At 61.0% G+C, this 57,671-nt stretch carries 47 protein-coding genes (1 of these 47 running past the window's edge); 20 read left to right on the top strand and 27 right to left on the bottom strand.

What is annotated here, in order from left to right:
• The 3 genes from H585_RS22290 to H585_RS21825 form a co-directional block, all read right to left on the bottom strand.
• Window positions 1-1,024, bottom strand: the 5' portion of a protein-coding gene (locus H585_RS22290) for a hypothetical protein (RefSeq protein WP_138708217.1). Its footprint begins 224 nt before the window's first position; only the first 1,024 of its 1,248 coding nucleotides appear in the window; its start codon is at window positions 1,022-1,024; the stop codon falls past the left edge of the window.
• 163 nt (window positions 1,025-1,187) lie between these two features.
• The gene (locus H585_RS0119005; protein WP_027368994.1) at window positions 1,188-1,520 is read right to left on the bottom strand and encodes a putative quinol monooxygenase; all 333 of its coding nucleotides are present in this window, start codon (window positions 1,518-1,520) and stop codon (window positions 1,188-1,190) included.
• A 212-nt stretch (window positions 1,521-1,732) separates the two neighbouring features.
• Window positions 1,733-3,328 (bottom strand): sigma-54 interaction domain-containing protein, encoded by a 1,596-nt coding sequence (locus tag H585_RS21825; protein WP_051183220.1) that lies wholly within the window; start codon window positions 3,326-3,328, stop codon window positions 1,733-1,735.
• A 330-nt stretch (window positions 3,329-3,658) separates the two neighbouring features.
• Between H585_RS21825 and H585_RS0118995 the strand changes: the two genes are divergently transcribed.
• Both H585_RS0118995 and H585_RS24000 read left to right on the top strand, forming a co-directional pair.
• Window positions 3,659-6,025, top strand: a complete 2,367-nt coding sequence (locus H585_RS0118995) for an arylsulfatase (RefSeq protein ID WP_027368993.1) — start codon at window positions 3,659-3,661, stop codon at window positions 6,023-6,025.
• Window positions 6,025-6,300, top strand: a complete 276-nt coding sequence (locus H585_RS24000) for an SEC-C metal-binding domain-containing protein (RefSeq protein WP_081678715.1) — start codon at window positions 6,025-6,027, stop codon at window positions 6,298-6,300. The genes H585_RS0118995 and H585_RS24000 overlap by 1 nt, the downstream gene beginning before the upstream one ends.
• Here the strand turns inward: H585_RS24000 and H585_RS21820 are convergent.
• Complete coding sequence (locus tag H585_RS21820) at window positions 6,224-7,729, bottom strand: phospholipase D family protein (RefSeq protein WP_051183219.1); 1,506 nt, start codon at window positions 7,727-7,729, stop codon at window positions 6,224-6,226. The genes H585_RS24000 and H585_RS21820 overlap by 77 nt on opposite strands.
• Window positions 7,730-8,288: 559 nt before the next feature.
• Here H585_RS21820 and H585_RS0118985 point away from each other — a divergent pair.
• The 7 genes from H585_RS0118985 (at window position 8,289) to H585_RS23170 (ending at window position 19,482) form a co-directional block, all read left to right on the top strand.
• Window positions 8,289-9,092, top strand: coding sequence for a hypothetical protein (locus H585_RS0118985; protein WP_027368992.1), 804 nt, complete (start codon window positions 8,289-8,291; stop codon window positions 9,090-9,092).
• Between the two features lie 70 nt (window positions 9,093-9,162).
• The gene (locus tag H585_RS0118980; RefSeq protein WP_027368991.1) at window positions 9,163-9,945 is read left to right on the top strand and encodes a porin family protein; all 783 of its coding nucleotides are present in this window, start codon (window positions 9,163-9,165) and stop codon (window positions 9,943-9,945) included.
• A gap of 631 nt (window positions 9,946-10,576) precedes the next feature.
• Window positions 10,577-11,935 carry an anaerobic sulfatase maturase gene (locus H585_RS0118970; protein WP_027368989.1) on the top strand — a complete coding sequence of 453 codons (1,359 nt, stop codon included), beginning with the start codon at window positions 10,577-10,579 and terminating at the stop codon, window positions 11,933-11,935.
• A complete protein-coding gene (locus tag H585_RS0118965) occupies window positions 11,872-13,413 on the top strand; it encodes an arylsulfatase (RefSeq protein WP_027368988.1) in 1,542 nt (513 codons plus the stop codon). Before H585_RS0118970 ends, H585_RS0118965 begins: the two co-directional genes overlap by 64 nt.
• Before the next feature lie 521 nt (window positions 13,414-13,934).
• Window positions 13,935-15,647 carry a uracil-xanthine permease family protein gene (locus H585_RS0118960; protein WP_027368987.1) on the top strand — a complete coding sequence of 571 codons (1,713 nt, stop codon included), beginning with the start codon at window positions 13,935-13,937 and terminating at the stop codon, window positions 15,645-15,647.
• Window positions 15,648-16,155: 508 nt separating this feature from the next.
• A complete protein-coding gene (locus H585_RS0118955; RefSeq protein ID WP_027368986.1) occupies window positions 16,156-17,364 on the top strand; it encodes a hypothetical protein in 1,209 nt (402 codons plus the stop codon).
• Between the two features lie 180 nt (window positions 17,365-17,544).
• Window positions 17,545-19,482 carry an esterase/lipase family protein gene (locus tag H585_RS23170; protein WP_027368985.1) on the top strand — a complete coding sequence of 646 codons (1,938 nt, stop codon included), beginning with the start codon at window positions 17,545-17,547 and terminating at the stop codon, window positions 19,480-19,482.
• A 213-nt stretch (window positions 19,483-19,695) separates the two neighbouring features.
• On the opposite strand, the gene H585_RS21815 is transcribed toward H585_RS23170, so the two are convergent.
• Both H585_RS21815 and H585_RS21810 read right to left on the bottom strand, forming a co-directional pair.
• Complete coding sequence (locus tag H585_RS21815) at window positions 19,696-20,700, bottom strand: hypothetical protein (RefSeq protein ID WP_051183216.1); 1,005 nt, start codon at window positions 20,698-20,700, stop codon at window positions 19,696-19,698.
• Window positions 20,701-20,718: 18 nt separating this feature from the next.
• Complete coding sequence (locus H585_RS21810; RefSeq protein ID WP_051183214.1) at window positions 20,719-23,211, bottom strand: glycogen/starch/alpha-glucan phosphorylase; 2,493 nt, start codon at window positions 23,209-23,211, stop codon at window positions 20,719-20,721.
• Between the two features lie 426 nt (window positions 23,212-23,637).
• On the opposite strand from H585_RS21810, the gene H585_RS0118935 reads away from it, so the two are divergent.
• Both H585_RS0118935 and H585_RS0118930 read left to right on the top strand, forming a co-directional pair.
• The gene (locus H585_RS0118935; protein WP_102046968.1) at window positions 23,638-24,828 is read left to right on the top strand and encodes a DUF2157 domain-containing protein; all 1,191 of its coding nucleotides are present in this window, start codon (window positions 23,638-23,640) and stop codon (window positions 24,826-24,828) included.
• A 133-nt stretch (window positions 24,829-24,961) separates the two neighbouring features.
• Window positions 24,962-25,348 (top strand): GNAT family N-acetyltransferase, encoded by a 387-nt coding sequence (locus H585_RS0118930; RefSeq protein WP_244432644.1) that lies wholly within the window; start codon window positions 24,962-24,964, stop codon window positions 25,346-25,348.
• Window positions 25,349-25,566: 218 nt separating this feature from the next.
• On the opposite strand, the gene H585_RS0118925 is transcribed toward H585_RS0118930, so the two are convergent.
• The 6 genes from H585_RS0118925 to H585_RS23995 form a co-directional block, all read right to left on the bottom strand.
• The gene (locus H585_RS0118925; protein ID WP_027368982.1) at window positions 25,567-27,786 is read right to left on the bottom strand and encodes a xanthine dehydrogenase family protein molybdopterin-binding subunit; all 2,220 of its coding nucleotides are present in this window, start codon (window positions 27,784-27,786) and stop codon (window positions 25,567-25,569) included.
• Window positions 27,783-28,778, bottom strand: a complete 996-nt coding sequence (locus H585_RS0118920; protein WP_027368981.1) for an FAD binding domain-containing protein — start codon at window positions 28,776-28,778, stop codon at window positions 27,783-27,785. The genes H585_RS0118925 and H585_RS0118920 overlap by 4 nt, the downstream gene beginning before the upstream one ends.
• The gene (locus H585_RS21805; protein WP_034628502.1) at window positions 28,775-29,317 is read right to left on the bottom strand and encodes a (2Fe-2S)-binding protein; all 543 of its coding nucleotides are present in this window, start codon (window positions 29,315-29,317) and stop codon (window positions 28,775-28,777) included. The genes H585_RS0118920 and H585_RS21805 overlap by 4 nt, the downstream gene beginning before the upstream one ends.
• A 265-nt stretch (window positions 29,318-29,582) precedes the next feature.
• A complete protein-coding gene (locus H585_RS0118910; RefSeq protein WP_014260581.1) occupies window positions 29,583-30,122 on the bottom strand; it encodes a DUF1579 domain-containing protein in 540 nt (179 codons plus the stop codon).
• Window positions 30,123-30,309: 187 nt separating this feature from the next.
• Window positions 30,310-30,822, bottom strand: a complete 513-nt coding sequence (locus tag H585_RS0118905; RefSeq protein WP_014260580.1) for a DinB family protein — start codon at window positions 30,820-30,822, stop codon at window positions 30,310-30,312.
• Window positions 30,737-30,994 (bottom strand): nuclear transport factor 2 family protein, encoded by a 258-nt coding sequence (locus H585_RS23995; RefSeq protein ID WP_211221635.1) that lies wholly within the window; start codon window positions 30,992-30,994, stop codon window positions 30,737-30,739. Before H585_RS23995 ends, H585_RS0118905 begins: the two co-directional genes overlap by 86 nt.
• A gap of 887 nt (window positions 30,995-31,881) precedes the next feature.
• Between H585_RS23995 and H585_RS21800 the strand changes: the two genes are divergently transcribed.
• Window positions 31,882-32,196 (top strand): DUF4282 domain-containing protein, encoded by a 315-nt coding sequence (locus H585_RS21800; RefSeq protein WP_051183212.1) that lies wholly within the window; start codon window positions 31,882-31,884, stop codon window positions 32,194-32,196.
• Window positions 32,197-32,430: 234 nt separating this feature from the next.
• On the opposite strand, the gene H585_RS0118895 is transcribed toward H585_RS21800, so the two are convergent.
• The 6 genes from H585_RS0118895 to H585_RS0118870 all read right to left on the bottom strand — a co-directional run bounded on the left by H585_RS0118895 (window position 32,431) and on the right by H585_RS0118870 (window position 40,199).
• A complete protein-coding gene (locus tag H585_RS0118895) occupies window positions 32,431-32,661 on the bottom strand; it encodes a hypothetical protein (protein WP_027368980.1) in 231 nt (76 codons plus the stop codon).
• 13 nt (window positions 32,662-32,674) lie between these two features.
• Window positions 32,675-33,778, bottom strand: coding sequence for a PAS domain S-box protein (locus H585_RS0118890; protein WP_027368979.1), 1,104 nt, complete (start codon window positions 33,776-33,778; stop codon window positions 32,675-32,677).
• 1 nt (window position 33,779) lies between these two features.
• Complete coding sequence (locus H585_RS0118885; protein ID WP_027368978.1) at window positions 33,780-34,526, bottom strand: response regulator; 747 nt, start codon at window positions 34,524-34,526, stop codon at window positions 33,780-33,782.
• Between the two features lie 81 nt (window positions 34,527-34,607).
• Entirely contained in the window at window positions 34,608-34,907 is a 300-nt protein-coding gene (locus tag H585_RS0118880; RefSeq protein ID WP_027368977.1) for a cysteine-rich small domain-containing protein, read from the bottom strand.
• Between the two features lie 11 nt (window positions 34,908-34,918).
• A complete protein-coding gene (locus H585_RS0118875; protein ID WP_027368976.1) occupies window positions 34,919-37,492 on the bottom strand; it encodes a heavy metal translocating P-type ATPase in 2,574 nt (857 codons plus the stop codon).
• A gap of 397 nt (window positions 37,493-37,889) precedes the next feature.
• Complete coding sequence (locus H585_RS0118870; protein WP_027368975.1) at window positions 37,890-40,199, bottom strand: methyl-accepting chemotaxis protein; 2,310 nt, start codon at window positions 40,197-40,199, stop codon at window positions 37,890-37,892.
• A 293-nt stretch (window positions 40,200-40,492) separates the two neighbouring features.
• Here H585_RS0118870 and H585_RS23990 point away from each other — a divergent pair, with 293 nt between their 5' ends.
• From H585_RS23990 to H585_RS23325, 4 genes are all read left to right on the top strand, one after another.
• Entirely contained in the window at window positions 40,493-40,807 is a 315-nt protein-coding gene (locus H585_RS23990; protein WP_138708216.1) for a hypothetical protein, read from the top strand.
• 379 nt (window positions 40,808-41,186) lie between these two features.
• Window positions 41,187-43,244, top strand: a complete 2,058-nt coding sequence (locus H585_RS0118860; RefSeq protein WP_027368974.1) for a methyl-accepting chemotaxis protein — start codon at window positions 41,187-41,189, stop codon at window positions 43,242-43,244.
• A gap of 147 nt (window positions 43,245-43,391) precedes the next feature.
• Complete coding sequence (locus H585_RS0118855; RefSeq protein ID WP_027368973.1) at window positions 43,392-43,934, top strand: chemotaxis protein CheW; 543 nt, start codon at window positions 43,392-43,394, stop codon at window positions 43,932-43,934.
• Between the two features lie 297 nt (window positions 43,935-44,231).
• Window positions 44,232-44,396 carry a hypothetical protein gene (locus H585_RS23325; protein WP_154658863.1) on the top strand — a complete coding sequence of 55 codons (165 nt, stop codon included), beginning with the start codon at window positions 44,232-44,234 and terminating at the stop codon, window positions 44,394-44,396.
• 187 nt (window positions 44,397-44,583) lie between these two features.
• On the opposite strand, the gene H585_RS0118845 is transcribed toward H585_RS23325, so the two are convergent.
• The 6 genes from H585_RS0118845 to H585_RS22765 all read right to left on the bottom strand — a co-directional run bounded on the left by H585_RS0118845 (window position 44,584) and on the right by H585_RS22765 (window position 47,675).
• Window positions 44,584-44,877 carry a DUF1540 domain-containing protein gene (locus H585_RS0118845; RefSeq protein WP_014260568.1) on the bottom strand — a complete coding sequence of 98 codons (294 nt, stop codon included), beginning with the start codon at window positions 44,875-44,877 and terminating at the stop codon, window positions 44,584-44,586.
• A gap of 263 nt (window positions 44,878-45,140) precedes the next feature.
• Complete coding sequence (locus H585_RS23165) at window positions 45,141-45,485, bottom strand: BrnA antitoxin family protein (RefSeq protein WP_244432641.1); 345 nt, start codon at window positions 45,483-45,485, stop codon at window positions 45,141-45,143.
• Window positions 45,486-45,572: 87 nt separating this feature from the next.
• Window positions 45,573-45,698: a BrnT family toxin gene (locus H585_RS22935; protein ID WP_014260566.1), complete on the bottom strand. Its 126-nt coding sequence runs from the start codon at window positions 45,696-45,698 to the stop codon at window positions 45,573-45,575.
• Between the two features lie 43 nt (window positions 45,699-45,741).
• Window positions 45,742-47,007 (bottom strand): Y-family DNA polymerase, encoded by a 1,266-nt coding sequence (locus H585_RS0118830; RefSeq protein WP_027368972.1) that lies wholly within the window; start codon window positions 47,005-47,007, stop codon window positions 45,742-45,744.
• Window positions 46,985-47,389: a LexA family protein gene (locus H585_RS21785; protein WP_272941438.1), complete on the bottom strand. Its 405-nt coding sequence runs from the start codon at window positions 47,387-47,389 to the stop codon at window positions 46,985-46,987. Before H585_RS21785 ends, H585_RS0118830 begins: the two co-directional genes overlap by 23 nt.
• Before the next feature lie 181 nt (window positions 47,390-47,570).
• Window positions 47,571-47,675 (bottom strand): phage tail assembly chaperone, encoded by a 105-nt coding sequence (locus H585_RS22765; RefSeq protein WP_102046967.1) that lies wholly within the window; start codon window positions 47,673-47,675, stop codon window positions 47,571-47,573.
• A gap of 872 nt (window positions 47,676-48,547) precedes the next feature.
• On the opposite strand from H585_RS22765, the gene H585_RS0118815 reads away from it, so the two are divergent.
• Both H585_RS0118815 and H585_RS21780 read left to right on the top strand, forming a co-directional pair.
• Window positions 48,548-51,811, top strand: coding sequence for a PAS domain S-box protein (locus H585_RS0118815; protein ID WP_027368970.1), 3,264 nt, complete (start codon window positions 48,548-48,550; stop codon window positions 51,809-51,811).
• Between the two features lie 583 nt (window positions 51,812-52,394).
• Window positions 52,395-52,826, top strand: coding sequence for a helix-turn-helix domain-containing protein (locus H585_RS21780; RefSeq protein WP_051183208.1), 432 nt, complete (start codon window positions 52,395-52,397; stop codon window positions 52,824-52,826).
• Between the two features lie 19 nt (window positions 52,827-52,845).
• Here H585_RS21780 and H585_RS0118795 read toward each other — a convergent pair whose 3' ends face one another.
• Entirely contained in the window at window positions 52,846-53,535 is a 690-nt protein-coding gene (locus tag H585_RS0118795; protein ID WP_244432639.1) for an NAD(P)-binding domain-containing protein, read from the bottom strand.
• A 368-nt stretch (window positions 53,536-53,903) separates the two neighbouring features.
• On the opposite strand from H585_RS0118795, the gene H585_RS0118790 reads away from it, so the two are divergent.
• Complete coding sequence (locus H585_RS0118790) at window positions 53,904-54,233, top strand: VanZ family protein (RefSeq protein WP_027368968.1); 330 nt, start codon at window positions 53,904-53,906, stop codon at window positions 54,231-54,233.
• Window positions 54,234-54,278: 45 nt separating this feature from the next.
• On the opposite strand, the gene H585_RS0118785 is transcribed toward H585_RS0118790, so the two are convergent.
• Entirely contained in the window at window positions 54,279-54,785 is a 507-nt protein-coding gene (locus H585_RS0118785) for a chemotaxis protein CheW (RefSeq protein ID WP_027368967.1), read from the bottom strand.
• Window positions 54,786-54,802: 17 nt separating this feature from the next.
• A complete protein-coding gene (locus H585_RS0118780) occupies window positions 54,803-56,758 on the bottom strand; it encodes a methyl-accepting chemotaxis protein (protein ID WP_027368966.1) in 1,956 nt (651 codons plus the stop codon).
• Between the two features lie 706 nt (window positions 56,759-57,464).
• On the opposite strand from H585_RS0118780, the gene H585_RS23395 reads away from it, so the two are divergent.
• Window positions 57,465-57,671, top strand: a 207-nt coding sequence (locus H585_RS23395; RefSeq protein WP_027368965.1) for an FG-GAP-like repeat-containing protein, incomplete at its 3' end; no start/stop codon positions are given.

Here is a 57,671-nt window from a genome sequence, read left to right as displayed (position 1 = left end):
CGTCTATCCACTTTCCGGCGAAGTGCCGGCTGTATTCCGAAACCATGAGGCTGTAGGCATGCACCTGGTCGTATTTGACTGCGAAAAGCGCCCGGCTGAACGTGAGCAGGGGGCCGAACACGACAAACAGACACAGGACGATGTAGAGCACGGCCACGGCAAACAGCGCGGCATGCTGAACGCCCTCATAATAAATCATGCGCTGGGCGAAGCTGGCCGACAGTACACAGGACTGGGCAAAGACGAGGATCTTCAGGGAGGACTGCTCCATCCCGAGGAAGCCGATGCCGCCGGCATAGTCCGCATGCACAGGATAAAGGTGCAGCCTGAGCCGGGAAACCCGCCACAGGAAGAGCGTCCAGACGAGCAGGCGCCAGAGCCAGCGCAGGAGCAGGAAGTGGAACAGCGTCAGGCCGACCAGAACGTTCCACCAGCCGGCCGCGGTCAGCCCGCCGACCGTCCCGTATTGCCAGCTCGTAATGGAGGCGGGCAGGTCGAGCGCGGGCCCGACCATGATTCCGGCGAGGGACGTAAGGAAAAGCAGCAGCTCCGCCAATCTGGAGTCCCGCATGCGCCGGGCCCTTGCCACGATGTCCCTGAAGCGGGGAATCTCGTCCTCCGAGACCATGTTGGAGCGCACGAAGTGGTTGGAGGCCAAGGACCAGCGCTCATCGACAATGGGTTCGGCAAGGATGAGCAGCGGCAACGCAATGAGAAAGCGGACATGGGCCTTGATGGCGAGCAGGAAGGGAACCTGTACGGCGTCACCTGCGAGCAGCCCCTGGACCAGGGAAAGCAGGGCCAAGGGGACCCAGGTTACGGCAATGGCAAGCACCGCCGCCCGCCAGACATCGGCATGTTCCAGGTCCATGAGCCTAGCCCGCAGCAAGGCCTTGTAGAGAGGTCCTCCCTTGAAAAGGGAAAGGCGCATATCCCTGGGGTCGTCCATGGGCCTCCATTCCTCTTGCGAGGGCCTCATGGCCCGCTGCCTGGCGATGAACCCGCCGGCTTCGGGCGCGTTCACGTCCCCATGCGGTCCCGGGCGCAGGGGGCTCGAAGCCCCGCATGGAGCAGGAATCGGGACATGGCGGAGGCGATGGCCACGATTATCCTCATGTGGCGCCTCCAAGGTTTGCAGCTTGCCCAGCGCCGTCCCCTTCCCGGCGGAAGCTCGCGGGGATGCGGCATCACTCCTCCTGCCCGAGCAGCCGGGCGAGATCCTTCAGGCCCTTGATCTCCGCTATGAGGCAGAACCTGAATTCCGGCTCCTTGGCAGCCATGTCCATGGTCAGGAGAACCGTCCGGAAATCCCCCGACAGGACACGCTCGTGGAAATCCTCCTCCCTGGCCCACCATTCCTCGAAGAGGACGCTGCCATCCGTGAGATCCCTGGACAGGCGGCATTCGAGGCATCCCGGAGCGGCCAGGGTCCGCGAGACAAGGGGGCTCAGGACATCCAGGACCTCTGCCAGCTGGTGCGGCGAGAGCTCCATGCGCAGGGATGCCCGGACAATGGCCATACCGTCTCTCCTGTCGTCTGGGAGCGCAGGCGTGGCCGCTGCCCAGACGCTCGTCAAAGAGCAGGAATGCTGCCAACTCCCGCCAGGCAGGATGGCATTCGCAAGTCTCTGTCGAGGTTCGCTTATGTGGCTCGCCGAGCCGGCAGCCAGGGGTAAAAGTGCCGAAACGGCTCGTCAGAATGACGAACGGGCCGCTTGGCGAGCTCTCGCCTTCAGCGGTTGGAGGGCCTCATGATGCCGAAACGCTTCATCTTGGAATGCAGAGTCGTGCGCTTCATGCCGAGCGCCGCGGCGGCGCCGCCTGAGCCGGCGATGCGCCAGCCCGTGCCCTCGAGCGCGCGGAGCAGGGTCTCCCGCTCCAGGTCGTCCAGGCGCCAGGAAGCGGATGGCGCCTGGCTGGCCGGTCCGGCAGGCGCGATGCACAGGAGCGCCCCGCGGGTGGTGATCATGGCTCGCTCAATGATATTGCGCAGCTCGCGCACGTTGCCAGGCCAAGGATATCCCGCGAGACGCTTCAATGATTCGTCCGTTATGTCCGTGATACGCTTGCCCATGCTCGATTCGAAGCCCTTCACGAAATGCCAGACCAGCAGAGGAATGTCCTCGGGACGCTCCCTGAGCGGGGGAAGGTGGATGGGGAAAACGCTCAGGCGGTAGAAGAGGTCGCTGCGAAACGCCCCTTTCGTCACGGCCAGGGCGAGATCCAGGTTCGTGGCGGCCAGAATGCGCACGTCCGTGCGCTGGGTCGCGGAGGAGCCGAGCCGCTCGAAGAGCCCGGTTTCGAGCACCCTGAGCAGCTTGGACTGGAGTTCGCGCGGCAACTCCCCGATCTCGTCGAGGAACAGGGTCCCGCCGTTGGCCAACTCGAAACGGCCGACCATGCGCGTGAGCGCACCCGTGTAGGCGCCCTTCTCGCGCCCGAAGAGTTCGCTTTCGATAAGCGCCGGGGGCAGCGACGCGCAGTTGACCGTGACGAGCGGCCTTCCGCTTCTCTGGCTCAGGCGGTGGATGGCCTTGGCCACAAGCTCCTTGCCCGTGCCGGTCTCGCCCAGGATGAGCACCGTGGCGTCCGTGGCGGCAACCTGCTCCACCTGCTCCAGGACGCGCCGAATGGCCTGGCTCTGGCCCACGATTTCGACATGAGCATGCCGGTGAAGAAGCCCCTGCCTGGACGCGGAGCCCTCCTGCGCGACGGATCTCCTGAGCTGCGGGAACTCCTTGGCGCGTCGCGTGAAATCCTCCTCCAGCCGTTTGCGGCGCAGAGCGCTGACGATCATTTCACCGGCAAGCTGGAGCCTCGAGAGGAGCTCCCGTGGCCAGTCCCGCTCGTGGCGCACCGAGTTGCCGGCCAGGATGTACTCCTCGTCCTGGCCCGTGAGCAGGGGAATGACGAACAGGCTCAGGATACCGAGCTCCTCGCAGGAGCGCCTGTCCATGGCCGCCTCAAGGGGAAGGTCTCTCGCATTCAGCCCCAGGGCCTTGCCGGAGAGGATGCCGCGGGTCAGCCAGGGATAGCGGACCGCGATATCGACATGCTGGGGAATGGGCGGGACGCCCTCTGCCTGGCAGGAAAGGACGATCTGCACGCTGCCGCGATTGCGCTGCAGCACCAGCAACCCGAACCGGTCGAGCTCGAAGAACTCGAGCAGGGTTCGGCAGGCCCAGGCCGCAGTCCGCTCAATGCCGGCCGGCGGCGCGCGCAGCAGCCTGGTCGCCAGATCGGTGAGCAGATGCTCGACGCCTCGCCACTCGTTCGGACCTCGCCGGCACACGGCCGGGTCATTTCCCGGGGGACGCACAGGTTTCATGCCGCCTCCATAGCGGAAGCCGTCTCACCCTCCTGATGCACCCCGAAGGATGCTACTGCAGCCCGAAGCGCAATTCCATATCGGTGACGTTATTATCTGCTCCCTGGCCAGACCGTTCACCACTTCGTCATTCTGACTTCATTTCCCCACCACCGGCACCCGTGGAGGAATCGAGAAACTGAATCGCCAACCTGTAAGGTACGTGAGCCATTTAACTTTTCTTCCGTGAGGGCGGCTGCTTCCAGATGGCAGGCTTCCTGCTCAGGCGCATTCGGGAAAGACATCACGGGAACACAGGGGGTTCACCACCAAGCTCAGCAGGAGGGCTCCATGACGAAACTCAAAGAGTATGAGCCGGGCAGTCACTTCCCGGGCCGCATCGGGCGCACGCTGGACGAGTCCGAGCCTGCCTGGCCGCAGCCCACGCGGGCGCGGGAACAGTCGCCGAATATCATCTTCTTCGTCTGGGATGACGTAGGCTTCGGCCAGATGTCGGCTTATGGCGGGTTCTGCGAGACCCCGACCCTGGACCGGCTTGCGGGACAGGGGCTGCGCTACGCGAATTTCCAGACCACGGCCCTGTGCTCCCCCACCAGGGGTTGTCTGCTCACCGGCCGCAACCACCACACCCTGGGCCTCTCGGCCATAACCGAGCTCTCCCTCGGCTACCCGGCCCACAACGGCTACATGGGATTCGAACATGGTTTCCTCTCCGAAATGCTCCTGGAGCACGGCTACAACACTTTTGCCGCGGGCAAGTGGCACCTCACTCCGCCGGAGGAGACCACCACGGCCGGCCCCTTCCACCGCTGGCCTCTGGGCCGCGGCTTCGAGCGCTACTACGGCTTCCTTGGCGGGGACACCGACCAGTGGCACCCGGACCTGACCCATGACAATCACCCGGTCACGCCCCCGGCCAAGCCGGAGGAGGGCTATCACCTCAACATCGACCTTGCCGACCGGGCGATAGAATTCATCAAGGACGCGAAGGTCAACGCGCCGGACAAGCCATTCTTCCTCTACTACGCGACCGGCGCGGGCCATGCCCCGCATCACGTGGAGAAGCAGTGGATCGACAAGTACAAGGGCCGTTTCGACATGGGCTGGGACGAGTACCGCAAGGCCGTGTTCGAGCGCCAGAAGGCGCTGGGCCTCTTGCCCACAGGGGCCGAGCTCTCGGACCACGACCCCGACGTGCCGGCCTGGGACTCGCTCCCGGAAGAGGCTAGGCGCATGTATGCCCGCCAGATGGAGGTCTACGCGGCCTTCATGGAGCAGACGGACCATCATTTCGGCCGGGTTATGGACTTCGTGGAGACGCTCGGGGAACTCGACAACACGCTGGTCATCGTCATCTCGGACAACGGGGCCAGCGCCGAGGGCGGCGTGCACGGCACCTTCAATGAGGCGCTCTTCTTCAACTCGGTGGAGGAGACGCTCAAAGACAACCTCAAGCACTTCGACGACTGGGGCGGTCCGAACACGTTCCCGCACTACTCCTGGGGCTGGACCTGGGCGGGCGACACCCCCTTCCGGCGCTGGAAACGGGAGACCTACCGCGGCGGCACAAGCGACCCGTGCATCGTCTGCTGGCCCAAGCGCATCCGGGCTCGCGGCGAGGTGCGCCACCAGTACGCCCACGTGACGGACATCGTGCCCACTGTGCTCGCGGCCCTCTCCCTCGATGCGCCGGCCACCATCCGCGGAGTGCCCCAGTCGCCAATCCAGGGAGTGAGCTTCGCCCATACCTTCGACGACGCGAAGGCCCCTACCCGGCACCACACCCAGTACTTCGAGATGTTCGGCCACCGCGCCATTTACCATGACGGCTGGCGGGCGGTCTGCCCCTTCCCTGGCCCGAGCTTCGCCGAGGCCGCCGAGCAGGGGCGCTTCTTCGGCATGCCGCTCAGCGCGGAGATCCTTGACGATCTCGACGCCCACGGCTGGGAACTCTACCACGTGGCCGAGGACCCCTCGGAACGCCGGAACGTCGCCGCCGAGCACCCGGACAAGCTCCATGAAATGGTGCAGCGCTGGTACACCGAGGCGGGCAGGTACGGGGTGCTCCCCCTGGCCTCGGCCGACATGCAGCGCATGAACGTGGCCCGGCCCACCGTGTCCAGGCCGCGCGAGCGCTACGTCTACTATCCCGGCGGTGCGCCCGTGTCCTTTGCGGCGGCCCCGCGACTCTATAACCGCCCGCACAGCATTACGGCAGAGGTGGAGATCCCCGAAGGCGGGGCCGAGGGCGTCCTCATGACTCAGGGCAGCCGAAACGCCGGCTACGCTCTCTACGTCAAGGACGGCCGCCTGCACTACGTGCACAACTACGTCGGGCTGGAGCTGTTCAAGGTCAGCTCCGTGGAGCCGCTGCCCACGGGCAAGCTCAGGCTGCGCTATGAGTTCGAGCCCACGGGCAAGCCGGACTTGCGGTCCGGAAAGGGCTCGCCGGGCCGAGCCCAGCTCTACATGAACGGCACCATCGTGGGTAATCTCGAGATGCCCCTGTCCACGCCGAGCATGTTCGGCGTGCTCGGCGCGAGCTGCGGGTACGCGGCCTACGACTCGGTCATCCCAGAGGATTATGAGGCGCCCTTCCCCTTCTCCGGAAGAATCGACCAGGTGGTCGTCGACGTTTCGGGGGATTTGACCAGGGACGACCAAGCCGAGCTCAAGCGGCTCATGACGCAGCAGTGATGGCGGCAGTGATGGTGGGAAGGAGCCGCCTACAAACCATACGCAACAATCCCTGCCCCTGCGGGAGCGGCCGTAAATACAAGGCCTGCTGCCTGGACAGCAGCGCCGCAGCTCAAGGGATTTGCCGGCAGGTTTCGACGACAGGAACTCAGAATGACGAAGCGGAGTATCTGCGGTTCAGGCTTGGCGCAGTTCTGCTCAGAGCTGTTCCTCAGGGAGGATTCTCAGGAGTGTCGCTGCGCAGCGTCTCCGGAACCTCGTTTCCGGGTCCTTGAGGTACTGCTTTGCAGGGGTCCCCTCCTCCATTGCCTGCCAGACGATCTTCCCTCTTGCGGGCGCAGCGAATGCAAGGAGGTAGCTGTTCCCGGGCAAGGCTGCTTCATCCATGAATGCGGCCACCTGCCGGGCGAGCTCAGGGCTGAACACAAGCAGGCCGGTTTCCGTGTTTTGCACGACGGATCTCGGGTCCAGGTTCATGGAACCGATGAACACGGACGTGCGGTCAAAGACCATGGCCTTCGTGTGCAAGGAAATGGGAACCTGCCGGGACGAAACGGCCCAGTTCTTCTTGAGCGTTAGCGGGTCGGGGGGGAGTTCGCGAAGCTGGACTCCGGATTCGATCAACTCTCTCCTGTATTTCGCATACCCGCTATGCGCCGCCACCACGTCGTTCGTGGCCAGGGAATTGGTCAGGATTCGAACCCGCACGCCTTTGGCGGTCAGTTCGTTCAAATAGGCAATTCCCGCTTTGCCCGGGACGAAGTACGCTACTTCCAGAAGGATCTCCTGCTCGATTCGCTCCCCGTGCCGCCTAAGATGAGAGAGCACTCCGGTGTGCGGGAGGTTTTCCTTGTCAGGGTCATCAACAAAGGATTCGGCCTCGGCCCAGATGAAGCGTTCTCGGGACCGCTCCAGTGCGGCCTGATACTCTTGTGGGGAGTAGTCCAGTGCATAGGGAAAATCGTCCAGGTCCTTGCTTCGCTGCCGTTCCGCAAGGAAGCGTTCGAGTTCTTCCTGTACCGGAAAATGCCTGACCACCGCCCGGACAGGGACAGCCGAGGAACTGTTCCAGAAGGTGTCGAAGCCCTGCGAGATGTCCTGAACAATCGGTCCGATGCTGAGCAGGTCCAAGTCCCTGAAGTTCAGATCAGTTCCAAGCCCAAAGTATTCGTTCCCTATGTTCCGCCCTCCCAAGACGGCGATCGCGTTGTCCATGATGAAGACCTTGTTGTGCATCCTGCGATTGAGCCTTTTGAAATCGAAGAGAAAGTCGATGTACTGGAGGACCCTGCTGGAGAAGGGATTGAACAGACGGATCTCAATGCAGGGATGATGGTCCAGAAGGGCGATGACCCGATCCCGGCCCTTGATGTGCAAATCATCCAGGAGCACCCGGACCCGAACCCCCCTCTGCGCGGCCTTAATCACCGCATCCGCCAGGAGTCGCCCTGTGGTATCGCCCTCCCAGATGAAATACTGCAAGTCGAGCGTTCGTTCGGCGAGTCCGGCGAGACCGTTGCGCATGTTGAACGCGGACCCGGGTTCATCCAGAAGGATGAACCCGGAGTTCCCTCCGTTGCTCCGGATCTGATCCTTAAAAAAGCGCCCGGCAAAGGTTGTTTCCGGCGAGGAGCAGGCCTCGGAAAAATTTCTCTGGAACCTTGTGCGAGCGCCCTTCGACACTGTGGAGAGAGAACTCTTCATAATTCCTCTGTTCACGACCGCCTGAGGATCACGTCATGCAGACCGGCGCGGATTCTGATCGGCAGGTTAGCAATCCCCTCACCGTATGCATCCGTTATTAAGCGTACCCATTTGGCTCGTCACATTTTGCTCCTTGGCAGCCTCCGGTCAGTCGGCAGGAGGGGCTTCCGGAAGCCTCTGAGCAGAATCTCTGCCAACGCCGCCGTGCGGTATTGGGCTCTGAACAGGCTGGAACTGTTCGATTTCTTTCCTGCCTGCGGGCCACGCCTCACGGTGCGTGACGAAAGGAGGTCAGAATGACGAAACGGAGTTTCGGCGGATTTGGTTTGGCGTGAACCTCCTCAGAGCTGATGCTCCGGGAAGATTCTCGGGAGTGACCCTGCACAGCGTCTCCGGAACCTCGTTTCCGGGTCTTGAGATGAAGAACTCGCTGCTGGTTTATCTTTTCTATCTACGCTGAATAATTTTCGGAATAACGAAAATATGAGAGTTCTGGCTGGTGTAATTACCAAGGCTGCCGTCAGGGTGAAGAACCCGCATCGGCGGCATCGGGGGGGCGATGCGTTTTCCATCGAGTATCCTGCTGGCCATGCTTCTCGCGCTGGCGGTCAGCCCGCTTGCCTGGTGCCAGGACCCCGAGGACGTGAAGACAGCGGAGGACCTGATCAACCCCATCGCCGAGGTCGATGTCCTGACCTTCCTGGTCGACCAGAACTGGAACTTCGGTCCTGAAGAGGAAGGCTCGGTGGGGACCCTGACCTTCATACCGCGGCTTTCGTTCAGGCTCAGCGAAGACTGGTTTCTGAAAACCAGGACCATTCTGCCCTTTGTCTGGCAGAACGACCTGCCGCTAAAAGGCATGGACGATACCGGCTTGAGCGACATGAGGACCGCCCAGTACCTGTCCCCGGCACGGCTTACGCCCGGGGGCTGGGTCTGGGGCGTGGGTCCGGTCTGGCTTTTACCCACGGCCACCGAGGACACCCTGGGGCTGGACAAGTGGGCTGTCGGACCGAGCGCAGGGGCGTTCAGATACGTCGGGCCATGGCTCTACGGCATGCTGGCCGACCAGTTCTGGTCATTCGCGGGTCCCGGCGAGCGGGAGGTCAATCTCACAGTTCTGCAGCCGCAGGTGACCTACGTCGCCCCGACCCTGACCTCCTTCACGCTTTCGACCGACGCCACCTACGATTGGGAGTCCGAGCAGTGGCTCGTGCCCCTCAACTTCCGGGTCAGCCAGCTCGTGAAGCTGGGCGGCGTGCCGTTCCAGGTCGGGATAGGAGGCCGCTACTGGCTCGAATCGCCCGAGTTCGGCCCCGAAGGCTGGGGCTTGCGGGCGCAGCTCTCCATCTTGCTGCCGTGATGGGATTGCCGCCACGGCCCGACCCCCGGCGAAGCCGGCGCGGGAGCACCTTCAACCGAGGAGAAGAGCGATGCGCATCATCATTGCGTTAGGACTGCTCATGGCCCTGGCTTTTCCCCAGGCGACACTGGCGGCGGATGACGCGGAGTGGACCTTCACCGTCGCACCCTATGCCTGGTTCGCCGGCATCAATGGCGATGTCACGGTGAAGGGTCGGGCCGTGGATGTGGATACGAGCTTCTCCGATCTCTTCGACTCCCTCGACTTCGGCTTCCTGGGCTACCTCGAGGCGCAGCGGGGCAGATGGGGAGTCTTCGCGGACTTGAACTACCTCGATTTCTCCCTGGATCGCGAGGCGACCAAGAGCGGCGCGGCCATAAATGCCGAGCTCGATTTGACCCAGTGGATCGTCGAGTTCGGCGGGTTGTACAACTTCTTCAAGCAGGAGATCGGCGGAGCAGGCAGTGAGCAATGGATCGTTGCCGATGCCTATCTCGGCGGCCGCTACTGGGACGTGGACAGTGATCTCGATGTCGAGATCGCTGTTCCCGGTGGCGCAATGCAGGCGGAGTTCAGCCAGGATGCGAGCTGGGTCGACCCCATGGTCGGGGCGCGGCTCCAGGTGGACCTCCCGAAGCGCTTCCTCGTGCACCTGCGCGGGGACATCGGCGGCTTCGGCATCGGCGAAGCCTCGCATTTCTCCTGGAGCGCCATGGGGCTCCTGGGCTACCGGCTGGCCGACTGGGCCACGGTATTGGCCGGGTACAGGACTCTCAGCGTGAACCGGGAGGACGATTTCGATACCGACTTGACCATGCGCGGGCCCATCGCGGGCGTGGCCTTTACCTTCTGAGGGGGCAAGGGAGGCACCGGCGAGCACCCCCCTGAAGGGCAGACCGGCCAACCGGGATTGGCTGGATATCGATATGCAAAAGCCTCCTCAGGCGGCCTGGACGTCGGCGTCCGGACCGGGGAAGGGGCGTTCGCCGTGGATGGCGAGAGCGTCGACTGCTGGCGGCGCTCCCGATCTCCTTTCGCTCCTGCTTGCCTGCATGGACCCGCAAGCGCTCGAGGATTTCCGCCACAGCAAGGGCTGGAGGTCCAGGCGAACGCACTCGCGGCCTGGTCGATGCGGCCAGGGCGTGCCGCTGAACACCAGGAACATCAAGGATTTCATTGCGGCTTTCATGCTCGGCCGGAAGGGCTCACCCTCGACCTGCACCCGGAGGGCACCAGAGTCACCACGCCGGACCCAACCGAGTAGCCGGCCCGCGAAAGCTGCGGCCGCTTCGTCATTCTGACTTCCCCTCGTCACTACGCACCGCCCCATGAGCGGGCGGCCCGGACATCCGATCCAAAATTTCAAGGAATTCCAGCTTAACCCAGGGCCTGTCGGCTGGGAGTTCCGTTGGCAAAGATTCTGCTCATGGGCTTCCAGGCAGGCCAACCGGTGAACCCGTGGCGCTGACAAGGAGCCGAATGCGATGCAGGGAACGATCATGCCTCCGCCCGCCTTCCACGTCATGGCCAAGCCCACGGGCGCGCGCTGCAACCTGCGCTGCGACTACTGCTTTTTTCTCGATAAGAGCCGGCTCTACCCGGGCGGCACCTTCCGCATGTCCGACGAGGTCATGGAGAGCTACATCCGGCAGACCATCGCCGCGCACAAGGTGCCCCATGTCACAATCGCCTGGCAGGGCGGTGAGCCCACGCTCATGGGCCTCGACTTCTTCGAGCGCGCCGTGGCCGTGGAGCGGGAGAGCGCGCCGCCGGGTTGCGTGGTCGAGAACACGCTCCAGACCAACGGGGTGCTGCTCGACGAGCACTGGTGCCAGTTCCTGGCCGAGCACCGCTTCCTCGTGGGCCTGAGCCTGGACGGCCCCAGGCCCATGCACGACGCCTTCCGCCACGACAGGCAGGGGCGCTCGGTCTTCGACCGCGTGGTGCGGGCTGTGCGGCTCATGCAGAAGCACGGGGTCGAATTCAACATCCTGTGCACGGTGAATGCGGTCAACAGCCGCCAACCGCTTGAAGTCTACCGCTTCCTCCGCGACGAGCTGAAGACGCCCTATCTCCAGTTCATCCCCATCGTGGAGATCCAGGACGACGCCGAGCCCAGGCAGGACGCCCGCGTCACGGCGCGCTCGGTGAGGCCGAAGCAGTATGGCCGATTCCTGAGCGCCATCTTCGACGAGTGGGTGCGCCGCGACGTGGGCCGGATGTTCGTCCAGTTCTTCGACGGCGCGCTGGCCGCCTGGCTCCGGGGCCGGTCGACCCTCTGCGTGCTCCAGCCCGAGTGCGGCCAGGGCGTGGCCCTGGAGCACACCGGCGACCTCTACTCCTGCGACCACTTTGTGGAGCCGGAGCACCTCCTGGGCAACATCCTCGAGACTCCGCTGGCCGAGCTGGTAGGCTCGGAGCGGCAGCGCGCCTTCGGCAGGCGCAAGGCATCCAACCTGCCCCGTTTTTGCCGGGAGTGCGCCTGGCTCTTCACCTGCCACGGCGAGTGCCCCAAGAACCGTATCGCCCGGACCCCGGACGGCGAGCCGGGGCTCAACTATCTCTGCCCCGGCCTGCAGGCCTTCTTTCGCCACGTGGACCGGCCCATGCGCATCATGGCCGGACTCCTGCGCCAAGGGCGCGACGCAGGGGGCGTCATGACCATCCTGGCCGCGGAAGAGGCCGCGGCGCAAGGCGAAAAAACCGGGCGTAACGCTCCCTGCCCCTGCGGGAGCGGCCGTAAATACAAGGCCTGCTGCCTTGGAAAGGAGGACCATGTATGGCCAAGGACAAGCCGAACATCCTCGTCATCTGGGGTGACGACATCGGCATCACGAACCTGAGCTGCTATTCGGACGGCCTCATGGGCTACCGGACGCCCAACATCGACCGCATCGCCAAAGAGGGCATGCGCTTCACCGACTACTACGGCCAGCAGAGCTGCACGGCGGGCCGGGCCGCCTTCATCACCGGGCAGAGCCCCTACCGTACCGGTCTGACCAAGGTCGGCATGCCCGGCGCGGACATCGGCCTCATGGCCGAGGACGCCACCATCGCCGAGCTGCTCAAGCCCCTGGGCTACGCCACGGGCCAGTTCGGCAAGAACCACTTCGGCGACAGGAACAAGTACCTGCCCACGCTGCACGGCTTCGACGAGTTCTTCGGCAACCTTTACCACCTCAATGCCGAGGAGGAGCCGGAGCACATCGATTACCCGCCGGAGTCGGAATTCCCAGGATTCCACAAGCAGTTCAAGCCACGGGGGGTCATCCACTCCTGGGCAACCAATGAGGACGACCCCACCGAGCACGAGCGCTGGGGCAAGGTGGGCAAGCAGAAGATCGAGGACACCGGCCCGCTGACCAGGAAACGCATGGAGACCTGCGACACGGAGTTCTTGGCCGCGGCGCAGGACTTCATCAAGCGGGCCCACGGCGAAGACAAGCCCTTCTTCGTCTGGCTCAATACGACCTGGATGCACTTCCGGGTGCACCCGCCCGAGGAAATCCGCGGCCAGGCCGGCCGCTGGCAGTCGGAGTACCACGACGCCATGGTCGAGCACGACAAGCACGTGGGCAAAATGCTCGACTACCTCGACGAGCTGGGCATCGCCGAGGATACCCTGGTCTTCTATAGCACGGACAACGGGCCGCACATGAACACGTGGCCAGACGGGGCCATGACCCCGTTCCGCAACGAGAAGAACTCCAACTGGGAGGGCGCCTTCCGCGTGCCCGCCGTGGTGCGCTGGCCGGGCCGCATCCCCGCGGGCGTGGTCTCCAACCAGATCATGGCCCATCAGGATTGGCTGCCCACCTTCCTTGCCGCGGCGGGCGAGCCCGGCATCGTGGACAAGCTCAAGGCGGGGCACGCGGCCGGCGACAAGCACTTCAAGCTGCACATCGACGGCTACAACTTCCTGCCCTACCTCACGGGTGAGGCGGAGAAGGCGCCGCGGCCCGGCTTCATCTACTTCTCGGATGACGGCGACCTCGTGGCCCTGCGCTACGACAACTGGAAGACCGTCTTCGCCGAGCAGCGGATCCGGGGAACCGTCCAGATCTGGGCCGAGCCCTTCGTATTCCTGCGCTTCCCCAAGATATTCAACCTGCGCACAGATCCCTTCGAGCGCGCGGACGTGACCTCGAACACCTACTGGGACTGGGTCATCGACCACGCCTACATATCCTATGCGGGGCAGGCCATCGTCACGCGGTTCCTTGAGACCTTCAAGGAGTTCCCCCCGCGCATGAAGCCGGCCTCGTTCACCATCGACCAGGTGCTGGAGAGGGTGAACGATTCCATCGTGTCCAAGTATTGAGTTGCAGTCAGGGCCTGGACGGGAGCGCCGCCGCTCCCGTCCAGGCGAAGCGCCGCTGCAAGGGGTCCTCCGAAATCCGGTCCAGCCTCACGGGTGGACCGGATTTCGGGTGGACCCATGTTGATACGAAAACAGGGAAGGCCCTGCCCTCCCCTGCCCTTACTCGCCAGGGCCAGTCAAAATAGAGCAGATTGCTTTTAAGACGCCTGCTCCGGCGCCCGCGGCGCAAGTGAATTGCGCCTGCGCCTACTCGGCGGCAAGCCATGCCGACGCATGGCTTGCAGAGCATTTTCGAAAGCAAAATGCTCTAAGAGCAGATTGCTTTTAAAAACGCACGCTTCGGCGTTGACGGCGCAAGTGAATTGCGCCTACGCCTACGCGGGGCTTGCAGTGTATTTTCAAAAGCAGAATGCTTTAAATTTCTGCTCCTTCCGGGAATTCCGCGGGTGAGCCCTCAGACGCGTCTCGGAAGGTTCTGCTTTTTTCATGAATACAAGCTATTGATACAAACGGGCGCTTCCATGCAACGCAGCAGAATCGGTCACGATGTTAATGAAGCGCCTTCGCTGGGTACATGCATTGCGCTCGCAATAACACACGTACTCGTGATTTTCGACGGGATTATCTTTATTCCGAATGTACTCGGCAAGACGCTGAATGTTCCTGCGGACACGCTTCAATTCATCACATTTGGCACCATTCTCGTTGCTGCCGTGTTCACCTTTTTGCAGAGCCGGAGGCGATTCGGCATTGGGGCGGGCTTTATCCTTTTTGTCGGCTCGTACAGCGCCTTTCTGGTTTGTTCGATAGATGCTGTGCGCATGGGCGGTTTTGCAACCCTGGCCACCATGTCCTTGCTCACAGTGCCGATCATTTTTCTCTACACATACTTTATCCGCTTTTTCCGGCACATCATTACTCCGGCAGTGGGCGGCGTGGTCATTCTGCTGGTTGCCGTGTCCCTTGTTCCCATAGGTTTGGAGATCTGGACGGGCACGCAAGTCATGACGCCGGACATGTCCTTTTCCAAACTGTGGGTCGGGTGCGTGACGGCTGTTGTCCTCACGCTGTGCATGCTGTTTGGCAACACGGCTCTTAAGCTTTGGAGCCCTTTCATTTCTATCGCATGCGGATATGTTGCCGCTGCCTTGGCTGGCCTTCTGCACTTTGAACACACCCTCTCCGCAGCCTGGTTCGGACTTCCTCCGCTGGCCTGGCCGGGAATAGAAACAAACATCACCACTGCCCATTTGCCCCTTTTATTTGCCTTCAGCATGGCCATGCTGGCCAGTATGATTGAGAACACCGGCAACATAATGCTCGTACAGCAAATATCCAAAAGGGATTTCCGGCGTGTCTCGTATGATGCGGTTCAGGGCGGGCTGTACTGTGACGGGCTCAGCAAGGTTGCCAGCGGGCTGCTGGGTACGGCAGTTCCTTCCATCTACTGCGACAACCTTCCACTCATAGAAATCACCGGTGTGGCCTCACGCCGTATTGGTGCCTGTGGTGGTGCTGTCTTGCTGGTGCTTGCATTCATGCCCAAGGTTGGGGGTTTCATGCTCGATATGCCCGGTGCAGTCCTGGGCGGCCTGCTGATAGTTATTGCAGCCTTGCTTTTTCATGCCGGTATCGGGCTGTTGACCATAAACAAGCTGAGCAACCAGCATGGCCTTATTCTCGGCTTGTCTCTGTCGGTGGGGATTGTTGCAGAAAGCGGATCTTATTTTGGCAACATCATGCCTGAAGCCTTGGCGCCGATTATGGGCAACAGCGTTGCGCTTGGCGGCTTTACCGCATTCATGTTGAGCATAATCGCCTACCTGATGCCAAAACGTTCCGTGCAGGGGACATTCAAGCCTGATGTGTCGGAGTTGCCCAAGCTGCAAGAGATGCTGTTGCATGGGAAAAAGAAACTCCTCTTGTCAGAAACAGAACTCGACACGCTGATGCTCTGCTGTGAGGAAGTCTTTTGCCATATGCTGGAAGGAGATCCTGACGATCAGGAACGGTACCTGACTTTCCGGATATCCAAAGTAGAAGACAGGTATTTCACCGAGGTTGTCTGTGGCCATAAGATGGATGACATAAACAACTTTGCCGTTCCGGACAGCTTCTTCAGCGCTAAACCCGAGGAACTGAAGCAGTTGGGCATGATCCTGTTTTCAAAGTTTGCGCGTGACGTAAAACATCTCGAAATATCAGGCTATTCATTCATATCCTTTGTTATTTAAGCCGGCTTTGCACATTGGACTTTAGTCCATTTTGCTTTTGAAAATGCTCTGCAAGCCGTGCCTCGGCCTGGCTTGCCGCCGTGTAGGCGCAGGCGCAATTCACTTGCGCCCAGGCCGGAGCAGGCGTCTTAAAAGCACTCTGCTCCAGGATATCCGGCTTTATGCAGGCGGGCTGACCGGCAACTCCAGTCAGAACGTACATCCCGCACCAAGGGCTGATGTCAGGTACACTCTTCCCGCATGACCTGACTTCCTGAATAACCGCTTGGCCCAGCCGGGACTCAGGCAGCCCACAAGGCCCTCAGGCCCTCCTGCATGGCCCAATTGCAAGAAGGGGCAGGCGGGGCGAAATTTCTGTAAGCAATCAGAATGGCGATAAAAACAATTCACCATAAGAAGGTGTGACGCTATTGTCGTAAGCTACCCGGGAGTATGAGTGCGAAGCTTGCGCAACCAATCGCCCTTGAATCCAGATAAATCCAGGCGGGATGCTTGGCTCGGAAGAGCCGTGCGGAGGCTGACGAGCTTTCTGCTAATTTCCTTGTGGACAGCCAGCCTGTCCTCCTGTCTTGCCATGGAGCAGCCGGACCCCGCCGGGCAGCAGGCAGCGCTCTTCGGCGACGACCGCGTGGACAGCCAAGCAGCCGGAAGCATCTATGAACTGCAGGCGGCGGTCATGAGCGCAGCCGACTCGTATGCCGGCACCATGGCCAATGTTTTCACCTCCTTTGCCAATGCCGTGGGTACCGAGCAGGCGCGTCTGCATGCAGCCATGCGCAAGGCCTATGGAACGATTGCCGCCGTCGAGATCGCCGCCGGGCCGTATCCGGGCGGGGCCCTGCTCGATCTCGTCGTGCTCATCACCCTCAACCGCATGGTCTGGGAGGATCACTGGTCCCGAGTGTACGGCCGGGCCGCCAAGCCAGTGCTTGCGGCATTCCGCGCTCAGGAGCGGAAGATCTGGAGCTTGGCCGGGCGCTACCTCACCTCCGAGCAGCAGGGTGATCTGCGCGAGCTTCTGCTTGCCTGGCATGCGGAAAATCCCAAGCTGACCGGAGTCAACTACATTCGCTTCAGCGACTTCGGCGAACTCGGCCTCAAGCCCACCATGCGCGAGCTTGCCAAGCCTGGAGGGGTTTTCGCGACCATGCGCGAGGCGACCGCGATCGCCGGGGACATCAAGGTGACCCTGGATCGGGCGATGTATCTATTCTCGCGCCTGCAGCTTGCGGCCAATTTCCAGCTTGAATTCGCGCTGCTCCAGGCGGTGACCACCCCGGAGATCCGCTCTCTGCTGGAGGGCGCCGAGAACTTCCAAAAGCTGGGAAAACGGTACGCAGGCATCCTCGAACAGCTTCCGGAAGAAATGGATGAAATAGTCCAGAGCACCTTGGATAATGCGCTCCGGCAGATCGGCCGGGAGCGGGAGAACACCATCGTTCAAGCCTTGAGCGGCCTCACGGATCTCCAGGCGCAGACGCTCATCAAGATCAGCGAAATGATCCGGGAGGAGCGCAGCCAAGCCATCGCGCAGGCCCTGCAAGGCATTGAGTCCCGTCAGCGCGAGATGACCGAGGAGGCGCAGAAGCTGGTCCTCGAAACTGGCGACGAGTTGCGCAAGACCATTAACCACGCAGCACTCCTGCTCCTCGGACTGCTGATCTGCCTCTTTGCGCTGCTTTATGCCTACAAGGCGGCAATCCGCAGGAAGAGCTAGGCAGCATGGCGTCGCGCATATGGAGCGATGCGGACAACATGGGGTCGGTATCCGACCTTCACTGATTCAGAAGATCGTCTATAGTGCCTTCTTGGTGGTCGTTGTAAACAGGGGAGCAGCGGGTTGTCCGAACAGAAGAGTCGCAGCCATGCCCTAACCTGTACTGGCTCGGATGGAAGCATGGGCGATCCCGTCAACCCGCGGAGGGTCACGCCAGGAGGGGTTTGCACCGCGCTAGGCATCCTTATCCTCCTGGCGGGCTGCGCCGCGGGAATTGGCGTGGAGCCCGTCTCCCTGGACAAACGATTCGAGCAGCTGGACAGGAGCGCGCTGACGGACACGCTTCCCAGTGAACGGACGCTGCTCGTCCTCCGCCAGGAGGAGCTGCTGAAGAAATGGAAGCATGCCCCGGACGCGGCTCTGTCCGCGCTTTCGGAAAAGGTGCTTGCTCATCCGGACAGGAAGCTGGCCTTTGCGGTGTCGGAGCTGTGCTTCTTGCAAGCAGAGAAGCTCTCCAGGGATTCCAGGGAAAGGCTTGCGCTTCTGCTTTCAGCCGCATTCTATTCGTACAATTACCTTTTTGATCCTGGACTGGGAGAGCCGCCAAGCCCCTATCAGCCGCAGACCACATGGGCTCTTGAACTCTACAATCGATCTCTTGCGCAAGCGGTCAAGCTGATCAGGTCACGCGGCATCCGCCTCAAGGAGGGCTGGGAGCTCCCCATGATCGCGGGAGTCCTGACGGTTTTGAGCAAGAGGACCGAGCTGAGCTGGAAGCCGGAGGAATTCGATGAACTCCATCTGGCATACGAGTTCAAGGTCACGGGCCTGGACGAGCATCATGGGGAGCACGGCATCGGCGCCCCCCTGATCGCCGTCCGCCTTCAGGACAGGCCAGGGAGCAATCAGCCTCGGGCCTCCAGGGATGTATTTCGCTCACCTGTCGTGCAGACCTATCCGGCAACCATCGTCGTCAGCTTCACTCCCTGGCTAAGCGGGATCAGAGACTCTGGCGGACGCTTTCTGGCTGACATCACGATGCACGATCCCATGAGGACGAAGGACATCGCCATAGGGGATGCGCGGATTCCTCTCGAGGCGGACCTGAGCACTCCGCTGGCCTACATGATTCAGGAAGGCCCTCGGTTGCGCGGTGTCCAAGGGCTCCTCAAGGTGAACACCTGGCACAAGGTTCAGGGGCTATACACCCTGCAACCCTACCAACCCGACAGGATTCCGATAGTCTTCGTCCATGGGCTCATGTCCAAGCCCGCGACGTGGCTGCCCATGTTCAACAGCATCCTTGGCGATCCTGTCCTCAGAGGAAGCTACCAGTTCTGGTTCTATCTGTATCCCACCGGGAACCCGCTCCTCTATTCTGCCAGTCAGCTGCGCGCGACGCTGCTGAAAGTCCGGGCAATGCATGATCCGGAGGGGCGCAGTCCCTACTTCAACAACATGGTCGTGGTGGGGCACAGCATGGGAGGGCTGATTGCCAAGCTCATGGTCCAGAACGGAGGCGAGCCGCTCTGGCGCACCATTTCGGAGACGCCTTTCTCCAACGTGCGGTGGGATGCGGATGACCGCAGGATCATCGAGCAGGCGTTCTTCTTCGAGCCGCTGCCGTTCATCTCGCGCGAGATATTCCTCGCGACGCCGCACCGTGGCTCGACCTGGGCGGACCACCGGATCGGGCTGTTCGGCGCAACCCTGGTCGATCTTCCGGCCAAGCTCATCGAGTCCACCACGTCGCTCTTCTCGGCGCTCGTGACGATGCCGTTCTCCCGGCGATTTGCCGAGGAGGGGTCCCTGCAGCTCAGACGGATTCCCACGGGCATCGACGGCCTCTCCCCATCAAATCCTGTTCTCGGGTATCTTGCCAATGCCCCTTTGCGCGAGGGAGTCCCGTACCACAGCATCATCGGCGATAAGGAGGCTGCCGGGCTCAAGGGAGGAACCGATGGCATCGTGCCCTATGCGAGCGCCCATCTCGATGGCGCGGCCTCGGAAATCGTCGTCCATTGCGGCCACTCCGTGCAGGCATCCCCCCAGGCCATACGGGAGGTGATGCGAATCCTTCATGAGCACTTGCTGGCCACGGGGTTGGAGCAACCCTGAGCAGAGGCCGCTTGGCGGCGCGTCGCCAGAGCAGATTGTTTTTAGAGCATTTTGCATTTGACCTGAGAGAGGGCACGACCCTCTCTCAGACTCTCTCCCGCCAGGGAAATGATTTCCCTGGACCCTCATTTCATTTGCAAAATGCTTTAAGACGCCCGCGCAGGCCTAGGCGCAAGTGAATCGCGCCTGCGCTTTTCAGGTCGGGAAGGCTGATCAACGGTCACTTTGATCCAATATCTCATCAACCGGGCTGACCGCCAGGAAGGCCGCGCGAGAACGCTCGCTCGTGCTGAGCTGGGTGAAGCGGATAGGCCTGCTCGGATCATCCGTGCCGGTGTAATTCTTGATGCCGGCCCGGTTGACTGCCAGGGTCGTGTCTTCGAAGCGAAGCATGTCCCCCGGACTGGAAAAGATAGCCTCGACAAGCGTCAGGTAGTCCTTGAGATCGCTGAATTCCGATTTCAGCCTGGCGATTTCCTCATCAAGATGCGCCATTGTCTTCCCGCCCGCGTTCAGATCCCTTTCGACCTCGCCATGCTCCGCCAGGGCTTGGCCAAGCCCCTTTACCTTGAGCTGCACTATCTTCAGTTCATAGCCCAGCGAAGTGCGCTCGCGCTCCAAATCCTCAAGCTGCCTTCTCGTTTCAAGGATGCGCGCGGATGCAAGCGAGGCCAGCAATTCGAGGGCGAGGCGGATCATTTGATCGTTGGTCTCCTGGAGTGTGATCCCCGGCGCCACGCAGCGGTGATCGCTGAAGGTGACGACCTCCTGCGGCACATCCCGGCGGATCAGATCACCCACAAGGGTGCTCCCGTACACCAGATCCTCTCTCCTGCTCATGGTCAGAAGGAAGTAGACTTCCCGGCAATCGGGCCTGTCTGCCGCCGCGCGCAGGGCGGGGTCCTTGCGGAGCAAGCTCTCGAGCTGCTCGACCGAGGTGAAGCAGGCGTTCACGAGCGGATCGGATACCCAGGTTGCTTTCCCAAGGAGAACCGGGCCATGGAAGCGTCTGACGGCTTCCTCGAAATAGCTGGTCGAGCGTGCGATGGCCGGCATCAGCTGCTTTTTATAGCCGCGAACCGCCTTGATCTTCGGCGTGGCCGTCAGCACGACCCTCTCGGTCATCTCCGCCAGAAAGGCTTGCTGATCCGAACCCCCCTTCGGGCCCGCGGAGCGGAAGAAAGCAGAGAGTGATTCCACCAGGTCACGCACTGCCACCTGATACCTCCAAAGCCGTCAACGCTCCCCTATGGGAATATCCGCCGCGCAGTTCTGATGGATGCCACCACCCAGGCGGGACAGCGGCTTCACACCCCAGATGGTTTGGCAGTATTCGCGAATGGCCCTGTCCGAGGAGAATCGTCCGGAGCCCGCCACGTTGCGGATGGATCTGGCACTCCATGCGTCCTGGTCGCGCCAGGCCGCATCGACGCGCTCCTGGCAGGCGCGATAGCTCTTGAAATCAGCCAGGAGCATGTACTCGTCCGAATACAACAGGTTATCCACCAGCGGCCGGAACAGCGAACCGTCCCCGTCGCCGAAGAAGCCCGAGGAGATGAGTTCAAGGGCCTCGCGCAGGGCCGGATCGCCGTCGAGGCAGCTCCCCGGCGAGTAGCCACCCGCCTTGGCCTCGGCCACTTCCCGCGCGGAGAGGCCGAACAGGAAGAAATCCTCCCCGCCGACCGCTTCGAGGATCTCGACGTTGGCGCCATCCAGGGTTCCGATCGTCAGCGCGCCGTTCATCATGAACTTCATGTTGCCCGTTCCCGAGGCCTCCTTGCCTGCCAGGGATATCTGCTCCGACAGGTCCGCCGCGGGGTAGATCGTTTGGCCAAGGCCCACGTTGAAATTGGGCAGGAACACCACCTTCAGCCGATCCCGCGTCGCCTGGTCCCTCTCCAGAACCCTGGAGACGCCATTGATGAGCCGGATGATCAGCTTGGCCATGTAGTAGCTCGGCGCGGCCTTGCCTGCGAAGATGAACGTCCTTGGCGGCAGGTCGGTGTGCGGCTCGTTCTTCAGCCGCAGGTAGCGGCTGACGATGTGCAGCACGTTCAGGTGCTGCCGCTTGTACTCGTGGATGCGCTTGACCTGGACATCGAAGAGCGAGTTCGGATCCACGTCCAGTCCGGTGCGCTCTTTCACCACTTGGGCCAAGGCGGACTTGTTGGCGCTCTTGATCTCCCTCCAGCGGGCCCTGAATCCGGCGTCGCCCGCGTATGCCGCAAGGCGGCCGCTGGTGGCCTCCCACTCCCGGACCCATTCCGTGCCGAGGCTCTTGTCGAGCAGCGCGGCAAGCCTGGGATTGCTCAGCCCCAGCCATCGCCTGGGCGTGACGCCGTTGGTCACGTTGCGTATCCGCTCCGGCCACAGGGCGTGGAAGTCCTCGAGCACTGTGGACTTGAGCAGCTCCGTGTGCAGCGCGGCCACGCCGTTGACCGCATGGCTGCCCACGCAGGCAAGGTGAGCCATGCGCACGTAGCGCTCGCCGCTCTCGTCGATGAGCGACAGTCTGGACACGAGACCTTCGTCGCCAGGACGCATGGCGCGCACCATGTCGAGGAAGCGGCGGTTGATCTCGTAGATGATCTCCAGATGGCGCGGCAGGATGCTGCCAAACATGCCCACGGGCCAGCGCTCCAGCGCCTCGGATAGCAGGGTGTGGTTCGTGTAGGCGAAGGTCTTTTGCGTCGTTTCCCAAGCCGTTTCCCAGTCGAGCCCGTGCACGTCCACGAGGAGCCGCATGAGTTCGGCCACGGCGATGGCCGGATGCGTGTCGTTGAGCTGGACAGCGTAGGTTTCATTGAAGGCCTGGGGCGCCTTTCCCTTGAACATATGGATGCGCAGCATGTCCTGCAGCGAGCAGGAAGCGAAGAAGTACTCCTGCCTGAGCCGCAGCCGCTTGCCGGATTCCATCTCATCGACAGGATAGAGCACCTTGGTCACGTTCTCGGATTCGATCTTGCCCAGCACGGCACCCATGTAATTGCCCATGTTGTACGTGGCGAGATCGAACTCCTCGACCGCCTCGGCCCGCCAGAGCCGCAGCGGTATGGTCAGCTGGGATCTGTAGCCCGGAATCGGAATGTCGCAGGCGATGCCGCGGATGACCTGTTCCGGCTCCCAGCGCGCACAGTAGCGCCCATGCGTGTCGGTGTAAGAGATCGTTCGGCCGCCAAAGCCCACCTGGTAGGCCATGTCTGGCCTCACCAGTTCCCAGGGCGAACCCATGCGCAGCCATCTGTCGGCTTTCTCCACCTGCCAGCCGTCGACGATGGCCTGGGAGAAGAGACCGAATTCGTAGTGAATGCCGTAGCCGATGGCCGGAACATCGAGGCTTGCCAGCGAATCCAGGTAGCAGGCCGCCAAACGGCCAAGGCCGCCATTGCCCAGCCCCGGCTCGATCTCCTGGCCCATGATTTCATCCAGGTCTAAACCGCTTACCGCGAGCCCTTGCCGCGCGGCCTCGGTCAGCTCCAGGCACAGGAGATTGTTGCCCAGCTGCGGCCCGACAAGGAACTCGGCGGAAAGATAGGCCACAATGCGAAAATCTTGCTCCACAAGGCGCTGCAGTGTGGCCACATACCGGTGGAGCATCCGGTCTCGCACGGCGAGGGACGTGGACATGGCAATGTCATACATGGACGCGGTGCGTCTGACCTTGCCCTGTGAATAGTAAAGATGGTGGCAGAAATCTCTGCTGATTGCGCCGGGCGTATTCTCGATCATCACTGCAGGATCAATTTGAGAATCATGGGCCATGCCAGCACCTCTCGCTATATGAGGCACACGTAAGGAACCAGTAGACCAAGTAGAAGGCTCGTGGTTGCCGGCGGCATATTATTAATGTGCCACAAATAGCTAATGATGCCCCATGACGCCCTGAGCCGTTGCTTACCAACTTGCGGAGGATATAGAGGCAGCTTTCCTGCCCCAAGGCATTTTGCTTTTGAAAATGTTCTACAAGCAATCGGCCCTATAGCAGATTGCAAAAGAAACCAGAAAATGAGGGTCCAGGGAAATCATTCCCTGGCGGGAGAGAGCCTGAGAGAGGGCAGCGCCCTCTCTCAGTTCAAACGCAAATCGCTCCAAAAGCCTGCTGGAGGCTGCCGGTGTCGGACCACATGCTCCAGTGGCGCCGGCAGGGAGGCGGCAATGCCGGACGACCCTGCCCGAATTTCACACGCTCCTCACATCGAACCACTCTCGGCAATTGCCGGGCCTGGATCTCCCTTCCTGGCCGTAATAATTGGAATTGACACGAACAAATATTTCAATAATCCTGAACACATGAAGACAAATCGCAAGCACGCCAGTGTGGTTCACAATGCCCTTGAGCATTGGAACCGCGCGGGACTTCTCGATGACACGACGGCACTGGCGCTTCAACAGGATATTGAAGTCATTTCTTTCGATTGGAAGAGATTGGCAAAGTATTCTTTCTGGATTGCCTTGATCTGCATCGTGACCGCCATTGGCGCTGCCCTTGCCGACGATGTGTTGCTCGCGCTTCTAGAGTCTCTTTTCGATGCGCCCTACAGCGTAAAGTTTTTCGGGCTGTCCGGTCTATCCGGGGCAATCTACTGGTTCGGAATCAAGAGGCGCAAAAAGCATCCCCACAAGATTTTCAGCAACGAAGCGATTCTTTTCCTCGGCGTCCTGGCCACTGCCGGGGCAATTTATCAGCTGGGGCGGGTGTTCGATTCGGGAAGCGGCCATTTCTCGATCCTTCTGCTGCTGGCGTTTCTGGTGTACGGGCTTCTCGGCTTCCATTTCAGGTCGAACCTGGTCTGGCTGTTCGCCCTGACTTCTCTTGGCAGTTGGATGGGCACGGAGACAGGCTATGTCTCTGGCTGGGGCGCCTATTACCTGGGCATGAATTATCCTCTACGTTTCGTGCTCTTCGGGGCTGTCCTGTGCGCAGTCGCCCTGACTCTCGAAAAGAAAGGCTGGTTTGCGCACCTTTCTCGTTCAACCCTGGCCATGGGCTTGCTCTACCTGTTCATTGCACTTTGGATCATGTCGATATTCGGCAATTACGGAGACATGGATTCCTGGGAAAGAATCAGGCAGATCGAGCTGTTCCACTGGTCGCTTCTGTTCGGCCTGGTAGCAGCCGGAGCGGTTTACCACGGCCTGCGCTACGAGAACGGAATGACGAAAGGCTTTGGCATCACGTTCCTGTTGATCAACCTATACACCCGTTTCTTTGAGCATTTCTGGGACGCCAGCCACAAAGCTGTCTTCTTCGGGCTATTGGGAATCAGTTTCTGGCTGTTGGGCAGCCGGGCGGAAAAGATCTGGCATCTGGGCGCGCAGAAGAAGGAACCTTGCGAGGTTGCCTAGCCCTTTTTCACTCTTGCGGCTTTTGCCCGTGAAGGCTGGAGTTTAGATCATAATTTGGAATTCATTCAGGATTCGCGAAGACGATCTTTCCGGCGAGCCGACGCTCGACCTGCTGCGATTGCACCTGAAGGGGATGCACGCCAGTTCGCCGCCCGGCCATGTCTTCGCGCTCGACCTGAGCGGCCTCAAGGCGCCAGGGGTCACGGTATGGTCGGCCTGGGTGGGCGACGCCATCGCGGGCATCGGCGCACTGAAGAGCCTCGGCGATGGCACCGGGGAGATCAAATCGATGCGCACGCACCCGGCCTTCCTTCGCCGCGGCGTCGGGAACGCGCTCCTCGACCACATCATGGCTGCCGCGCGGGCACGCGGCATGACGCGGCTGAGCCTTGAGACCGGCAGCGGACCCGCCTTCGAGCCCGCGCTCGCGCTTTACCGCATGCGCGGCTTCATCGACGGCGAGGCGTTTGGCGATTACAAACGTAGCGCCTTCAATCAGTTTCTGCATCTCCCGCTGTGAAGATCAGCATGATGCCGAAGCCCTCGGGTGCTCAAAACACCGGCACCTAAGGGGCGGCTGTACCAGGCAAACGGGCAAGGGTCCGCGGCTGATGACCGCCGCTGCCCGCATGGCATCATCTCGCCTGGCGGCGTGAACCGTAACTCGGCTACACCTTATTTCCGCCGCCGACCTGTCCAGACAATAGGGACCACCTCTATCGTGTCGCCGGAGCCTCCTCACAACAGCTTGTCGAGGGTTATCGGCAAATCCCTGATCCGCTTGCCCGTGGCGTGGAAGACCGCGTTGGCGATGGCAGCCGCCACGCCGACGATGCCGATCTCGCCCAGCCCCTTGGCGCCGAGGGGGTTGACGATCTCGTCCTGCTCGGGAACGAAGATCACCTCGATGCCCTCTACGTCCGCGTGCACCGGCACGTGGTAATCCGCCAGGTTGCGCGTCATGAACCGCCCGAGGCGGTGGTCGAGCACGCTTTCCTCCTCCAGGGCCATGCCCATGCCCATGACGATGGAGCCCAGGATCTGGCTGCGCGCCGTCTTCGGGTTCAGGATGCGGCCGCCCGCCACGGCGCTGACGACCCGCGTGACGCGCACGCTGCCCAGGGCCTCGTCGACCTTCACCTCCGCAAAGACCGCCGAGTGGGTGAAGCGCGAGTACTTTTCCTGCGCGGGCAAGGGCCCTGCGGAGGCCGTCTCCTCGATGGCCCCCAGCCCGGCCTGGCGCATGGCCCGGACGATGGACACGGACCGGGACGGGTCCTGGCACGAGCAAATATTGCCTTCGGCGAACAGGACGTCCTGCGGCCCGCAGCCGGCCAGCGGCGAATCCGCGATCTCCCGCGCCGAACGGAGCAGCGTGTCGCCGACCTTCATGCACACGGCCCTGACCGCCGAGCCCACCGTGGACGCCGTCCACGAGCCGCCCTCCACGGGCGCATCGGGCAGCGCTGAATCACCGAGCGTGAAAGTCACCTTCTCGATGGGCAGCCCCAGCGTCTCGGCGGCGATCTGGGTCATGATCGTGCAGGTGCCGGTGCCGATGTCCATGGCCGCGGAGTTGACCATGAGCCTGCCGTCGGCCGTGAGCACCGCGTTTGCTTCAGCTCCCGTCTGGAAGGCGTCCCATATGCCCCCGGCCATGCCCCAGCCCACGAGCTTTTCGCCCTCCTGCCTGGAGCGCGGCCGGGCTGTGCGCCGCGCCCAGCCGAAGCGCTCCGCGCCAAGCTGGTAACAGGCGCGCAGTTCCTTGCTCGAAAACGGCTTGTCCTCGACGTGGTCCCGCTGCGTGTAGTTCCTGAGCCGCAGCTCGATGGGGTCGATGCCGGTCTCGTAAGCGAGTTCGTCCATGGCGCATTCCAGCGCGTAGAGTCCCCACGCCGCGCCCGGAGCCCGCATGTCGCCCGGCGAGGGGAGGTCGAGCGGAACGACGCGGTGTGCGAGCCTGGCGTCGTCGCAGCGGTAGAGCAGATCCGACCAGATGGTGACGGGTTCGCTGTAGTCCTCGAAGCGGGAGGTCTCGGCCAGCGCCTCGTGAATAAGGGCCTGGAGCGCACCGTCCGTCGAGGCTCCCAGGGCGACCTTTTGCCAGGTGGCCGGGCGGCGCGGCAAGCCCAGCATCTGCAGGCGCGTGAGCGAGACGCGGACCGAGCGCTTGAGTTCCCGGGCGGCCAGCACGGCCAGGAAGACCTGGAACTGGGGGCGCAGGCCCGAGCCGAATCCTCCGCCCATGTAGGGCGTCACGACCCGCAGCTCCTCCCTGGAGCAACCGAACACGTTGCAGAGGTAATTGCGGACGTTCTGCGCCCCCTGGGTCTTGTCGTACACGGTCAGCTTGCCGCTCTCGTGCCGGACCACCGTGGTCGCGAACGGCTCCATGGGATGGTGATGCTCGGCCGGGACTCGGTATTCGGCGTCGATGCGCACGGCGGCCTCGGCGAACCGGCTGTCGGCGTCGCCGCGCACATGCGGGTTCGGGATGAATTCACGGGGTCTGGGCTCGTACGCTCTGCCACGCTCGGCATACAGCTCGGTGGCGTGGGCCTCCCGCGCGTACTCCACCCGGACGAGCGACGCCGCGTGCCGGGCGAGCTCGAAGCTGTCGGCCACGACCAGCGCCACGGGCTGGGTGCTGAACAGGATTTCGGCGCTTGCGAGCGGACGGAACGGGGAACCGGGAGGAGCGACGTCGTCGTTGTAGGCGTCGCCTGATTGCGCGGACCTCGGGCTGTTCTCATGGCTGAAGACCTGCAATACCCCCGGCAGCCCGAGCGCCTCGGACGCGTCCAGGGAGTTGATCCGGCCCTTGGCAATGGTGCTGGGCACGACGTATCCGTAGACCAGGTTCGGGATGTTGTGCTCGGCGGCGTACCTGGCCGAGCCCGTCACCTTGGCTAGTCCGTCGACGCGGTTGGCCGGCTTTCCGATGCATGCCGTCTTCATGCTGCGCCCTCCCTCGTTGCGGCCCGGCTCAGGGCGCGCACGACCGCGTGTTTCGCCAACTCGATCTTGAACCGGTTGTGCTCGAAGCCTTGTGCGCCGCGCAGCACGACCTCGGCGGCCTGGGCGAAGCTCTCCGCCGTGGCGCTCCTGCCTTGGAGCAAAGCCTCCGCCTGCGGGTCGCGCCAGGGTTTGTGCGCCACGCCGCCAAGCGCGATCCGCGCCCGCCCGATGGTCCCCTGCTCGATGTCGAGGGCGGCGGCCACGGAGACCAGCGCAAAGGCGTACGAGGCCCGGTCGCGCACCTTGAGGTAGGCAAAATGGCGCGGGAAGCCCTCGGCGGGCAGGTCGATGGCGGTGATCAGTTCAGCGGCCCCGAGGTTGGTGTCGGTGTGCGGCGTGTCGCCGGGCAGGCGGTGGAACTCGGCCATGGGGATCGTGCGCTCGCCGTCCGGCCCACTGACGCGCACCACCGCGTCCAGGGCGAGCAGGGCGACGCACATGTCCGAGGGATGCACGGCGATGCACTGGGCGCTGGTCCCCAGGATCGCGTGGCCTCGATTGAAGCCCTCCCGGGCCGAGCATCGCGTTCCGGGCTCGCGCTTGTTGCAGGGCGTGGCCGTGTCGTAAAAGTAGCTGCAGCGGGTTCGCTGCATGAGGTTGCCGCCAACCGTGGCCATGTTGCGCAGCTGGGCCGACGCCCCGGCCAGGATCGCCTGCGCGAGCAGCGGATAGCGCCGCTCGACCTCCTGGTCGTAGGCAACGCCGGAGTTCGTGGCCAGCGCGCCGATGCGCAGCCCGCCGTCGGCCAGGGACTGGATGCGGCGCAGCGCAAGGCGGGTGATGTCGATCAGCCTGCCGGGCTTCTCGACGTTTTCCTTCATCAGGTCGATCAGGTTGGTGCCTCCGGCGATGAATCTGGCCCCGGGAGCCGAGGCGATCTCCCGCAAGGCGCTCGTCATGTCTTCGGCCCGGATGTAGCTGAACCTGTTCACGGCTCACCCCTCTCGTCGTTGTCCTTTGTCCGCATCACCTCCTGCACGGCGGCGACGATGTTCTGATACGCGCCGCAGCGGCAGAGGTTGCCGCTCATCAGCTCGCGTATGTCGCCCGGCGACTTGGCCCTGCCTTCATTGATCAAACCCGCTGCCGAGCATATCTGGCCCGGCGTGCAGTACCCGCACTGGAAGGCGTCGTGCTCGATGAAGGCCGCCTGCAAAGGGTGCAATTCCTCCCCCGCGGCCAAGCCTTCGATCGTCGTCACCTCCGCGCCGTCCTGCATGACCGCCAGGGTCAGGCACGAGACGATGCGCTCCCCGTTCACGAGAACCGTGCAGGCTCCGCACTGGCCATGATCGCAGCCCTTCTTCGTTCCGGTGAGGTTCAACCGGTCGCGCAGAACGTCAAGCAGGGTCGTCCAGGGGGCGACCTCGATCCGTTGCAGAACCCCGTTGACCTTCAGCGTGATCTTGCATTTCTCCACGGATGGAGCAGGTTCCTTGCTGGTCAGGGCTGCCTTGGCTGGGCTCTTCATGCTCACTCCTTGCCTCACGGGCGGGAATAACATTGACTGGTGGTGATCCACCGGGCAGCCCCCAGGCCTCCTTGCGCCGTTCCGATCCACGAGCCCTCTCGCGGCAGCGTGATTCCGCCCCGTGCCGCCTGGCTGTAGATGGCTTCCAGGGGAGCGCTATAGTCAGCCCCTCCAGGGCTTGCTCCTTCCACTGCGCCACCGGGTTCGGATACAGGCCAAAGCGTGTTGCCGACCGGGCGAGCGCCGCCTCTCCCTTCGGGTCGAGTTATCGCTTGCGCGCGACCGTCATTTCCATCGCCTTCTCCTCCTGGCCACCCTTCGGAGTGAGGTACATTTCATATTCCAGGGTGTCCGCGTCCACGATCCTGGTCACGCTGCGCCACAGCAGTGGACCTCTGACCGGGTCATCGTAGCTTGCTTCCTGGGTAATTGTTTTGCCATCCGCGCTGGCGGTCCCCTCGAAACAAACGATGCCGGTGCTCATCGAATCGTACCAGACCGAGACGTATTTCTGCGTATGGTTGTCGTACCCGATGAGGTTGATGCCCGTGAACTGGTCTCCCATCATATCGCCGGCATACTCCTGCTGCAGGTAGCGCCCGCCCAGGAGCATCTTCTGTTCGCAGGTGCCGGTGGTTTCCGTCGGGGGCTGGCCCGGTTCCATCCAGGCCCTGGTCCAGGTGGCCCAGCTTCCCGCCAGGCCCGCCAGCAGCGCGTGGGGGGCGCCCGGAACTGCCAGCTTTTTGTACGCTGCCATCATCGCCTGCATGTCCATCTTGCCTTCCTGTCTTTTCTCATTCTTCATCTCATGCCTCCGTGTCGCTTCTGTTTCCAATGCTGGTTCCGCCTTTATCCAACTGTTGAAAAAAACCATCCCGGCTTTTTTCAACTCCGCAATGCGTAAGCATTGCTCAACCCTTGCTCACGGATGCTGCGCATCCGGCGGGCCATGCCGACGCAGGCTTGCCGAGCATTTTCAAAAGCAAAATGCTCTAGCGTGGCGGCACGCCCAGCTCCCCCATGATCTCGCGCATCTGCCCGGTGTGAAAGTGCAGATGAGACTGTTCCGAGCCGCCAAGCAGGCCGATCCAGACTTCCAGCGTCGGGTATTCCCCGAATGGCGTATCCTTGAGCATGGGGATGCGGGCCTTCCGGTCGAGCTGCTCCCGTGAGAGCCCGGCTGCAAACTCGGCCATGCGGCCGTACTCTCGTTCGACCTCGGAAATAAGTTGGGCAAAGCTCATACGGGCGCGGTTCTCGGAGAAGAATGGATTCTCGGCCTCGATGTCGATCCTGGGGGTATCCTGATCGAGAAAGACCGTAAGGATCGGCAGGAGTCTGGAGCCTTCGGGCCCCAGGAGGTGGGAGAGGATTTCCTTGGGAGACCATCGTCCTGCAGGCGCGCTGGAGGCGATGCTCTCATCGAGCCCTGCGCAGACCTTCTTCAGCTCTTGTATGTCCTGACGGATGCCGTGGGCCAACTGAGCACCGGTCGTGGTTGCCATGTGTGTGTCCTCCTGAAGCTGCTATGGCCTGAGATCGAGTGCCGCCTTGCCGCTGTCGTCCATAGAAAGGCACTGAGACATGCTCGTGCGTGATCAGCCATTTGCCATCTGTCTTGCGCAAGCAGGCTGTCGCACGCACCCATGCATCCGTCTGCTCCTCGTTCGTGCGCATCCCGCTGATCCGATTGAGGCCGTGAAGGCCTTGCGGACGCCTTCCGAGACCATGGCCCCAGGCCCGGTCTGGCGGCATTGCCTGCCGCCCGGTCTGACAAACCATTGTCCAGGATAGCGTGCCAGGACTATCCGGGCAAGGCGGAGGTGGTATTTCCTCTCTCTGGCGAGGGCCCGGCTCTCCAGACAGGCGGCTTGATTTAGGGGGGAGATTAACACGGGCGTCGTAGAGCGTTTTGCGCAAGAACTGGCAGAAACTGGGAAGGGCTTTGCCCTCCCAGACCCTCCCACCAGGGAAATGATTCCCCTGGACCCCCATTTCAAATGCAATCTGCTATAAAAGCACTCTGCTCAAGACGTTTCGCTGCCAGCCGGAATCGCTCTTTCGTAGCCTGTCGGCCTGCCTGTCGGGCCGGGCGAAGATTGACTACGGCAGGCTTCACGTCTAGTATAAATTAATCAATTTTTTACTGCATATGGAGCCGCTCCCGACGCAAGAGGCGGAAGGGGTTTCTGCATTCCGGATGCAGGTCTGCATGGATTCGCGGGAAGGACAGGTCAGCTGCATTCCCTCCGCAGGCCGCTGTTTGGGCCTGAGGCCAAAGGCACGGACCTGGCCGAGGTCGCTTTGCTAAATGGTGCGGCAAGAACCCATGCAACGGCGTCATCTCGATTGGAGCATTTTGTTTGTGAAAATGCTCTGCAAGCCATGCGTCGGCGTGGCTTGCCGCCGCGCGTAGGCGCAGGCGCAATTCACTTGCGCCGCGGGCGCCGGAGCGGGCGTCTTAAAAGCAATCTGCTCTACAATAATCTACTTTGATGAGTCTTGAGCCGGAAGCCTGGAAAACGCACTACGCAATTCGGATACACTAAGGAAGGAGAATCGACATGGACAAGGATCTGATGAATCACGTCTTCTCGTTTGAAAAGTTGATTACGCCGAAGATCATCAAGTTCGTCTATTTCTTCGGGCTCGCGCTTATCGCGCTGGCAGGCCTCATGGGTATTTTCAGCGGCTTCGGCATGATGGGCGACAGCTTCGGCGGCGGCTTCGGGAAAATCCTGCTGTCCCTGATCGGAGTCGTTGCCGGTTTCGTTTTCCTGCGTATGACCTGCGAATGGTCCATCGTGTTTTTCGGCATGTACGACCGCCTGGGCGCCATCCGCGCGGCCCTTCCCGAGCAGAACAGCGACGCGAAGTAAACGGAGCCGGCTGCCGGGCCAAATCCCGATCGATACTAGGCAGGCCGGAATGTATGTCCTATACATTCCGGCCTGCCTTACGGGCATTTGCGTGCCTGGGCGGACTCCTGTCCGCCTCTGACCGACTTCCCGCCCCACCCGCCAGGGACATACCGAACGGGAAGCTGCCTGGACCAGCGCAGTTCATTGACGGACTGGCGTGGAACAGGCCGGATCAGGCCAGATTGGGCCGAATCAACCCGCCTCGGGCGCCAGGCAGTCGAAGGTCCCGCCCAGGAATCCCTTGAAGCGCTCGTCGTGAGAGGCCTGCGGCGCGCCCTGGTGGCTGCATTCGGCTTGGTGCGGCGGCAGGCGCTTGATCTCCTGCAGGCTGCGGTATTCCTTGGTCTCGCAGAACTTGCAGACCCAGATGGTCGCCCGCTTCGTGCAGTTGCAGTCCTGCTTGATGAACTGGTGCTTGCGCATTTCTCTTCCTGCTTCAGGAACACTCGACCAGGCCGATCACGTTGCGCAGCACGCGCACGGCGCCGATGATGGAGCCCTGCAGATCCTTGAACGGCGAGACATGCTCCTGAAATCGGACATCCAGGCTGGAAGACCAGATTATCCGCTCGCGGCTTTCCTCGCTCACGGGCGAGAGCGGCTCGCCCCGATGCACGAGGTCCTGATAACGGTGCGCGCGCACTGCGTCCTTGGACAAGCCGGTGGCTCGGGCAAAGGCCGCGTTGGCGAGAATGATATGGCCATCGAGGTCCGTGACGGCCACCAGGTCGGGGATGGCGTCGATGGTCCGGTCCAGAAGCTCGAAAGTAGACCTGTAGGCGCTTTCAGCTTCCTTGCGCGCGCTGATGTCGATGACCGTGCCGTCAATATGCCAGCAATCGTTGGAGCATAGAAGCCGGGCGCTTTCGGATATCCACAGCTCATCTCCATCTCGGCCGAAGACTTGGGACTCGAAGTGCTCGACGCTGCCGCGCTCCCGCAGCAGACGCAGGAACTCGGCGCGACGGTCCTCATCGGCATAAATCTGCAGTTCTATGCTGCGCACGCCATCCATGAGCTGCTCGGGCGAGTCGTAGCCGAGCATTCCGGCCAGGGCCGCGTTGACGCTTACGAAGCGCCCTTCGGGCGTGCTGCGGTATATGCCGACCATGGCGTTCTCGAAGATGGTCCGGTAGCGGTCCTCGCTTTGCTGGAGCCGCTTATCGATCTGGTGCTTGTAGAGGGCAATCTCGATTGTCGAGCGTAGGTCCGCATTGTCGAAAGGCTTGACCAGATAGCCGAAAGGGCCGGTGATCTTGGCTCTCTCCAGCGTCTCGGGCTGGCTGTCGGCGGTCAGGTAGACCACTGGGATGGCGAAGCGTTCGCGGATGGCCGCAGCGGCTCCGATGCCGTCAAGGTCGCTGGCCAGGGAGATATCCATGAGCACCAGTTCCGGCCTGATCTCACCGGCCTTATGCACGGCTTCCTCGCCCGCGCAGGCCGTTCCGACCACGGCATAGCCCAGGCCCTGAAGCCGACCCGCTATCTCCAGGCGGGTGACCGGCTCATCCTCCACGATCAGGATACGCGCACTGGACATATCAGGCCGGCAAGCAGGAAAGGATATCCCGTATCTCGTTTATGGTCTGCTCAAGGAGCGTCTCCACCAGCGGAAAGGCCTCGCGGGCGGCTGCAAGGTCGTCGGCCCGGCCGGCTTTCTCCACGACCTGCGCCGCTTCGGACAGGCGCGTAGATCCCACCGAGCCGCTGATGCCCTTGAGGGAGTGGGCGGCCTTGCCCGCAGCCGCCGTGTCCCCGGCGGCCAGGCTCTCCTGCACTGTGCGCAGCCGCTGAGGCGCGTCCTGCATGTACATGCCATAGACCTCGCGCAAGAGCGTGAGATCATCGAAAAAGCGCCGACGAACCTGGTCCAGGTCGATGAGCCTGTCACTTTGCTGCTGCAAGCTGAGCAGTCCGCTCACGTCCGGAGCCTTATCGGTTGTGACCTGATCCATGACCCTGCGCAGAGATTCCTTGTCGAGTGGTTTGTCGAGAAAGAGATCGACGCCGACGGCCTTGGCCTGGGCGCGTGTTTCAGGATCGGAGAAGGCGGTCAGCAGAACGATGGGGATGTCCAGGTTCCTGACGCGAACCGCCTTGGCCGTTTCCAGGCCATCCAACACGGGCATGGACACATCCAGCAGGAGCAGGTCGAAATGGCCCCGCTCCAAGGCTTCCAGGGCCTGGCTTCCATCCGGAACGCCGACGCTGCTGTGCCCGAGCTTGTCGAGCAACCTGGAGGCTACGAGCAAATTCACCTGATTGTCTTCAGCGATAAGGATATGCATGAAGGGAGCCTATGATTCGACCAGGGCTGGGTCAGTGTAAAGAGACGTCATTGTGCTATAAAGACGCCGCTTTGTGAAGGCTCATTCTCCATCCGCTGCTTCTGGGGCTTGAGCGTCCTGTTGCGCGCGCTTCCTGCACTCCGCAAACCATGCGCCAAGTTTCTTCATGATGTGATCGTAGCCTTCGGGCCTGTGGGGCACGAGGCACTTGCTGCAATCCTTGACGCCCCCGCGCATGACGAAATCACCTCCGCATTTTGGGCCCAGGCAATACAGGGGACAAAAGCAGAACAGGCAGTTGAACTCGCTGTCGTCGTCCACCTTGTGGCAGGGGAAATACTTGCACTCCGCGTTGCGAAAGAATCTGTGGCTGTTTTCCATGTTTTTTCCGACTAGCCTCTGAAAAAACGCAAACGCAGCGCATTGGTGACAACGGATACGGAGCTCATGGCCATGGCCGCTCCGGCGATCATGGGCGAAAGCGTCGGCCCGCCAAGGGCGTAGAGCAAGCCGGCGGCCACGGGAATGCCCACCACGTTGTAGGCGAAGGCCCAGAACAGGTTCTGGCGGATGTTGGCCATGACCGCCCGTGAAAGGCGCAAGGCAGTGAGCACGCCGCGCAGGTTGCCGGTCATGAGCACCATGTCGCCCGACTCCACGGCCACGTCGATGCCCGTGCCCATGGCCAAGCCGAGATCGGCCTGGGCCAAGGCCGGAGCGTCGTTGATGCCATCGCCGATCATGGCCACCCTGAGCCCGCGCTGCTGGAGCTTGCGCACCTCCTCGGCCTTGCGGCCCGGCAGGACCTGGGCCAGCACTTCCGACACGCCGGCCTGGGCCGCCACGGCCCTGGCCGTGACCTCATTATCGCCGGTGATCATGACCACCTGTTTGCCCATGGCGCGCAGTTCGGCCACCACGGCCGGAGCCTCGTCCTTGAGCGTGTCGGCCACGGCCAGCAGCGCCGCCAGGCCTCCATCCACGGCCAGGTACAGGGCGGTCTTGCCCTGAGCGGACAGGCTCGCCGCAATGGCCGTGCTGCGGCCTGGATCCGTATCCTGCACGTCCTGCTCGACCATGAGTTCGCGGTTGCCCAACAGCACGGCCCGGCCGTCCACACTGGCTGTTATGCCTCGGCCGCCCAAGGCCTGGAAGTTCTCTGGCTTGAGCAGAGAAATTCCCTCGCGCTCGGCCGTGCGCACCACGGCCGCGGCCAGAGGGTGCTCGCTGACCGACTCGGCCGCCGCGGCCAGGGACAGCAATTGTCGCCTGTCGCCGAAAGCGTCCGTGAGTGGTTCCAGGTCGGTCAATTCGGGTTTGCCGTGGGTCAGGGTGCCGGTCTTGTCAAAAACCACGGCATCGATGGATTCGGCGGTCTGCAGGGCTTCGCCGCCCTTGACCAGCACGCCCAGTTGCGCGCCGCGCCCGGTGCCGACCATGATGGAGGTCGGCGTGGCCAGGCCCATGGCGCAGGGGCAGGCGATGACCAGCACGGCGATGAAAATACGCAGGGCGAAGGTGAAATCGGCTCCGCCGATGAAGTACCAGGCCAAGCCCGACAGCACGGCCAGGCTCATGACCGCGGGCACGAAATAAAAGCTGATGGTGTCGGCCAGGTTGGCGATGGGCGCCTTGGTGCCCTGGGCCTTGCGCACCATGTCGATGATGCGCGAGAGCGTCGTGTCCGCGCCCACGCGGCTGGTCTTGATGGTCAGCGCGCCCGTTGTGTTGAGCGTGCCGCCGGTCACGGCGTCACCGGGCCGCTTGGTCACGGGCAGGGGCTCGCCCGTGAGCATGGCTTCGTCCACGCCCGACTCGCCCTCGACCACCACGCCGTCCACGGGCAGCCGCTCGCCGGGCCGCACCAGCAGCACATCGCCGCGCTCGACCTCGTCCACCGGGATGGGCTGCACGCCCTGCTCCGTGACCAAAGTGGCCGTATCCGGCGCAAGCTGCATGAGCGCGCGGATGGCGTCCGAAGTCCGCAGCTTGGCGCGGGCCTCGAAATAACGGCCCAGAGAAACCAGGGCGATAAGCACGGCCGCGGCCTCGAAGTAGAGGTCCATGGCCCTTTCCATGGGATTCACGCCCAGGCCGATTTCGATGGTGTTCCAGACCGAATAGACCACGGCCGCGCCCGTGCCCACAGCGATGAGCGAGTCCATGTTGGGCTGGCCGCGCAGCAGGTTGGGGAAGCCAATGGTATAGAACTCGCGGCCGGACCACAGTACGGGCAAAGTCAGCGCAAGCTGAGCCAGGGCGAAATTGAGCGGCGCGTGCATGGGATCCAGCCAGTGCGGCAGGGGCATGCCGACCATGTGGCCCATGGAAAGCACGAGCACAGGCAAGGCGAAGGCGAAAGCCGGGATAAGCCGCCGCTTGAGACCTGACAAACGCTCCTCGGCCAGGCGCTGGCGATCGGCCATAGCCTCGCCGGCCTTTGTGCGCGCCTTGGCCGTGAAGCCGAGCTTGCCGATGGCCTCGCGGATGGCCCTGGGGCTGAGCGCGTCCGGATCGAACTCGAACAGGCCCGACTCCGTGGCCAGGTTGACCTCGGCCTTGCGCACGCCCTCCATGGCACCCACTACTCGCTCGATGCGCGATGAGCACGAGGCGCAGTGCATGCCGCCGATGTCCAGTTCCAGCAGAGTCTCGCTCGTGGCGGCAGACTCCGGTGGTGGCACGGCCTCGAAGCCCAGCTTCTTGATGCGTTCGCCTATGGAGTCGAAGCTCACGACATGCGGATCAAAATCCACGTCCATGGTCTCGCCGGCCAGGTTCACGGAAACGCCCCTGACACCGTCCATGGCTCCCACGGTGCGCTCTATGCGCGCCGAGCAAGCCGCGCAGTGCATGCCCTTGACCTGGGCCTGGACGTGCTTGGCCTTCTCAGCCTTAGGTCCATCGATCTTGGAAGCTTCGGGTGTGTCGATGGACGACATGCGTGGTATGGTATGTTCGCTCATGGTCGCCTTCTTGGGTCGAGATCAGTCAGGAATAATACCAAATTAGGGTAACTTCCTGAAAAAGCAAGCCCCGAGCACAAGCGGCCAAACCAAGCCTACCCCTGAAAGCAGTGCGAATTCCGGCGGGCCTTCTGGAACGTAAAGTAAATCTATGTAACTGGCTTAAATTGCGTAAGAACTCACATTAGAATATTTAGCTACAATAATTTCATATAATTACGGAGGAGCACCTTCCTGACAAAGAATACTCCTCTGCGGACAGGCTTCACCTTTAAAGCAGATTGCTTTTAAGACGCCCGCTCCGGCGTTGACGGCGCAAGTGAATTGCGCCTACGCCTACGCGGCGGCAAGCCATGCCGACGCATGGCTTGCAGAGCATTTTCAAAAGCAAAATGCTCTAGGCACCCATGTCGCTGATGAGTCGGCGCAGGCCCTGGGCCAGGGCCACAAGTTCGTCCACGGCATTGGCCGAGTCGTTCATGGCCTGCGCCGTCTCGCTGGAAATGCGGTTGACTTCGCTCGTGGCCCTGCTGATCTGCTCGCTGGTGGCGGACTGTTCTTCGGCTGCAGTGGCGATGCCGGCGACTTCCGAGGCAGTGCCGCCAATGACCTCCATGATCTCGTGCAGGGACTGGCCTGAGCGCTCGGCCATGTCCGCGCCGAGCCGGACCGTTTCCTCGGCCTTGCGCGTGGACTCCACGGCCTGCCTGGCGCCTTGCTGTATGGCGGCGATGACCCCGCCCACCTCGCGCGTGGCGTCCATGGTTTTTTCGGCCAGCTTGCGCACCTCGTCGGCTACCACGGCGAAGCCCCGGCCGGCCTCGCCTGCCCTGGCCGCCTCGATGGCCGCGTTGAGCGCCAGCAGGTTGGTCTGGTCCGCGATATCCTCGATGACCGTCATGACCTGGCCGATGCCTTGAGCCTGTTCGCCCAGCACGGCCATGTTGCGCTGAAGCTCCTCGGTCTGAGCCCTGATGCGTTCCATGACCTCCATGGTGCGCGCGACAACCTCGGCTCCCTGGCCGGCCTTCTCGTTGGCCAATCCGGCCTTGCGGGATGCGCTGGCGGCGTTGCGCGCCACGTCGAGCACCGTGGCGTTCATCTGCTCGACGGCCGTGGCCGTTTCAGCCACGCGCTCGCTTTGAATCTCGGCCCCCCGGCGCGAGGTTTCCACCTGGGCACTCAGCTGCTCGGCGGCGGAGGACAGACGCTGGGAAATTTCGTCGGCCCGGCCAGCGGCATCGGCGATGGCCGTGTTCTGGCTGGTGATGCTGGCTTCGGCCTGACGCATGGCGGTCAGGTCGTAGCACAGGCAAATGACACCGATTTTGACTCCATCCAGGTCATAGATGGGCGTGGCGCTGATGTTGACCGATACCTCGACGCCGCCGGCAAGCCGAATGAGCGCCTCCTCCCGCAACGGGCGATCCTCCGTGAATGCCTGCCAGGCCTGGGTTTCTTTCGACGCGTCGCCATGCCAGAGTTCGCCGGGGGCCTTGCCCAACCAGTCCTCGGGCTTGCCCGGACGCTCAAAGAGCGCCAGGAAATCCGCATTCACGAAGGTCACCTGTTTGCGGTGGTCAATCACGAAGCACGGGAAGGTGATGCCGTCGAGCACGCCCTTGGCAAAGCCGAATTTCCTCTTCAATTGACTCGACGTATCACGCAGATCCTCGGCCAGCTCGGCCATTTCGTGGCGGAAGCGACCTTCGAGCGTCGCGTTGAAATCACTGCGGGCCAGCTTGCCCGCATAGCTCTTGAGGCTCTCGATGGGCGCCGTGATGATTTTCCGCAAGCCGAAAACTAGCCCGCCGGCCAGAAGCATTATGGCGAGCGCACCGATGGCGGCGAGCGTTGCCTGCTGCCGCCGGGCCGGGGCGGAAAGTTCATCTCGCAGGGCCGTGATGTTGATATACCAGCCTGTCGTCGCATTGCGTGCGAAGAGCTGGACCTTGTCATCGCCCTTGTAGAAGTACTCGAAGGCATTTTTGCCCTCGCTCTCCGCGGCCTTGAGCTGGTCGAAGACAGCGGACTGCGTGAACAGGACCTTCTCGTTCGGATGGGCTATGATGGTTCCGCTTGCATCCAGCATGTAGGCGTAGCCCTTGCCGCCGATATGCAGGTCGGCGATGTACGACTGCACGAAGCGGGAAAAATCAACCCCGAGCACCAGCCCGCCCACCAACCTGCCATCGATGAAATCGTGCAGGGGCCTGGCAACGGCCATGGCCATGGCGCCCGTGGCTTTGTCGTGGAATGGGCGGCCGGAGATGAAGCGCTCCACGCCCTTCTGCTTGAGCTGGCCCCGATAGGCCGACAAAAGCTCCGCATCGGGCGCGTACTCGCCGCCCCGGCTTTGGCCGAGAGTCACATTCCCGTCCGGACCATAAATATAGAGAAAGACAAGCTCCGGATGCAATGCGAACTGCTGGCGCAGGAGATCCTGGCCATCGTCCGAAACGGAATAGGCGCTATTGATGATCGTATGGCTCTGGGCAAGGAAACTGCTCAGGGAATCGAAGCGGGATATGTAATCATCCAGTGCCGAGGAGGCCATCCCGTTCATCTGTTGCATCTCATTATGCTGAATCTCAGTAATAATCCGAGAGGTGGAGGCATTGATGTAGAAGACCATGGCCGCTATGCACACGAGCACGACGATGGAGGAGACAAGACAGAATTCCACTGTGATGCTGCGGATCTTCATGAGTGATCTCCGTGGCGTGAACCATTGGCAGCGCGCAGCAGGCTGGCGCAACATAAGTTGGATCGAGGAAGAGTTACCTCCAGCTTAATGGTGAGGCAATGGTTTTTTCAGCGTAATGGCGTGAAAAACGGATTCTCTCTTTGCAGACGAAAGCCAACACATATTTCTGTTTATCGATCAGTTCCCGCCTTTTCCTCATGTCACCCGACCAACGCCAGCAACCATGGGCATCGACGCAGGCCGAGCATGCACGCCGCCCCTACTGCATGCTATTTGCTCCGGCCTTTGATGCTATGCCGGCCATCGACGGCAAGCGGGGACGGCCCCGCAAGCGTCCAGAGAAGATTCAGGCGGACAAGGGCTGCGACTACCCCATGTGTCGGCAGTACTTGCAAAGACGCGGCATCGTTTCGCACATCGCCAGGCGCTGCGTGCTGCCCAGCCACCCGAGTTCCCTGCCGGCCAAACCGGCCGCCCTGCGCCTGAAGCAGACGGTCAAGGCCACGCTCCTGTCCTGCGCCTTGCAGATGGTCAAAATGCGCGACGGACTTACCGAGGAGGTCCTGCCCGATTTCGCACGCCTGTGCGCGGCAGTGGCCGAGCAGTAGAGCTAGGCGACCGGAACGCTCAGCCGGAACCGGGAAGCCTGAGAATTGAGCTTCGGTTGGGACGCCATGGCCCTGTTCGGAGCGGACGGCCCCGCGTAGATACGAGGCCTCCGACTGGAGACAGCCGAGGCTTTTATTTTTTGCGGCTACCTGCCCACGCGATTTGAGGCCTACCATGCCTATCGCAAAAAACGGCATATAGATTGCTGTAAAGCCAAACTGGCTAAAAAATATGTAATTTTATGCCTATTATATGGCCTGCCCATGGAACTCTTACGGCATCTTCCATGGTCTGATCACTGGGTTGTAAACGCATAGCAGTCTCGCTGAACAAGCGCGTATCAATGTGCGTTGGGCACTTTAAATGGAGGAGCTAGTCATGCTCAAGAACATGCGGCTAGGCGTCAAGCTCATCGGCGGGTTCTCGCTCACGGCGGCCATCGCGCTGTTCATCGGCCTTGTGGGGCTCTACGTGGCCGACAACCTGGGAGACAACGTACAAGAGATCGGTGAGGCGCGCCTGCCCAGCGTGTCCAGCCTCAAAAGCGTGCAATCCGAGATATCAACAATCCAGTTCGCCATGCGCACGCTGCTTAGCCCATATATCGATGCCGAGGCCAGGCAGCGACAATACAAGAACATTGACCAAGCCCGCCAAGAATACGCCAAAGCCCTGCAAATCTATGAGCCCTTGCCGCAGACCAAGGAGGGGGCCGAGGCCTGGGAGCGCTTTAAGCCGGTCGTACAGGCGGCGGCCGCCTTGAACAACAAGGCCCTGGAGGTTTCCAAGAAACTCCAGGAGACGGGCATCCTCAACCCCGACGCGCTCATGGCCAGCCTGCAGACGTTTCGCGGCGACCACTACAAGCTGGAGGCCGATGTCGGCAACCTCCTGCTCACCGGCCGCACCTTTCAAGGCGGCGAAGACCCCACGGCCTGTAACCTGGGCCGCTGGATGGCCGGCTACAAGACGACCAACCCGAGGATCAAGCAGGCCCTGTCCGACATCCGCGCCTCGCACGACGCCTTCCACAAAGCAGCAGCCGAATGTAAGCACGCGGTGTCCGCGGGCAGGAAAGCCGAGGCAGTGACGCTCTTCCAGCAGGCCATGATCCCCAACGCGCAGAAGACATTCGGAACACTGGAGCACATCCAGGCCGAGGCCCAGGTCGCCCAAGGCGTGTTCGTCGAGATGGCCGGCATCGCCCTTGGCGACGGGCGCATAAAGATGAACGAGACCTTCGCCATCCTGAGCGAGCTGGTGACCATCAACGAGAACGTGGCCCGTGCATCCGTGCTCGACGCCGAAGCAAAAGCCGCCTTGGGCAAGACCGTGGTCATCGCAGGCATGCTCATCGGCGTCATTTTGGCCCTGAGCCTCGGGCTGCTGCTCACCCGCGCCATCACTCGACCCGTCGCCCAGGGAGTTGAGTTCGCCCAGGCCATGTCCAGGGGCGACTTCACGCGCCAGCTGCGCATTGAGCAGAAGGACGAGATCGGCGTGCTGGCCTCGGCGCTAAACAACATGGTCGAACAGCTGCAAGAGGTCGTGCGCGAGGTTCGCGGGGCGGCCGACAACGTGGCATCAGGCAGCGAGGAGCTCTCGGCATCCTCCGAGTCCCTGTCCCAGGGCGCGACCGAGCAGGCCGCCAGCGTGGAGGAGATCTCCTCCAGCATGGAGCAGATGAGCGCCAACATCCGCCAGAACGCTGACAATGCCCAACAGACCGAAAGGATCGCCCTCAAGGTCGCCACGGATGCCCGCAAGGGCGGCGAGGCCGTGGAGCAGACCGTGGGCGCCATGAAGCAGATCGCCGAAAAGATCTCCATCATCGAGGAGATCGCCCGCCAGACCAATCTGCTGGCGCTCAATGCCGCCATCGAGGCCGCCCGCGCAGGCGAGCACGGCAAGGGCTTCGCCGTGGTTGCGGCAGAGGTGCGCAAGCTTGCTGAACGCAGCGGCGCGGCAGCCGGAGAGATCAGCGAATTGTCCGGATCGAGCGTGGAGATTGCTGAAAAGGCAGGCGAGATGCTGACAAGGATCGTGCCCGACATCCAGAAAACGGCCGAGCTCGTGCAGGAGATCGCCGCGGCCAGTAATGAGCAGAATTCGGGTGCAGAGCAGATCAACAAGGCCATACAGCAACTGGACAACGTCGTGCAGCAGAACGCCTCTGGGGCCGAGGAGACGGCCTCCACGAGCGAGGAACTCACCAGCCAGGCCGAACAGCTGCAGCAGACAATCAGCTTCTTCAGAATAGCAGATGAGAAGAGCGCGGCCGGTTCGCGCAAGGCCCTGACCCCGGGCCGAAGCACCCAGAACCGCAAACCGGCCCTCCCGACAGCCAATGCTAGGGGTGGAAACGGCGGGGGTGCAAAGCGGGTCAACTTGAATCTGGATTCGGCCGCCCAGGATAGCGAGTTCGAGCGATTCTAGAGCATTTTGCTTTTGAAAATGCTCTGCAAGCCATGCGTCGGCATGGCTTGCCGCCCCGCAGGCGTAGGCGGAATGTAATTCCGCCGTCAACGCCGAAGGGAGCGTCTGAAATGCAAAATGCTTTAGGTTTGGCCAAGGAGAATGCAAATGAGCGAGAACGTGAAGCATACGGCCGGGCAGTACCTGACTTTCACTCTGGCCGGCGAGGTCTTCGCCCTCGACATCACCGCGGTGAAGGAAGTCCTCGAGCTAACGGCCATCACCCGGATTCCGCGGATGCCCGACTACCTGCGCGGGGTCATCAACCTGCGCGGGCAGGGCGTGCCGGTGATCGACCTGCGGCGTAAATTCGGCCTGGAGTGCGCCAAGGATTCGGTGAACACGTGCATCATCATCGTGGAGGTTGACGGCCCCGAGGGGCGGTTCAATATAGGCGCCCTGGCCGACTCGGTGCGCGAGGTTCTGGAGATCGGCGCGGACGAAATCATGCCTGCGCCGAAGATGGGCTCAGCAGTGAAGATGGACTGCATCGAGGGAATCGGCCAGCAGGGTGATAGCTTCACCATCATCCTCAAGGCCGAGCGGATCTTTTCCGGCGAGGAACTGGAGCAGGTCCAGGTGCCCACACCAGGTGTTGCCGAGAAGATCGTGATCAAGCCGGCGGTTCGGGTCAGGCAAGTCCAGCCGTAACCGGAAAGCCTGAGGTTTGATATGAAATGACCTGATTGCGGCAGGGGTACGGCCAGACCAGGAGAGCCGTACCCCTGCCGCTGTAAACGACGAAGAGCGGTAGCGGGCCAGATCCGCGAGCGCGGCGAGCCGCTCGGCTATGGTCATGGGTCGCTGCTCTTCGCCCCAGGGCCTAGTCACCGCGGCACCTCCGACCCAGGTGTCCGGCCTCGGCCATGTGCTCGGCTGGAAGCCGTCCATCTCGAAAGACATCTCCCCAACTTCATCTACGAGGCCGAGACCAGCTGCAGCCTGCGCATGGACCACACTGTCAAGCAACTGCTGGCCTTCGCTGCCGAGGCCAAGCGGGTCAGCGCCGAGTTCATCCACCTGCTCCCCAAGCCCGCTGCCAAGGACGCCCGTGAGGTCCTCACGCAACTGGGCGTTCGCAACGCTCGGATCATGTCCCTGCCGGATGGCTAACGACGCAGCGCGACTCCACGTGTCCTGCCGATCTCCATGTACCCTCCCCCCGGAACCACGGAGACCTTTAGAGCATTTTGCTTTTGAAAATGCTCTGTAAGCCATGCGTCGGCATGGCTTGCCGCCGCGTAGGCGCAATTCACTTGCGCCGTCAACGCCGGAGCGGGCGTCTTAAAAGCAATCTGCTCTAGCGTCGCTGGAACGTCAGGCAATCCGGTTGGCTTTGCTTCATCCCGACCTGGATGGAGGAAGCCGTGCACTCGTAATTCTGGTTAAAGCTGCAGTCGAAGGATTTGCAAGCGCCCACTCCAGCCGTTGCCTCCTTAACGCCGCCATGCTTGGAGGAGCTGAAGAAGGTGTCGCAGAGGGGATCGGACGGCTTCTCACCGATGGTGATCGCCAGGGCATGGCACGCCTGCTCCGTATTGTAGGCGCAGTCGGATACGGAACATTTCTGGACGGTTGGCATTTTCATGGCCATGGTTTTGCCTCCTGTTTAGGTGAATATGGCTGAATCATAACAAGCCCAAAGAGGAATAAACAATAGTCTGTGCGAAATTACCCCCGCCTTCCGGGCAAGGAGCGAGGGAGGCATGAGGAGAGGGTCGGCGAGGATCAGGTCAGGCAGGCGGGATTAAGGAGCCGGGACCATCGGCCAGGTGCTGACCAGCGCGCTCCACCACTCCCGCGGCATCAAGGTGCGCCTCGCGGACAGACGGGTCGGGCGGGTCGCGCTCGGTCTCCCTACCCCTCCCAGCCTTTTCCCGGCGCACCTTCTGGTGCCGCACGTAGGCCAGCAGCACCTTGTTGATACGCGTCTGATAGGCCGCACCGATCGCCGCGCTTGAACCAGTCGATTACCTCGGAATCGAGGCGGATGGTCACGGGCTTCTTGGCTTGCCGCAGATCCGTGCGTTCCCAGTCGCCAGCCAGGAACTCCTCGTCCACAGGCGGGTTGTCCGGATCTTCCTGGGCGCGCCTAGTGATCTCCTCGTCGCGTATGGCCTCGACTCGCGCCTCATCGGTTTCCGAGCGGATTCGCCGGGCCTCTTCCGAGGTCATCCTGACCACATCAGCCTTGCGAGACATAGAGACATACTTCCCTTGCGTTGGTCTTGCGGACCGAAATTATGGGACACGGCCGGCGCGTTCGCCCATGGCCACGTAGCGGCGCTCTCAGTAGTCGCTCCGGTCATCCTCGCGCATGAGCGGCGAGCCCTCAAGCACCTCGATGGCGTCCAGAAAGTCGATTCCGTGCTTTTCAAGGTTGCCGCGCTTGTTCTGGTCCCACTCGTAACGCATGGGTGATATGTGCTTACAATTTGTCATTACGCAAAAAGGACCTTCATCTCCCCCCCCTGACCTCCAACAACTGATCCCACCTCGTCGTGTACGCTGGCGACAGCTTCTCTCTCTTCATGCCCCACTCCGGCTCGATTCCTCCGGCCGCATAAGCCAGCGCACCCCGTCCATACCTGCGGTTGGCCGCATCGAGCACGGCCATGGCCTTGCCGCGTTTGGATTCATCTGCTGGCTGTGGCGCGATAAGTGAGAGTTGCCGACTGCCTTTTGGCTCGATGCCGGCCAGGAGCACGCCGGCCTTCTGGTAGGCGTGGCCAGTCCGGAACAGGCGCTCCAGAATGCCCAAGGCAGCCCGCAGCAGGTCCGGCGTGTAGTCCGAGGCAACGGGTAGAGTGGCCTGGGCCAACTCGGCATGTTGGCGATGCTCGGGCTTGAAAGGGTTAGTGCGGATGAAGACCTGCACGATGCTGCACACCGAATCCTGCCCGCGCAACTTCTCGGCCGCGCGTGTAGCATAGCTAGCCACGGCTTCGCGCAGCCCCTCCAGGCTGCGCACGTAGGCTCCGAAACTCCGCGAGCAGCAAATGGCCTTCTTTGGCGGTGGCGCCTGCTCCATGGGGATGCACGGCTGACCGTTCAGTTCAAGCACCGTTTGCAGGCCCTGCACGGTCATGTGTTTGCGAATCCAAACGCGGTCGGCGCGCTTGAGGTCCAGGGCCGTGTGGATGCGCCTGCTTTGCAGCAGCTTGGCATACTGGGGCCCGACGCCCCACACGTCTCCCACGTCGAGACTGGCCAGCCACTCGTCCGCGTCCGGCCCGCGCAGATCGAAGATTCCGTTGCTCTGCTTAGCCAACTTGTTGGCTGCCTTGGCCAGCGTCTTGGTTTCGCCGATGCCGATGGATATCGGGATGCCAGTCCAGCGCAGCACCCGCTCACGGATCTTGCCGCAAATGGCGGTCATGTCGCCGCGCAGACCGTCCAGCCGCAGGAAGGCTTCATCAATCGAGTATACCTCGCAGGCCGGCACCATGTCGGCCATGGTGCGCATGACCCGAGCCGACATATCACCGTAAAGCGCGTAATTCGAGCTGAACACGGCCACGTTGTTGGCTTTGAACAACGCCTCGTGCTTGAAGGCCGGTGCGCCCATAGGGATGCCCAGCTTTTTGGCCTCGGCCGAACGGGACACCACGCAGCCGTCATTGTTGGAGAGCACGGCTACGGGCCGGTTCTTGAGTTGCGGATTGAAGGCCTTCTCGCAACTCGCGTAGAAGCTGTTGCAATCAGCCAGGGCGTACACGGGCATGACCGCCCTCCGGCATGGTGCGGTGAATGACGTGCGTCACCACGCCCCAGATTTCCAGGTCAGAGTCCGACGTGACCTCGATGGCCGTATATCTGGGATTGGCCGGAGCCAGCCACAGTCGATCAGCGCGGCGTTCCAGGGTCTTGACCGTGTACTCGCCCTGCACCGAAGCGATGACGATTAAGCCAGGGCGCGGATCAATGGAGCGATCCACCACAAGCAGATCGCCTGGGCGGATACCGACTCCCTCCATAGAGTCTCCGGAGGCGCGTACAAAGTATGTGGCAGGCGGATTGCGTACGAGATGCTCATTTAAATCGAGCGACTGCTCCACGTAGTCGTCTGCCGGCGAAGGGAATCCGGCTTGTACGCGGCACAGCATGAGCGGAAGAGGTAGATCAGTTGTCCGTTCAAAGCGTAATATTGCAGCCATGCTTGACACCTCACGCAAGCATGTACGCTGCAGGCGTGAAAAACGTCAAGCGTAGATGTATTGACAGGCAGATTAGAACAGCAGCATAAAAATCTAATAGGCCCCGAATCACTCCGAGGCCTTTTGCTCCTTACTCTACCATCGGCTCCGGCCACGGCACAGCCGGATCATCCGCTCCACTCCACGGAACCCCCTCCTGCCCCGGCATGTCCCGCAAGGCTTGCCGATAGTCCAGCCAAGCCTGCGCGGATTAGCCACCAGAGGCAAGCGCCAAGGAACTCTCGCGTCGTTTGATCGTATTTGTATGCGTGCATATCGGCTCATCATGCGTAATTGATCCACACGGGATAGGCGATGTTGCGCGGACGCGCTTCTATCGATCCAGAAAATTGAATTGTAATGCCGGTTAGGGAGGCTGTCGTCGTCTGTGCCGCGTTCATTTGGTTGCCGTCATAATCAACATTTGGGTAAGCGGTGCTGCCTGTGCCCCAGCCTTGATAAACGACGTGCGTGTGACCAGGATTATTTAGAGCAGACTGCTTTTAAGACGCCCGCTCCGGCGTTGACGGCGCAAGTGAATTGCGCCTACGCCTACGAGGCGGCAAGTCATGCCGACGCATGGCTTGCAGAGCATTTCAAAAGCAAAATGCTCTATACCGTGGACATGCGCCAAGTTCTGGCGTCCCTGCACCAATCCATGTATGCGCCCAACATCAACCTCCCGCCCGCGATCCAACGCGCGAACAACTCCGCGTTGATGAGTGGCGCGCGGAAAGTAGTCACGCCGTCGCCGACACTGAAGCAGCCTTGCTTGGCTGCAGGCCACGCCGCCTCCGAAACGGCCCCAGGTTGCGCCCGCGCCCATATCTCCGGGTAATCCGCGCGCAGCAAGAGCTGGCCGCTCGTGGCAAAGCAGAATGGAAGCGCCAGATGGAGAGCAGGCCGGCCACTTCCACGGCGGCCAATTCCACGGCGGCCAATTCACCGTCCGCGATCTCACTCATGGAATAGCATCAAGAGCATTGATTATCCGAAGACTCTTGATCTAATAAACCTGTTTTCCAATGCCACCATTCAACCGACCTCTGCGATACATGGGAGGGGTGCATGCAAGTCAGCAGGGAATCCTACGAGCAACTAAGGATGGAACTGGAGGTAGAGCGGGCCCGTGCTGAAGCACTTGCCTGCGACCGCAATCTGCTGACGGCGCTAATAGAATCCTTGAGCGATGAGATATGGTTCTGCGATGCAGAGGCCAACCTCAAACTTCTGAATAAAGCCGCCAGGACCGAACTGGGGCTTGAAACCAGCGATCTGTTCCGTCCTCTGGACGATGTGAACGCGCAACTTGAAATCCTCAACCCCGATGGCACGCCCCGATCACTTGAGGAAGCCCCGCTGCGACTCGCTCTCAAAGGCCAGGCAGTCCAGGGCGAGGAACGCATCCGACATTTGAAAACGAGCGAGCTGCGTTGGCGAGAGTACCGAGCCAACCCGGTTAGAGATGAACGGGGAGACATAACCGGTGCTGTCGGGCTGGTCAGGGACATAACGGGTATAAAGCGCACAGAGAAGGCCTTGCGCGAGAGCGAAGAGCGATTTCAAATCGCCCTCCTCCATTCACCTGCCGTGGTTTTTGCCAAGGATCGCGATTTGCGTTTCACTTGGATCTACAATCACCCTTTCGGCCTGTCCCCCGATGAAATCATTGGTCACAGACTACAGGACCTGTTCAAGCAGGGCGAGGATGACATCCAGGAATCCATCGCCCGCACCGTGATCGAGACGGGTCGATCCGCAAGGCTTGAAGCGCCTATAAGAGTGCATGGCGAAATAACCTGGTGGGATATCGCTCTTGAGCAGACGCGCGACGAGCATGGTCAAGCCACCGGTATTATCGGGGTCGCCTTCAATATAACGGATCGAATGAAGGCAGAGGCCTCACTACGGGAAAGCGAAGAGAAATTCCGGAAGATATTCTCGTCCTGCCCAGACCCTATAAGCATCAGCACTCTTGAAGATGGAAGGTATATCGAGGTCAACGATGCTTTCACAAGGACAAGCGGCTTTTCGCGAGATGAAGTTATAGGAAAGAGCAGCCTCGACCTGGGAGTATGGCGAGCCCCGGAAGATAGGCAACAAGTCATAGACAAGCTAAAAGACAAAGGGAGCCTTCGTAACTTCGTCAGCAAGCGCCGTACAAAAGCCGGGAAAGCACGGACAGTGCTACTTTCGACGGAGATTCTTGAGATCGCGGGCCAACCCTGTTTGCTCAGCGTGTCCAAAGACATCACCCTGCTCAAAAAGCGCGAGAGTGAACTACGCAAACGTGAAGCGGATTACCGCTCGCTGGTGGAGCACTCTCCCGACAGCATCGTACGATTCGATCGGAAGCTGCGCAGGATCTACATCAACCCGGCCTTCGAAAGAGTGACCGGAGCCCGCCATGAGTGCAGCCTTAACAAGACGCCCAGCGAGACGACGGGCTTGCCTGTAAACAGTTCCGCGTTCGAGGACACCCTTCGCGAAATCTTCGAGACCGGCGTGCCCAAAGAGATTGATCTCTCATACCTGAACCCATCGGGCCAAAGAATACTCCACTGCTGGCTCGTGCCTGAATTTGGTCAAGATGGCCAGGTGGAGACGGTGCTCTCCATTGCCCATGACATAACCGAGCACAAGCAGGCTGAGGCTAGCATGCAGCTCCAGCAGGATCGGCTCGAAACGCTCCTGCGGCTAAGCCAGATGACGGAATCGACCGAGGACGAAATTCTGGGCTTCATTCTGGAGACATCTATCAGGCTAACCGGAAGCCGTTTCGGATTTCTTGGAGCGGTGCACAGGGACAACGGCTTCATGACGTTTCCCAAGTGCTCCATTGGGACGATGGAGCACTGCGACGTCAAAATCCTCCCTGAATCATTCGCTCTGGATAGAGCTGGCCTGTGGAGCAATTGCTTGCGTCAGGCGAAGCCGTCCATCATCAACGATTATTCGGCCGAGCATCCGGCCAAGAAAGGCCTGCCCCCAGGCCATGTGCCTATTACTCGCCTGCTTGCCGTGCCGCTTCTCGAATCCGGGAAGGTAACCTTCATAGCCGTGGTGGCGAACAAGCCGGATGATTACGATCAAAGTGACATCACTCAGGTTATCCTGCTTCTCGAAGGCATGCTTGCCCATCTGAAGAGGCGCCGGGCCGAGGAGGGCCACAAACAGGCCCGGGAGGAAGCGGAGGCGGCGAACAGGGCCAAAACCGAGTTCCTGGCCAATATGTCGCACGAGCTCCGCACGCCGCTCAACGGCGTGCTGGGCATGATCGAACTGGCCGGCATGAGCTGTGCGGACCCCAAGACCCATGACTTTCTCCGCCTGGCAAAAGATTCCGGAAGAATGCTCCTGGACATTATCAACGACCTCTTGGACCTCGCCAAGATCGAAGCCGGTAAGGTAGAGCTGGAGAAAAAAGTCTTTAATCTACGAGAGGCTTTGGACAGTACATTCTACCCTGTGTGCATGGTCGCTGAACGCAAGGGCCTGCAATGCTCGCTTGTCGTTGATCAATCCGTGCCTGAACACTTGGTCGGTGATCAGGGCCGCTTCAGGCAAGTCGTCACCAATCTCGTCGGCAACGCGGTTAAGTTCACGGAAAAGGGCGAAGTGAATCTTTCAGTCATGCGTATCCCCCACCCTTTCGCCACGGATTCCGTTCAAATCCGATTTAGAGTCAAAGATACGGGTATTGGCATACCTCAGGACATGCACAACGCCATCTTCGATGACTTCACCCAGGTGGGCCGATCCTACAGCAGCAAGTATGGCGGCACGGGCCTCGGCTTGGCCATCTCGCGCAACCTGGTCAACCTTATGGGAGGAGATATCTCGGTCGTAAGCGAAGAAGGCAAAGGGAGCACCTTCACATTTACCGCGACATTCGGGCTTGCCAGTGATTCCCCGCTTGTCGAAGCGATCGAGAAGACCTGCGGAACCGCAGAAAGCAAGCGGTTGCGTGTGCTGGTGATCGAAGACAACCCGATCAACCGCATTGTTGCGAAGGAACTCCTGACCTTGCAGGGATGCGGGACCGAAACAGCCGATACCGGCCATGAAGGGTTGGAGAAGCTGAGACAGTCTGAATACGACTGCGTACTCCTGGATATCCGCCTGCCGGACATGGAGGGCACGGAAGTCCTGCAGCGGATTCGGCGAGGCGAGGCAGGCAATCCCAAGGTCTGCGTGGTGGCACTCACTGCCTATGCACTCCAGGGTGATAGAAACCGTTTTTTGCAAGCCGGCATGGACGACTACCTCGCCAAACCGATCTCATCCGAGGATCTGCTGCGGGTGCTGAAGCGCATCCAAAAAAGACGGTAAAAGCCATTGGACGGATAAAAATCAATCGACATGAATTACCGTTTGCATGCGTACTCGCCAAAATCTATCTATGAGCACCTTATCCGCCCCCATATTCCCCGACTTTCCTGGCCGGAAACTCTTCGGTCCGCACAAGCTTCAGAATCGTCACCACGACCTCCTCTTTGTCGCCCTTGAGTGGCCAGACCCGGCCCACGTGCTTCTGTACGTCTTGTTCGTGGCTTCAATTTCCAGGGGAGCGGTATATCCTTCTGCTTTTCCTGATACTCCTCCTCCCCACCCAGCTCCTGGCCCAAGTGATCAGCAATACCCACCTCTCCTGACCTGCGCCCCGATTAGCCCTAAAAGCTGTTTCACGTTTGACCCTTAAAACCCTTTAGGGTGTATAGACTTTCATCATGAAGATCGAGTGGACAAGGAAGGCCCTGAAGCAGCACCTGAAGCTGCCCGCCCAAGTCCAGACCCAGATTCTCACGGCGGTGGCCACGTTGGTCGATTGGCCCGAGTGCCGGAACGTCCATCAGGATCATCCTCGTCAAGGAGGTCAAAAAGCGCGATGAACGCATCTACCACTAAGCACTAGGTGGTCGAGCACGAGGGCAAGGCCCTCTACGTGCTCGTGCCCGTGGAAGAGTACCGGGAACTGGAGCGCCTGCGCGCTGGAGAGGAGCCGACCTACCCGCATGAGGTCGTCGAACGCCTTACCGAGGGCAAGAGCCTCGTGCGCGCCTGGCGCGAGTATCGCGGTTTGACCCAGGTGGACATGGCAACGCGCCTGGGCATCACCATTCCGGCTTACCAGCGCATGGAGCAGCCCGGCCGCAATCTGCGCCTGGGCACCCTCAAACGCCTGGCCAAAGCCCTGGAAGTCCGCGTGGACCATCTCATTCTGGATGACGATGAGGACGAGGACGCGGCCTGTTTGACCGGCCAGAATGCAGAGCTCGACCGCGACTCCATCCTGATCGAGGGCGAGGCACAGGAGCCTTCCGACACCCGCGCCCGGCCCCTCTGAACCAGCCTTGCGTGCAAAATCAGCCCTGCCCATGAACCACCAGAGCGCTGTGGGCCTGAGCCTGAAGAAACTGCCAGACCATGTTCGGCAGCGGCTGCTTCTTGCAGTACAGGTGGCCGAAGATGACGAACGCCTCGACATCGATTTCACCGTTGAACGGAGATTGCCTGACTTCCTCTACTATGCCGCTGAATGCTGATTGCACCTTCGCTTCGTACTTCTGCTGCATGCAGCGCAGGAAATGTCCAGCGCCTGCCGGTCCGCAGTGGTAGTAGCCGCCGTCGCCCGCTATTGCCGCCAGCAAAGGCTCCACATCCTGGAAGGCCTGCTTGTCGCCGCCCACGAACAGCGCCAGGCGGTATTCATCCATCGCGAGGCCGACATCGACGTAGTGCGCCCCTTTCTTGGCAAGCCGGGCAGTGAGTTGTATGTTGTCCGCGAAATACTGAGCGCGGCTGTTCACCAGGATCGTACCGGCCGGCAGGATCTCGACGAGCGCGCTGAGCTGCCTCCCGGATAGCTCCGTGTTCCAGACCACCTTCGGCTCATCCAGTTGTTCAAGGGCTTCCTGGATTTCCATCCCTTTTACCTTGCCAAGGAAGCCGAGCCGCCCAAGCAGCGCCGAATTATTTGTGTCCTGGTAGATGCAATGGTCTTCAGCGAGTAGTCGTCTTGCGATGTCCTCTGTCTCGAAACCATCTCCAAGCATGCATATGTTCATGATTATTCTCCTGCCGCCCCAAGGCAAGGAGCATTCCATAACGCAAAACCAGATAAATGGCGTTCATCCTGATAGCAGCTCAAACTTAGCTGCACCACCTTTGGTGCAATTGCTCATCAATGGTGCAAGTATTAACAGAGACTATTGATATTATTTACATTATACATAAATAGCCACATCATTAATGTACCAGACATGGTGCACATATTATGGTTTGCTCTACTCTCAAATAATTAGCATTTGCTTTGCATCTGCGCTTGAAGCGCGTTATACATATCCATGCGCCACATTTCTCTGCTTAATCCTACTGACTATCCGACTGCCGTCCCCGGCCGGGCCGACATCGAGTCGAGGCCATGAGGTCCTCCTTCCGCGTCGCCTGGCTGGCTTCGCTCGCGGCCACAGCCTGGCTATCCCTGCAACCTCAGCCGGAGTTTCCGGTCGAGTTCTGGAATGCCGACAAGGTCTATCACCTTCTCGGCTACGCCTGGCTCGGCCTGCTCGGAATCCTGAGCTTCGAATTCCCAGCCAGCCGACGCCGGGCGCTCCTGTTCACCCTGGCCTTTGGCATCACCATGGAATTTCTGCAGGGTTTCGTGCCTGGACGCATGCCGTCTTTCTGGGATGGAGTGGCGAATGCGGCGGGAGTAGGCCTGGCGTGGGCTGCAAAGCGATTCAACAAGTAAAGCCCCGCTGTCTACAGCGGGGCTTTACTTATCAAGGCGGTGCACCTATGCGACCTGCGCTTCAGAACCCTGTGCTGTCGTCAAAACTTGCTCAACTATCTCGTCCGATACAATTCTCTCGGCTCTGAGGATGATCATGAAGCTCTCATCCTGGCGGCCGATCCCTTCGATGAAGTCGGCATCCACCACGGCGCCCATCTTTGGGGCCGGCATGATCGATTCCGAAGGAATCTCCAGTACCTCACGAACCGAGTCCACGAGAACTCCCATATTGTCCTGACCCTCAGGACCCTTGGTTTCCACAATGATGATGCAGGTGTCCACCGTCGTCTCGGCGCATTCGAGCCGAAACTTTCGCCGCAGGTCGATGACCGGCACGCCTTGCCCGCGCAGGTTGATTACTCCGCACATATGATCGGGCATTCGCGGAATTCGGGTAACTGGCCTCAATTCGAGGACTTCACGCACGGCGTCTATATCCAGGGCGAAGATTTCAGAGCCCAGGGTAAACGTCAGATACTGACAGGTCTGTGTGGTCGTCTGCTCTCTCATGGTGTTCACCCGACACGTTAAAAGCGTTCGAATTCATTATCCAAGTTGGATGTGGCCATGTCGAGGTTGACGCGCTTGGCATTATTCCCGCGCCTACCGACATTATAAGATGCCCCCTGCAAGACTGGCTGCGCCTTGGCTCTGGTCGCATTTACGGCCTTTGCGGCCACCGGTCGGGAATTGCGCAAGGGCCCGTCATCGAGCTTGAAGAAGCCGATTGTCTGCTGAAGCTGCTCGGCCTGACTGGAGAGTTCCTCGCTGGTGGAAGACATTTCCTCGGCGGCTGCAGCGTTTTGCTGCACTACCTTATCGAGTTGCTGAATGGCCTTGTTGATCTGCTCGGCCCCAGAGGTCTGCTCGTGGCTGGCGGCTGCGATCTCCTGCACGAGTTCGGCGGTTTTCTGGATGTCGGGAACAATCCTCCGGAGCATCTCGCCAGCCTTTTCGGCGATTCCCACGCTCGTGGCCGACAAGTCGCTGATCTCTCCGGCCGCCGCACCGCTTCGCTCGGCAAGCTTGCGCACTTCTGCGGCCACTACGGCGAAGCCCTTGCCGTGCTCGCCTGCCCTGGCCGCCTCGATGGCGGCATTGAGGGCCAAAAGATTCGTCTGGCGGGCGATCTCCTCGATGATGGAAATCTTCTCGGCGATCTCCTTCATTGCCCCCACTGTCTGATCCACGGCTTGGCCACCTTCTCTCGTGTCGGTAGCGGCCTTGAGGGCGATTCTTTCAGTCTGCTGGGCGTTATCCGCGTTCTGACGGATATTCGCGGCCATCTCTTCCATTGAGGAGGAGACCTCCTCCACGCTTGCGGCCTGCTCGGTCGCGCCTTGCGACAAGGATTCAGAGGATGCCGAGAGTTCCTCACTGCCCGAAGCTACGTTGTCGGATGCGGCTTTAACCTCCGCAACTATTTCACGCAGCTTGTTCATCATATCATTGAGAGCCTGGGCGAGCTTTCCAATTTCATCGCGCTTGTTGATATCCAATTGGTTGGTAAAATCGCCGTTGGCCATGGCTTGGGCAAATTCAACACTCCTGATGATGGGTCTCGTCAGAGTTCTCCCGATGAGTACGGCCATGCCAATGCCGGCAAGCAGTATGACAGCCGTGGCGATACCGATAGCCTTGAAGAGTTGCTTCAGCCCTGCAAACACATCGTCGAACTTTGCCGCGACTGCGATACTCCAGCCAGTGCTCTCCACTGGGGCATATCCGAGGAACTTCCGAACTCCTTTGTAATCGTACTCTCCAATGCCTTGCTCGCCAGCAACCATCCGGCGCTCAAGCGCCACCAACGAGGCAAGAGCCGGGTCGGTCTTAAAACTGACAAAGTCATTATCGCCCTGCCTGACGAGATCGAGATTGTCATGGGCGACCGTGGTACCATCCTTGTTGATCATGAATGAGTTGCCTGATGCACCGACCTTGATGCTTGTAACGGTTCTGACGATCTCTAAGCCGTCTATGATACCCGCAATGACACCAGAGATTTTGCCATCTTGTTTGATTGGCGTAACGACCAGGCAATAAATAGAGCCATCTTTTCGATCAACGAGAATATCGGAAATCGAAGTCTCCCCTCTAACAGCCAGTTTGAAAGAGTCTTGGTCTCTTATATTGAGGGGCGCGCCTTCGCTGAAGCGGATATCGCCTTCCAGTGTCCCCACACCGACCCGGACGAATCCATAATGGTCGCGATCATGAATTAATGCAGGAGACTGTGATTCCCAGTCCATGCTTTTGATCACATTGCGGTTGGCGATTGCTTCGACCGCGAATTGGTAGAATCGCACCTTGTTAGCGACGAGCTTGGCTGCATCGGCAGCTTTATTTGCGACGTACTCCTCGACATTCTCCGTCAAAGCTCCCGAGGCATACTGGTAAGAAATGAAACTCAACCCAAGGCAAACGGCCAGCAAAACACCACCTATGGATAATGCCAGCTTTGACCCGATCCCCAAATTCCTCACAACAAGCCTCCTACTCAATGCGTTCCTCGGAACCATTATCCAACTACATTTATTGAATTTTCCAACACTACTGGTCTTGTTGTTAACGGTGATAACTAGCAATATGCAAAAATTAGCCCCTCCTAGACTCTACCAACCAGGACGAATAGACTCCATATCGTTATCGGCACATTCAGAAACGATCTTTATGTCACACGAGAAATTATTATACATCTTCAAATCAACCAAAATATAGACAAGGCATTAACAAAACAAATGACACCACTATAATTAAGATACGTTTTTGACTACTGCATCTTTTTTTAGTGCATTATGCTTAGGCGCATAGACAAACCATTCAACAAAAGACGAACCTGAATAACATAGCCGCCGATCGATGGCCGACCAGGGCAAGGGGCGCGGACGCATGCGCCGAGCCTCACGCCGTCTTTCTGGTAGGGGTGGCTATGCCGCGCCGTTTCAGGCGAGGTTTGAAGCAGGCTGCGCGCATGCCGGTGGATCTGCGGGCCACTGCCCATGCGCAGGGCCGCCGATGAACGACACAGGCCACGCATCCATGCGCCGAACGCATACACGACGCGCGTTCCGTTCCATGCACTCGATACAGTTAAGATAACTTCTTCTAGCTTTACGGGGCTGATCCGATGTGCTAACCTATAAGCCTTATATTTTAAGCATTTGTCGGGAACCCTTTGGAGTCTCATTCATGGACGCAAGAATGCCCACCCGCGTGCGCCTGCTCGCGCTCGTTTTCATCGTGCTGCTCGGCCTGCGCCCCGAGGCAAGGCTCGAAGCCGCCACAGCCGTTGCCTTCGGCCCGCAACAAATCATCAGCACCGACGCGCTCGGCGCCAACTCTGTGCATGCCGCGGACCTGGACGGCGACGGCGACCTGGACGTGCTCTCGGCCTCG

The organism is Desulfocurvibacter africanus subsp. africanus DSM 2603 (assembly GCF_000422545.1).
In the GTDB taxonomy this organism is placed as follows: domain Bacteria; phylum Desulfobacterota; class Desulfovibrionia; order Desulfovibrionales; family Desulfovibrionaceae; genus Desulfocurvibacter; species Desulfocurvibacter africanus.
The sequence above is the reverse complement of the archived record's forward strand: the minus strand, read 5'-3'. Positions and strand labels throughout refer to the sequence as shown.

What these genes read in the sequence shown, in the direction of transcription:
- H585_RS0119005 (WP_027368994.1), bottom strand. Translation starts at nt 1,520, where the DNA reads ATGGCCATTGTCCGGGCATCCCTGCGCATGGAGCTCTCGCCGCACCAG.
- H585_RS21825 (WP_051183220.1), bottom strand. Translation starts at nt 3,328, where the DNA reads ATGAAACCTGTGCGTCCCCCGGGAAATGACCCGGCCGTGTGCCGGCGA.
- H585_RS0118995 (WP_027368993.1), top strand. Translation starts at nt 3,659, where the DNA reads ATGACGAAACTCAAAGAGTATGAGCCGGGCAGTCACTTCCCGGGCCGC.
- H585_RS24000 (WP_081678715.1), top strand. Translation starts at nt 6,025, where the DNA reads ATGGCGGCAGTGATGGTGGGAAGGAGCCGCCTACAAACCATACGCAAC.
- H585_RS21820 (WP_051183219.1), bottom strand. Translation starts at nt 7,729, where the DNA reads ATGAAGAGTTCTCTCTCCACAGTGTCGAAGGGCGCTCGCACAAGGTTC.
- H585_RS0118985 (WP_027368992.1), top strand. Translation starts at nt 8,289, where the DNA reads ATGCGTTTTCCATCGAGTATCCTGCTGGCCATGCTTCTCGCGCTGGCG.
- H585_RS0118980 (WP_027368991.1), top strand. Translation starts at nt 9,163, where the DNA reads ATGCGCATCATCATTGCGTTAGGACTGCTCATGGCCCTGGCTTTTCCC.
- H585_RS0118970 (WP_027368989.1), top strand. Translation starts at nt 10,577, where the DNA reads ATGCAGGGAACGATCATGCCTCCGCCCGCCTTCCACGTCATGGCCAAG.
- H585_RS0118965 (WP_027368988.1), top strand. Translation starts at nt 11,872, where the DNA reads ATGGCCAAGGACAAGCCGAACATCCTCGTCATCTGGGGTGACGACATC.
- H585_RS0118960 (WP_027368987.1), top strand. Translation starts at nt 13,935, where the DNA reads ATGCAACGCAGCAGAATCGGTCACGATGTTAATGAAGCGCCTTCGCTG.
- H585_RS23170 (WP_027368985.1), top strand. Translation starts at nt 17,545, where the DNA reads ATGGGCGATCCCGTCAACCCGCGGAGGGTCACGCCAGGAGGGGTTTGC.
- H585_RS21810 (WP_051183214.1), bottom strand. Translation starts at nt 23,211, where the DNA reads ATGATCGAGAATACGCCCGGCGCAATCAGCAGAGATTTCTGCCACCAT.
- H585_RS0118935 (WP_102046968.1), top strand. Translation starts at nt 23,638, where the DNA reads ATGCCGGACGACCCTGCCCGAATTTCACACGCTCCTCACATCGAACCA.
- H585_RS0118930 (WP_244432644.1), top strand. Translation starts at nt 24,962, where the DNA reads ATGCACGCCAGTTCGCCGCCCGGCCATGTCTTCGCGCTCGACCTGAGC.
- H585_RS0118925 (WP_027368982.1), bottom strand. Translation starts at nt 27,786, where the DNA reads ATGAAGACGGCATGCATCGGAAAGCCGGCCAACCGCGTCGACGGACTA.
- H585_RS21805 (WP_034628502.1), bottom strand. Translation starts at nt 29,317, where the DNA reads ATGAAGAGCCCAGCCAAGGCAGCCCTGACCAGCAAGGAACCTGCTCCA.
- H585_RS0118910 (WP_014260581.1), bottom strand. Translation starts at nt 30,122, where the DNA reads ATGAAGAATGAGAAAAGACAGGAAGGCAAGATGGACATGCAGGCGATG.
- H585_RS0118905 (WP_014260580.1), bottom strand. Translation starts at nt 30,822, where the DNA reads ATGGCAACCACGACCGGTGCTCAGTTGGCCCACGGCATCCGTCAGGAC.
- H585_RS23995 (WP_211221635.1), bottom strand. Translation starts at nt 30,994, where the DNA reads ATGCGCACGAACGAGGAGCAGACGGATGCATGGGTGCGTGCGACAGCC.
- H585_RS21800 (WP_051183212.1), top strand. Translation starts at nt 31,882, where the DNA reads ATGGACAAGGATCTGATGAATCACGTCTTCTCGTTTGAAAAGTTGATT.
- H585_RS0118895 (WP_027368980.1), bottom strand. Translation starts at nt 32,661, where the DNA reads ATGCGCAAGCACCAGTTCATCAAGCAGGACTGCAACTGCACGAAGCGG.
- H585_RS0118890 (WP_027368979.1), bottom strand. Translation starts at nt 33,778, where the DNA reads ATGTCCAGTGCGCGTATCCTGATCGTGGAGGATGAGCCGGTCACCCGC.
- H585_RS0118885 (WP_027368978.1), bottom strand. Translation starts at nt 34,526, where the DNA reads ATGCATATCCTTATCGCTGAAGACAATCAGGTGAATTTGCTCGTAGCC.
- H585_RS0118880 (WP_027368977.1), bottom strand. Translation starts at nt 34,907, where the DNA reads ATGGAAAACAGCCACAGATTCTTTCGCAACGCGGAGTGCAAGTATTTC.
- H585_RS0118875 (WP_027368976.1), bottom strand. Translation starts at nt 37,492, where the DNA reads ATGAGCGAACATACCATACCACGCATGTCGTCCATCGACACACCCGAA.
- H585_RS0118870 (WP_027368975.1), bottom strand. Translation starts at nt 40,199, where the DNA reads ATGAAGATCCGCAGCATCACAGTGGAATTCTGTCTTGTCTCCTCCATC.
- H585_RS23990 (WP_138708216.1), top strand. Translation starts at nt 40,493, where the DNA reads ATGCCGGCCATCGACGGCAAGCGGGGACGGCCCCGCAAGCGTCCAGAG.
- H585_RS0118860 (WP_027368974.1), top strand. Translation starts at nt 41,187, where the DNA reads ATGCTCAAGAACATGCGGCTAGGCGTCAAGCTCATCGGCGGGTTCTCG.
- H585_RS0118855 (WP_027368973.1), top strand. Translation starts at nt 43,392, where the DNA reads ATGAGCGAGAACGTGAAGCATACGGCCGGGCAGTACCTGACTTTCACT.
- H585_RS23325 (WP_154658863.1), top strand. Translation starts at nt 44,232, where the DNA reads ATGGACCACACTGTCAAGCAACTGCTGGCCTTCGCTGCCGAGGCCAAG.
- H585_RS0118845 (WP_014260568.1), bottom strand. Translation starts at nt 44,877, where the DNA reads ATGGCCATGAAAATGCCAACCGTCCAGAAATGTTCCGTATCCGACTGC.
- H585_RS23165 (WP_244432641.1), bottom strand. Translation starts at nt 45,485, where the DNA reads ATGTCTCGCAAGGCTGATGTGGTCAGGATGACCTCGGAAGAGGCCCGG.
- H585_RS22935 (WP_014260566.1), bottom strand. Translation starts at nt 45,698, where the DNA reads ATGCGTTACGAGTGGGACCAGAACAAGCGCGGCAACCTTGAAAAGCAC.
- H585_RS0118830 (WP_027368972.1), bottom strand. Translation starts at nt 47,007, where the DNA reads ATGCCCGTGTACGCCCTGGCTGATTGCAACAGCTTCTACGCGAGTTGC.
- H585_RS21785 (WP_272941438.1), bottom strand. Translation starts at nt 47,389, where the DNA reads ATGCTGTGCCGCGTACAAGCCGGATTCCCTTCGCCGGCAGACGACTAC.
- H585_RS0118815 (WP_027368970.1), top strand. Translation starts at nt 48,548, where the DNA reads ATGCAAGTCAGCAGGGAATCCTACGAGCAACTAAGGATGGAACTGGAG.
- H585_RS0118795 (WP_244432639.1), bottom strand. Translation starts at nt 53,535, where the DNA reads ATGCTTGGAGATGGTTTCGAGACAGAGGACATCGCAAGACGACTACTC.
- H585_RS0118790 (WP_027368968.1), top strand. Translation starts at nt 53,904, where the DNA reads ATGAGGTCCTCCTTCCGCGTCGCCTGGCTGGCTTCGCTCGCGGCCACA.
- H585_RS0118785 (WP_027368967.1), bottom strand. Translation starts at nt 54,785, where the DNA reads ATGAGAGAGCAGACGACCACACAGACCTGTCAGTATCTGACGTTTACC.